Annotated in this window: 69 protein-coding genes and 1 tRNA gene (2 of these 70 cut by a window edge); 23 read left to right on the top strand and 47 right to left on the bottom strand. The window is 64.0% G+C overall.

The window, feature by feature from the left end; genetic code table 11:
* Both RCF13_RS17240 and RCF13_RS17235 read right to left on the bottom strand, forming a co-directional pair.
* Positions 1 to 314: the 5' portion of a hypothetical protein gene (locus RCF13_RS17240; protein ID WP_134968112.1), read on the bottom strand. The gene continues 94 nt to the left of window position 1, outside the view; only the first 314 of its 408 coding nucleotides appear in the window; its start codon is at positions 312 to 314; its stop codon lies beyond the left edge, outside the window.
* 49 nt (positions 315 to 363) lie between these two features.
* Positions 364 to 783 (bottom strand): H-NS histone family protein, encoded by a 420-nt coding sequence (locus RCF13_RS17235; RefSeq protein ID WP_005419573.1) that lies wholly within the window; start codon positions 781 to 783, stop codon positions 364 to 366.
* A gap of 118 nt (positions 784 to 901) precedes the next feature.
* Between RCF13_RS17235 and RCF13_RS17230 the strand changes: the two genes are divergently transcribed.
* The 3 genes from RCF13_RS17230 (at position 902) to RCF13_RS17220 (ending at position 4,985) form a co-directional block, all read left to right on the top strand.
* Positions 902 to 1,300, top strand: coding sequence for a DoxX family protein (locus RCF13_RS17230; RefSeq protein ID WP_061478119.1), 399 nt, complete (start codon positions 902 to 904; stop codon positions 1,298 to 1,300).
* A 34-nt stretch (positions 1,301 to 1,334) separates the two neighbouring features.
* Positions 1,335 to 2,792 (top strand): chromate efflux transporter, encoded by a 1,458-nt coding sequence (chrA, locus tag RCF13_RS17225; RefSeq protein ID WP_134968111.1) that lies wholly within the window; start codon positions 1,335 to 1,337, stop codon positions 2,790 to 2,792.
* A gap of 843 nt (positions 2,793 to 3,635) precedes the next feature.
* Positions 3,636 to 4,985: a hypothetical protein gene (locus RCF13_RS17220; RefSeq protein WP_308141399.1), complete on the top strand. Its 1,350-nt coding sequence runs from the start codon at positions 3,636 to 3,638 to the stop codon at positions 4,983 to 4,985.
* Here the strand turns inward: RCF13_RS17220 and RCF13_RS17215 are convergent.
* From RCF13_RS17215 to RCF13_RS17205, 3 genes are all read right to left on the bottom strand, one after another.
* Positions 4,982 to 5,197, bottom strand: a complete 216-nt coding sequence (locus RCF13_RS17215) for a hypothetical protein (RefSeq protein WP_139319659.1) — start codon at positions 5,195 to 5,197, stop codon at positions 4,982 to 4,984. The two genes, RCF13_RS17220 and RCF13_RS17215, sit on opposite strands and share 4 nt — an antisense overlap.
* 114 nt (positions 5,198 to 5,311) lie before the next feature.
* Positions 5,312 to 5,977: a type II TA system antitoxin MqsA family protein gene (locus RCF13_RS17210; RefSeq protein ID WP_075676142.1), complete on the bottom strand. Its 666-nt coding sequence runs from the start codon at positions 5,975 to 5,977 to the stop codon at positions 5,312 to 5,314.
* Positions 5,978 to 6,002: 25 nt separating this feature from the next.
* The gene (locus tag RCF13_RS17205) at positions 6,003 to 6,389 is read right to left on the bottom strand and encodes a type II toxin-antitoxin system MqsR family toxin (RefSeq protein WP_308141398.1); all 387 of its coding nucleotides are present in this window, start codon (positions 6,387 to 6,389) and stop codon (positions 6,003 to 6,005) included.
* A gap of 193 nt (positions 6,390 to 6,582) precedes the next feature.
* Here RCF13_RS17205 and umuD point away from each other — a divergent pair, with 193 nt between their 5' ends.
* The 3 genes from umuD (at position 6,583) to RCF13_RS17190 (ending at position 9,911) form a co-directional block, all read left to right on the top strand.
* Positions 6,583 to 7,065: a translesion error-prone DNA polymerase V autoproteolytic subunit gene (umuD, locus tag RCF13_RS17200; protein WP_308141397.1), complete on the top strand. Its 483-nt coding sequence runs from the start codon at positions 6,583 to 6,585 to the stop codon at positions 7,063 to 7,065.
* Positions 7,049 to 8,299, top strand: coding sequence for a Y-family DNA polymerase (locus tag RCF13_RS17195; protein WP_308141396.1), 1,251 nt, complete (start codon positions 7,049 to 7,051; stop codon positions 8,297 to 8,299). Before umuD ends, RCF13_RS17195 begins: the two co-directional genes overlap by 17 nt.
* 94 nt (positions 8,300 to 8,393) lie before the next feature.
* A complete protein-coding gene (locus RCF13_RS17190; RefSeq protein WP_308141395.1) occupies positions 8,394 to 9,911 on the top strand; it encodes a P-loop NTPase fold protein in 1,518 nt (505 codons plus the stop codon).
* 50 nt (positions 9,912 to 9,961) lie between these two features.
* Here RCF13_RS17190 and RCF13_RS17185 read toward each other — a convergent pair whose 3' ends face one another.
* The 24 genes from RCF13_RS17185 to RCF13_RS17070 form a co-directional block, all read right to left on the bottom strand.
* On the bottom strand, positions 9,962 to 10,894 hold the full coding sequence (locus RCF13_RS17185; protein WP_308141394.1) for an SOS response-associated peptidase family protein: 933 nt from the start codon (positions 10,892 to 10,894) through the stop codon (positions 9,962 to 9,964).
* 42 nt (positions 10,895 to 10,936) lie between these two features.
* The gene (locus tag RCF13_RS17180; protein WP_308141393.1) at positions 10,937 to 11,407 is read right to left on the bottom strand and encodes a hypothetical protein; all 471 of its coding nucleotides are present in this window, start codon (positions 11,405 to 11,407) and stop codon (positions 10,937 to 10,939) included.
* 2 nt (positions 11,408 to 11,409) lie between these two features.
* On the bottom strand, positions 11,410 to 12,666 hold the full coding sequence (locus RCF13_RS17175) for a hypothetical protein (protein WP_308141392.1): 1,257 nt from the start codon (positions 12,664 to 12,666) through the stop codon (positions 11,410 to 11,412).
* A gap of 69 nt (positions 12,667 to 12,735) precedes the next feature.
* The gene (locus RCF13_RS17170; protein ID WP_308141391.1) at positions 12,736 to 17,454 is read right to left on the bottom strand and encodes a host specificity factor TipJ family phage tail protein; all 4,719 of its coding nucleotides are present in this window, start codon (positions 17,452 to 17,454) and stop codon (positions 12,736 to 12,738) included.
* Positions 17,445 to 17,837, bottom strand: coding sequence for a peptidoglycan endopeptidase (locus RCF13_RS17165; protein WP_308141390.1), 393 nt, complete (start codon positions 17,835 to 17,837; stop codon positions 17,445 to 17,447). Before RCF13_RS17165 ends, RCF13_RS17170 begins: the two co-directional genes overlap by 10 nt.
* The gene (locus tag RCF13_RS17160; RefSeq protein ID WP_064239302.1) at positions 17,837 to 18,298 is read right to left on the bottom strand and encodes a DUF1833 family protein; all 462 of its coding nucleotides are present in this window, start codon (positions 18,296 to 18,298) and stop codon (positions 17,837 to 17,839) included. Before RCF13_RS17160 ends, RCF13_RS17165 begins: the two co-directional genes overlap by 1 nt.
* Positions 18,295 to 18,621 (bottom strand): hypothetical protein, encoded by a 327-nt coding sequence (locus tag RCF13_RS17155; RefSeq protein WP_308141389.1) that lies wholly within the window; start codon positions 18,619 to 18,621, stop codon positions 18,295 to 18,297. The genes RCF13_RS17160 and RCF13_RS17155 overlap by 4 nt, the downstream gene beginning before the upstream one ends.
* A gap of 29 nt (positions 18,622 to 18,650) precedes the next feature.
* On the bottom strand, positions 18,651 to 21,422 hold the full coding sequence (locus RCF13_RS17150; protein ID WP_308141388.1) for a phage tail tape measure protein: 2,772 nt from the start codon (positions 21,420 to 21,422) through the stop codon (positions 18,651 to 18,653).
* Entirely contained in the window at positions 21,415 to 21,609 is a 195-nt protein-coding gene (locus tag RCF13_RS17145) for a hypothetical protein (RefSeq protein ID WP_064239305.1), read from the bottom strand. The genes RCF13_RS17150 and RCF13_RS17145 overlap by 8 nt, the downstream gene beginning before the upstream one ends.
* Before the next feature lie 41 nt (positions 21,610 to 21,650).
* Entirely contained in the window at positions 21,651 to 22,061 is a 411-nt protein-coding gene (locus RCF13_RS17140; RefSeq protein ID WP_308141387.1) for a hypothetical protein, read from the bottom strand.
* A 3-nt stretch (positions 22,062 to 22,064) separates the two neighbouring features.
* Entirely contained in the window at positions 22,065 to 22,820 is a 756-nt protein-coding gene (locus tag RCF13_RS17135) for a hypothetical protein (protein WP_308141386.1), read from the bottom strand.
* A gap of 36 nt (positions 22,821 to 22,856) precedes the next feature.
* Entirely contained in the window at positions 22,857 to 23,312 is a 456-nt protein-coding gene (locus tag RCF13_RS17130; protein ID WP_064239308.1) for a hypothetical protein, read from the bottom strand.
* Positions 23,305 to 23,637 (bottom strand): hypothetical protein, encoded by a 333-nt coding sequence (locus RCF13_RS17125; RefSeq protein WP_064239309.1) that lies wholly within the window; start codon positions 23,635 to 23,637, stop codon positions 23,305 to 23,307. Before RCF13_RS17125 ends, RCF13_RS17130 begins: the two co-directional genes overlap by 8 nt.
* Entirely contained in the window at positions 23,634 to 24,392 is a 759-nt protein-coding gene (locus RCF13_RS17120; protein ID WP_064239310.1) for a hypothetical protein, read from the bottom strand. Before RCF13_RS17120 ends, RCF13_RS17125 begins: the two co-directional genes overlap by 4 nt.
* 45 nt (positions 24,393 to 24,437) lie before the next feature.
* A complete protein-coding gene (locus RCF13_RS17115; protein ID WP_180890523.1) occupies positions 24,438 to 25,439 on the bottom strand; it encodes a major capsid protein in 1,002 nt (333 codons plus the stop codon).
* 86 nt (positions 25,440 to 25,525) lie between these two features.
* Positions 25,526 to 26,215, bottom strand: coding sequence for a head decoration protein (locus RCF13_RS17110; protein WP_308141385.1), 690 nt, complete (start codon positions 26,213 to 26,215; stop codon positions 25,526 to 25,528).
* Between the two features lie 2 nt (positions 26,216 to 26,217).
* Positions 26,218 to 27,579 (bottom strand): S49 family peptidase, encoded by a 1,362-nt coding sequence (locus RCF13_RS17105; protein WP_308141384.1) that lies wholly within the window; start codon positions 27,577 to 27,579, stop codon positions 26,218 to 26,220.
* Positions 27,569 to 29,050, bottom strand: a complete 1,482-nt coding sequence (locus RCF13_RS17100; RefSeq protein WP_308141383.1) for a phage portal protein — start codon at positions 29,048 to 29,050, stop codon at positions 27,569 to 27,571. Before RCF13_RS17100 ends, RCF13_RS17105 begins: the two co-directional genes overlap by 11 nt.
* Complete coding sequence (locus RCF13_RS17095) at positions 29,043 to 29,258, bottom strand: hypothetical protein (RefSeq protein WP_049461274.1); 216 nt, start codon at positions 29,256 to 29,258, stop codon at positions 29,043 to 29,045. Before RCF13_RS17095 ends, RCF13_RS17100 begins: the two co-directional genes overlap by 8 nt.
* 1 nt (position 29,259) lies before the next feature.
* A complete protein-coding gene (locus tag RCF13_RS17090) occupies positions 29,260 to 31,299 on the bottom strand; it encodes a terminase gpA endonuclease subunit (protein WP_234413089.1) in 2,040 nt (679 codons plus the stop codon).
* A 22-nt stretch (positions 31,300 to 31,321) separates the two neighbouring features.
* A complete protein-coding gene (locus RCF13_RS17085; protein WP_308141382.1) occupies positions 31,322 to 31,825 on the bottom strand; it encodes a DUF1441 family protein in 504 nt (167 codons plus the stop codon).
* A 257-nt stretch (positions 31,826 to 32,082) separates the two neighbouring features.
* Positions 32,083 to 32,448, bottom strand: coding sequence for a DUF6527 family protein (locus RCF13_RS17080; RefSeq protein WP_308141381.1), 366 nt, complete (start codon positions 32,446 to 32,448; stop codon positions 32,083 to 32,085).
* Complete coding sequence (locus RCF13_RS17075; RefSeq protein WP_308141380.1) at positions 32,445 to 32,741, bottom strand: hypothetical protein; 297 nt, start codon at positions 32,739 to 32,741, stop codon at positions 32,445 to 32,447. The genes RCF13_RS17080 and RCF13_RS17075 overlap by 4 nt, the downstream gene beginning before the upstream one ends.
* Entirely contained in the window at positions 32,717 to 33,094 is a 378-nt protein-coding gene (locus tag RCF13_RS17070; RefSeq protein WP_308141379.1) for a hypothetical protein, read from the bottom strand. The genes RCF13_RS17075 and RCF13_RS17070 overlap by 25 nt, the downstream gene beginning before the upstream one ends.
* Before the next feature lie 94 nt (positions 33,095 to 33,188).
* On the opposite strand from RCF13_RS17070, the gene RCF13_RS17065 reads away from it, so the two are divergent.
* Positions 33,189 to 33,539, top strand: a complete 351-nt coding sequence (locus RCF13_RS17065) for a hypothetical protein (protein ID WP_308141378.1) — start codon at positions 33,189 to 33,191, stop codon at positions 33,537 to 33,539.
* A 192-nt stretch (positions 33,540 to 33,731) separates the two neighbouring features.
* Here RCF13_RS17065 and RCF13_RS17060 read toward each other — a convergent pair whose 3' ends face one another.
* Both RCF13_RS17060 and RCF13_RS17055 read right to left on the bottom strand, forming a co-directional pair.
* Positions 33,732 to 34,046 carry a hypothetical protein gene (locus tag RCF13_RS17060; protein ID WP_032129818.1) on the bottom strand — a complete coding sequence of 105 codons (315 nt, stop codon included), beginning with the start codon at positions 34,044 to 34,046 and terminating at the stop codon, positions 33,732 to 33,734.
* Positions 34,043 to 34,531, bottom strand: a complete 489-nt coding sequence (locus tag RCF13_RS17055; protein ID WP_308141377.1) for a glycoside hydrolase family 104 protein — start codon at positions 34,529 to 34,531, stop codon at positions 34,043 to 34,045. Before RCF13_RS17055 ends, RCF13_RS17060 begins: the two co-directional genes overlap by 4 nt.
* Positions 34,532 to 35,554: 1,023 nt before the next feature.
* Between RCF13_RS17055 and RCF13_RS17050 the strand changes: the two genes are divergently transcribed.
* Positions 35,555 to 36,211, top strand: coding sequence for a hypothetical protein (locus tag RCF13_RS17050; protein WP_308141376.1), 657 nt, complete (start codon positions 35,555 to 35,557; stop codon positions 36,209 to 36,211).
* A 20-nt stretch (positions 36,212 to 36,231) separates the two neighbouring features.
* On the opposite strand, the gene RCF13_RS17045 is transcribed toward RCF13_RS17050, so the two are convergent.
* The 10 genes from RCF13_RS17045 to RCF13_RS17000 form a co-directional block, all read right to left on the bottom strand.
* Positions 36,232 to 36,765, bottom strand: coding sequence for a hypothetical protein (locus RCF13_RS17045; RefSeq protein ID WP_308141375.1), 534 nt, complete (start codon positions 36,763 to 36,765; stop codon positions 36,232 to 36,234).
* 251 nt (positions 36,766 to 37,016) lie between these two features.
* On the bottom strand, positions 37,017 to 37,808 hold the full coding sequence (locus tag RCF13_RS17040) for a phage antirepressor KilAC domain-containing protein (RefSeq protein ID WP_308141374.1): 792 nt from the start codon (positions 37,806 to 37,808) through the stop codon (positions 37,017 to 37,019).
* The gene (locus RCF13_RS17035) at positions 37,801 to 38,328 is read right to left on the bottom strand and encodes an HNH endonuclease signature motif containing protein (protein ID WP_308141373.1); all 528 of its coding nucleotides are present in this window, start codon (positions 38,326 to 38,328) and stop codon (positions 37,801 to 37,803) included. The genes RCF13_RS17040 and RCF13_RS17035 overlap by 8 nt, the downstream gene beginning before the upstream one ends.
* Complete coding sequence (locus RCF13_RS17030) at positions 38,318 to 38,878, bottom strand: hypothetical protein (RefSeq protein WP_308141372.1); 561 nt, start codon at positions 38,876 to 38,878, stop codon at positions 38,318 to 38,320. Before RCF13_RS17030 ends, RCF13_RS17035 begins: the two co-directional genes overlap by 11 nt.
* The gene (locus tag RCF13_RS17025; RefSeq protein WP_064239322.1) at positions 38,878 to 39,408 is read right to left on the bottom strand and encodes a hypothetical protein; all 531 of its coding nucleotides are present in this window, start codon (positions 39,406 to 39,408) and stop codon (positions 38,878 to 38,880) included. The genes RCF13_RS17030 and RCF13_RS17025 overlap by 1 nt, the downstream gene beginning before the upstream one ends.
* Positions 39,395 to 39,949, bottom strand: a complete 555-nt coding sequence (locus RCF13_RS17020) for a hypothetical protein (protein ID WP_246864199.1) — start codon at positions 39,947 to 39,949, stop codon at positions 39,395 to 39,397. The genes RCF13_RS17025 and RCF13_RS17020 overlap by 14 nt, the downstream gene beginning before the upstream one ends.
* 22 nt (positions 39,950 to 39,971) lie before the next feature.
* Positions 39,972 to 40,973, bottom strand: a complete 1,002-nt coding sequence (locus RCF13_RS17015) for a YdaU family protein (protein WP_308141371.1) — start codon at positions 40,971 to 40,973, stop codon at positions 39,972 to 39,974.
* On the bottom strand, positions 40,973 to 41,263 hold the full coding sequence (locus tag RCF13_RS17010) for a hypothetical protein (RefSeq protein WP_064239324.1): 291 nt from the start codon (positions 41,261 to 41,263) through the stop codon (positions 40,973 to 40,975). The genes RCF13_RS17015 and RCF13_RS17010 overlap by 1 nt, the downstream gene beginning before the upstream one ends.
* A gap of 92 nt (positions 41,264 to 41,355) precedes the next feature.
* Complete coding sequence (locus RCF13_RS17005; RefSeq protein ID WP_064239325.1) at positions 41,356 to 41,682, bottom strand: hypothetical protein; 327 nt, start codon at positions 41,680 to 41,682, stop codon at positions 41,356 to 41,358.
* Complete coding sequence (locus RCF13_RS17000) at positions 41,679 to 42,281, bottom strand: hypothetical protein (RefSeq protein ID WP_064239326.1); 603 nt, start codon at positions 42,279 to 42,281, stop codon at positions 41,679 to 41,681. The genes RCF13_RS17005 and RCF13_RS17000 overlap by 4 nt, the downstream gene beginning before the upstream one ends.
* 126 nt (positions 42,282 to 42,407) lie before the next feature.
* Between RCF13_RS17000 and RCF13_RS16995 the strand changes: the two genes are divergently transcribed.
* Positions 42,408 to 42,641, top strand: a complete 234-nt coding sequence (locus RCF13_RS16995; protein WP_308141370.1) for a hypothetical protein — start codon at positions 42,408 to 42,410, stop codon at positions 42,639 to 42,641.
* A gap of 98 nt (positions 42,642 to 42,739) precedes the next feature.
* Here the strand turns inward: RCF13_RS16995 and RCF13_RS16990 are convergent, their stop codons facing one another.
* Positions 42,740 to 42,976 carry a Cro/CI family transcriptional regulator gene (locus RCF13_RS16990; RefSeq protein WP_308141369.1) on the bottom strand — a complete coding sequence of 79 codons (237 nt, stop codon included), beginning with the start codon at positions 42,974 to 42,976 and terminating at the stop codon, positions 42,740 to 42,742.
* Between the two features lie 77 nt (positions 42,977 to 43,053).
* Here RCF13_RS16990 and RCF13_RS16985 point away from each other — a divergent pair, with 77 nt between their 5' ends.
* On the top strand, positions 43,054 to 43,761 hold the full coding sequence (locus RCF13_RS16985; RefSeq protein ID WP_308141368.1) for a helix-turn-helix transcriptional regulator: 708 nt from the start codon (positions 43,054 to 43,056) through the stop codon (positions 43,759 to 43,761).
* A 2-nt stretch (positions 43,762 to 43,763) separates the two neighbouring features.
* Here the strand turns inward: RCF13_RS16985 and RCF13_RS16980 are convergent, their stop codons facing one another.
* Both RCF13_RS16980 and RCF13_RS16975 read right to left on the bottom strand, forming a co-directional pair.
* Positions 43,764 to 44,438, bottom strand: a complete 675-nt coding sequence (locus RCF13_RS16980) for a hypothetical protein (protein ID WP_308141367.1) — start codon at positions 44,436 to 44,438, stop codon at positions 43,764 to 43,766.
* Positions 44,439 to 44,648: 210 nt separating this feature from the next.
* Positions 44,649 to 45,098: a hypothetical protein gene (locus tag RCF13_RS16975; protein WP_180885110.1), complete on the bottom strand. Its 450-nt coding sequence runs from the start codon at positions 45,096 to 45,098 to the stop codon at positions 44,649 to 44,651.
* 97 nt (positions 45,099 to 45,195) lie between these two features.
* On the opposite strand from RCF13_RS16975, the gene RCF13_RS16970 reads away from it, so the two are divergent.
* The 7 genes from RCF13_RS16970 (at position 45,196) to RCF13_RS16940 (ending at position 48,305) form a co-directional block, all read left to right on the top strand.
* Complete coding sequence (locus RCF13_RS16970; protein WP_308141366.1) at positions 45,196 to 45,711, top strand: hypothetical protein; 516 nt, start codon at positions 45,196 to 45,198, stop codon at positions 45,709 to 45,711.
* Positions 45,708 to 45,992, top strand: coding sequence for a winged helix-turn-helix domain-containing protein (locus RCF13_RS16965; protein ID WP_180890545.1), 285 nt, complete (start codon positions 45,708 to 45,710; stop codon positions 45,990 to 45,992). The genes RCF13_RS16970 and RCF13_RS16965 overlap by 4 nt, the downstream gene beginning before the upstream one ends.
* The gene (locus RCF13_RS16960; protein ID WP_308141365.1) at positions 45,989 to 46,213 is read left to right on the top strand and encodes a hypothetical protein; all 225 of its coding nucleotides are present in this window, start codon (positions 45,989 to 45,991) and stop codon (positions 46,211 to 46,213) included. Before RCF13_RS16965 ends, RCF13_RS16960 begins: the two co-directional genes overlap by 4 nt.
* A gap of 190 nt (positions 46,214 to 46,403) precedes the next feature.
* Positions 46,404 to 46,649, top strand: a complete 246-nt coding sequence (locus RCF13_RS16955) for a hypothetical protein (RefSeq protein WP_308141364.1) — start codon at positions 46,404 to 46,406, stop codon at positions 46,647 to 46,649.
* A 19-nt stretch (positions 46,650 to 46,668) separates the two neighbouring features.
* Positions 46,669 to 46,875 carry a hypothetical protein gene (locus RCF13_RS16950; RefSeq protein ID WP_064239336.1) on the top strand — a complete coding sequence of 69 codons (207 nt, stop codon included), beginning with the start codon at positions 46,669 to 46,671 and terminating at the stop codon, positions 46,873 to 46,875.
* Between the two features lie 10 nt (positions 46,876 to 46,885).
* Entirely contained in the window at positions 46,886 to 47,338 is a 453-nt protein-coding gene (locus tag RCF13_RS16945) for a hypothetical protein (protein WP_308141363.1), read from the top strand.
* Positions 47,339 to 47,447: 109 nt separating this feature from the next.
* The gene (locus RCF13_RS16940; protein WP_308141362.1) at positions 47,448 to 48,305 is read left to right on the top strand and encodes a hypothetical protein; all 858 of its coding nucleotides are present in this window, start codon (positions 47,448 to 47,450) and stop codon (positions 48,303 to 48,305) included.
* A 16-nt stretch (positions 48,306 to 48,321) separates the two neighbouring features.
* Here RCF13_RS16940 and RCF13_RS16935 read toward each other — a convergent pair whose 3' ends face one another.
* Positions 48,322 to 49,101 carry a hypothetical protein gene (locus RCF13_RS16935; protein ID WP_308141361.1) on the bottom strand — a complete coding sequence of 260 codons (780 nt, stop codon included), beginning with the start codon at positions 49,099 to 49,101 and terminating at the stop codon, positions 48,322 to 48,324.
* A 34-nt stretch (positions 49,102 to 49,135) separates the two neighbouring features.
* On the opposite strand from RCF13_RS16935, the gene RCF13_RS16930 reads away from it, so the two are divergent.
* From RCF13_RS16930 to RCF13_RS16905, 6 genes are read left to right on the top strand one after another with little or no spacing between them, the layout of a single operon-like run.
* The gene (locus RCF13_RS16930) at positions 49,136 to 49,285 is read left to right on the top strand and encodes a hypothetical protein (protein ID WP_308141360.1); all 150 of its coding nucleotides are present in this window, start codon (positions 49,136 to 49,138) and stop codon (positions 49,283 to 49,285) included.
* Positions 49,282 to 50,253, top strand: a complete 972-nt coding sequence (locus RCF13_RS16925) for a site-specific DNA-methyltransferase (RefSeq protein WP_308141359.1) — start codon at positions 49,282 to 49,284, stop codon at positions 50,251 to 50,253. The genes RCF13_RS16930 and RCF13_RS16925 overlap by 4 nt, the downstream gene beginning before the upstream one ends.
* Positions 50,250 to 50,576, top strand: coding sequence for a hypothetical protein (locus tag RCF13_RS16920; RefSeq protein ID WP_308141358.1), 327 nt, complete (start codon positions 50,250 to 50,252; stop codon positions 50,574 to 50,576). Before RCF13_RS16925 ends, RCF13_RS16920 begins: the two co-directional genes overlap by 4 nt.
* Positions 50,573 to 51,145: a hypothetical protein gene (locus RCF13_RS16915; RefSeq protein ID WP_308141357.1), complete on the top strand. Its 573-nt coding sequence runs from the start codon at positions 50,573 to 50,575 to the stop codon at positions 51,143 to 51,145. The genes RCF13_RS16920 and RCF13_RS16915 overlap by 4 nt, the downstream gene beginning before the upstream one ends.
* A complete protein-coding gene (locus tag RCF13_RS16910) occupies positions 51,142 to 51,552 on the top strand; it encodes a hypothetical protein (RefSeq protein WP_308141356.1) in 411 nt (136 codons plus the stop codon). Before RCF13_RS16915 ends, RCF13_RS16910 begins: the two co-directional genes overlap by 4 nt.
* On the top strand, positions 51,539 to 51,793 hold the full coding sequence (locus RCF13_RS16905) for an AlpA family phage regulatory protein (RefSeq protein WP_308141355.1): 255 nt from the start codon (positions 51,539 to 51,541) through the stop codon (positions 51,791 to 51,793). Before RCF13_RS16910 ends, RCF13_RS16905 begins: the two co-directional genes overlap by 14 nt.
* Positions 51,794 to 51,870: 77 nt before the next feature.
* On the opposite strand, the gene RCF13_RS16900 is transcribed toward RCF13_RS16905, so the two are convergent.
* A tRNA-Ile gene (locus RCF13_RS16900) sits at positions 51,871 to 51,946 on the bottom strand.
* A 40-nt stretch (positions 51,947 to 51,986) separates the two neighbouring features.
* Positions 51,987 to 52,006, bottom strand: partial view of a hypothetical protein gene (locus tag RCF13_RS16895; RefSeq protein WP_134968291.1) — the 3' portion only. It continues 292 nt past the right edge of the window; only the last 20 of its 312 coding nucleotides appear in the window; its start codon lies off the right edge, out of view; the stop codon is at positions 51,987 to 51,989.

Below are 52,006 nucleotides of genomic sequence, written 5' to 3'. Positions count from 1 at the left end.
TACCACTGCTCATTGAAACTGAAGTCGCCTGCGGAAATGCGTTTCCAACCGTTGAAGTGCTGCATCGCTGCGACCACGAAGGCGAAGCCACCCGCTGTGTACGACAACCAGGGCACGATGAGGCTCCCCGGGCGCGCGAACAGCGTCAGCAGGCCGAGCACGCCGATGACCGTGCGCTGCACGCGGCAGTACGGGCAGACATAGGCCATCCCGCTCCATTCCACCGCCCAGGCCAACAGGCTGACCAGCACGGCCGCGCCTGCGGCTGTGTGCAGGACTTTCGGCGTGATCGTCATGCCACTCGCGTGTGCCATCCCGTGTTCCTTGGTTGAAAGACCCGGGCAGGGTAGCAGTGCTGCAGCGTCATCCCTTCTTGATGACGGTCCGCTTGCCGATGGTGCTGGTCTTGCCAGCGGTCGGCCTGGCCAAGCCAGGAATCAGGAAATCGGTGACCTTGTGGCCCATCGACACCTTGGACGCCAACCAGCGCGGCATGCGCCCGCGACCGGTCCAGGTCAGGCGCTTGTATTCCGGGTCGCGATACTTGGGCGCGACTTTGCCGGATTTACGGCGGGCGGGTTTGCGGGCGGGCGCAGGTGTTTCCGAGGCTTGGCCGCCGAAGAGTTCTTCGAGGGTGTAGCCGGCTTCGGCGGCGGCGGCCTTCAGCATCCGCCGCACCGCACTGGCCGGACGGCGGCTGGAAATGAGCTGTTTCCGCTGTTCAGCGGCAACCACCAGGGCACCCAGCTCGCGAAGGCTGAGCGATTCAATATCGATCGTCATGCGGGAAAGGTCTACTGCAGCGCGGCAGCTGTCAAGGCGCCTGGCCCGGCGCGTAGACACGGGCTTCACCGCCGGTGGGCTCCGATCGCCTGCGTCGGCCATATCCGAGGACATCGACGTGAGCACTTCATCGCATTCGCTCGCCTACCTGCTTGCACGCATCCTGCTGATGGCCCTGTTCCTGGTCTCCGGGCTGGGCAAGCTCGGCGATCTCAGCGGTACCCAGGGCTACATGGAGGCGATGGGAGTACCCGGCATCCTGCTCTGGCCGACCATCGCGTTCGAAATCGGCAGCGGCCTGTGCATCCTGCTCGGCTTCCAGACCCGGCTGGTGGCGGTCGTGCTCGCAGGCTTCAGCCTGGTCACCGCTTTCATCTTCCACCACAACTTCGCCGATCAGACCCAGCAGATCATGTTCCTGAAGAACCTGGGCCTCGCCGGCGGCTTCCTGCTGCTGGCCTGCACCGGGGCGGGACGCTACAGCATCGATGGGCGCGGGCGGCGCACGCAGCTGTAACGCCAGACCAGGGCAGCGAGAGTACCCTCGCCGGATGCGGGAGGCACTGGACCAGGACGATCAACGGCTGACCGCGACTTCTGTCATTGCTGACGGCTGGCCAACCTCGTCAGGGAATCGTCTCAACGTGAAGCACACAGTGCAGGACACGCAGGATCCGCTGCAGCCACCGCGATCGGTCAGCTTCCGGGAGGCCGTTGCCTTCTGGCTGAAGCTCGGCTTCATCAGTTTTGGCGGTCCCGCCGGTCAGATTTCGATCATGCACCAGGAGCTGGTCGAGCGTCGGCGCTGGATTTCCGAACGGCGCTTCCTGCATGCACTGAACTACTGCATGTTGTTGCCCGGGCCGGAAGCCCAGCAACTCGCCACTTACATTGGCTGGCTGATGCACCGTACCTGGGGCGGGGTGGTTGCCGGGATGCTGTTCGTGCTGCCCTCGCTGCTCATCCTGATCGGGCTGTCATGGCTCTATGTGACGTTCGGTGAAATGCCCGTGGTGGCCGGGTTGTTCTACGGGATCAAGCCGGCCGTCACGGCCATCGTGGTGCATGCCGCCTATCGCATCGGCACGCGCGTGCTGAAGAATGCTTGGTTGCAGGTGATCGCCGCTGCCTCGTTTCTGGCCATTTTCGCCTTCGGTCTGCCCTTCCCGCTGATCGTACTGGGTGCTGCGCTGATCGGTTATTGCGGCGGACGATTCGCCCCACGGATGTTCGGCGCCGATGGTGACCAACGTGCCCCGCGGCAGACGTTCGGACCTGCGCTGATCGACGACGATACCCCTGCGCCGGCGCATGCGCGCTTTCGCTGGCGGCGCCTGATCGTGCTGGCGGCCACAGGCGCGGCGCTATGGGCGTTGCCCATGGGCGTGTTGACCGCGCTGTTTGGTTGGGAAGGCACGTTGACCCAGATGGGCTGGTTCTTCACCAAGGCCGCAGTGCTGACCTTTGGCGGCGCCTATGCGGTGCTGCCCTATGTCTACCAGGGCGCGGTGGTCCACTACGGCTGGGTGACACCCACGCAGATGATTGACGGCCTGGCCTTGGGCGAGACCACGCCGGGGCCGCTGATCATGGTGGTGGCCTTTGTCGGCTTCGTCGGTGGGCATGCCGCTGATGCAGTGGGTACTGGTCAGGCATTCCTGGCTGGCGCGGTGGCTGCCAGCGTGGTCACCTGGTTCACCTTCCTGCCCTCTTTCCTGCTCATTCTCGCGGGTGGCCCGCTGGTGGAATCGACGCACAACGAACTGAAGTTCACCGCGCCGTTGACGGCCATCACCGCCGCCGTGGTCGGCGTGATCCTCAACCTGGCCCTGTTTTTTGGCTACCACGTGTTCTGGCCGCAGGGGTTTGTCGGCCCGTTCGATTGGCCATCGGCGCTGCTCACGCTGTTCGCCGTCGTGGCCCTGTTCCGTTTCAAACGGGGTGTCATCCAGGTATTGGCCTGCTGCGCGCTGCTGGGTTTGGCTGTGTACCTGATGCGGAACTGGTGAGTGAGCGTGCGCGTGGAGCACCATGGGCCGCACAGGGGCGTAGGCCACTGGCGCACAGCCCGGCGAACGTCCGGTGGAGGCGACGTGACTGTCCCTGAAATCCCGTTCGCCGATCTCCTGGGTTCCGGCACAGCCCGTACTGCGGCGGGGTGGTCGGGACACGCTGGCGAAGATCTAAATGGATACCTCTGAACCCGACATTTCCCTGCAGGACGAGATCAAAGCTCTCCGCCAGCGGTTGGCGGTCCTTCGTTTCATATTTCAGGCAAGGAGTGGCTCACTGTTGACGAGGCCGCGCACTATTGCGGCTGTCGTCCGGCCAGTTCCGGAAGAACGCTCCTGATCTCGGCCTTGTCCCTAGGAACTTCATGGGCAAGCAGCTCTGTGAGAAGAGTGAACTGTATAGGGCTATTCACAATGCCAGCCACTGGGCCATGCGTGGGCGTGTTGGCTCCAACACTCCATCTGTTGCACCGAGGTCTGCGCGGGTGGAAGAGGCTCTTGCCCGCTTGAGCCGCTGTGACCAACGAAGGGGAAGCGCTGATGGATCAGGCTGACAAGCTGATGACGCTCGCTCAGGCGGCGGAGCTTTGTGCATGCCACCGGGTTGCGCTGGCTCGACGAAAAGACACTGCAGATAATTCCAAGTGCCTGATTCGATGGTGGGCCCACCAGGATTCGAACCTGGAACCAAGGGATTATGAGGCCTCTATAGGGCTTCCACAACCTTCCACAGGCGTCCCGGCTTTAAGCTAAGTCGTTGATTTTCTCAGGTTGTGCGACCACCTGCGCCCATCATCGTCCACCTCTTTCCATGGACAAACGGTCACCGAGCGGTCACCAATGGGCGCATCAAAGGGAATGCTTACAGCGAAGGGACTGGCCGCACTGCCGGCCGGCGAATGGGCCTCAGATCCGGCGCCGCGCGGCGCGGGCTGCCTGGACGTGCGCAAGCTGGCCGGCGGGCAGCTGCGGTTCTACTACAGGCACACGAAGTCCAACGGGCAGCGCGACCGTCTGCTGATCGGCACCGGCCTGGCGCTGACCGCGGCACGCGAAGCGGCGGCGGCATTGTCACGGCGGTATCAGGCCGGCGAACGGGATCTGCGCGACGCGATCGCGGCCGAGGCAGCGGCAGCGGACCGCGCGAAGGCTGAGGCCCTGGCCGAATCGACGCGCCGATCTGGTGCAACGCTTGGCGCTCTGATGACAGCCTACGTCCAGAGCTTGGAGGACGCTGGCAAGGTCTCTGCCGCCGCGACGCGCGCTTCCATCAAGCGCCACATCGAGGATCCGTGGCCAGGCCTCTGGGCGCGCCCGGCGTCCGAGCTTGAGCTGGATGACCTGCTTCCGATCCTGTCGCGACTGGTGCGCGCCAAGAAGCTGCGCGAGGGCGGCAAGATCCGGTCGTATCTGCGGGCGGCGTACGCAGCAGCGATCGCAGCGAAGCAGGATGCGGCAGCTCCCGACGCTCTGCGCGTGCTCAACGTATCCAGAAACCCGGCGCGCGACCTGGCCACGCTCGACAGCGGTCAGCCGCGCGACCGGGTTCTGTCGGTGGCCGAGCTTCGTGCTTACTGGCGCCGAATTGAGGCGATGCCCGGGAGGGAGGGTGCCCTGGTGCGCTTCCACCTGCTGACCGGCGGGCAGCGCATTGCACAGCTGATGCGGCTGAAGTGGTCAGATCACGATCACGACACGGACACTGGCACCGGATCCGTCCGCTTGCTCGACATCAAGGGGCGTCGCCGGGTGCCCCGCGTCCACCTGGTGCCACTGCTCCCGCTGATGGCCGCGGATCTCGCCGTCTTGCGCGGCGATGATGACAGTGACGGCGACGGCGCCAGGCCGCACCTGTTCTCGCTTACCGGCGGAAGGGCGCCGGCCACCTATGACGAGTTCCGAGGAATCATGGATCCGGTGGTGGCCAGCATGGTGGCCGCAGGCGAGCTGACATCGCCGTTCACGCCGGGCGACCTACGACGCACGGTGGAGACTCGGCTCGCTGCGCTGGGCCTGTCGGAAGAAGTCCGTGGCCACCTGCAGTCCCACGGCCTGAGTGGCGTCCAGAAGCGGCATTACAACTTCTTCGAGTACGACGCGGAGAAGCGCGCTGCGGTGGAGGCCCTGTACGAATTGCTTACCGGCGCCGGTGCGACGGTGGTGCCAATGCGCAAAGGCCTGAGCCGCTAGAACGGCAGGTCCTCGGGTAGATCCAGGCCTGCCAGGCGGCCTGCGGCGCGTTGATGACTGCTGGCCGTAGCGCGCAGCCGTTGCGCGCTCTGCCGGCGGCGCGCGCGGCAACGCCAATTTCCAGAGGTATCTCGTTCGAGGTCCGACGCCTGCCGCAGCTTGGCCGCAGCCTTGGCCTCCAGCGAGGCCGGATACTTCTGCGAGTCCGCCATCGGTGCAGTATGCTCGCACGGGGTCGCAGAAGCAGCGACTATTCCAAAAAAGCGCGCCATCGTTTGATTGCGATGAACTAGAGCGCCACTTCGCGATCTATCCACCAAAGTGCATCAGCGGCTTCTCTTTCCAAGACCTCTTGGTGGACGCCTCACTGAATCCTTCTTGCCGGACTGTTGTGCCGCAACCAAATGATCGATGCCAACTGCAGCCAAGGCCGCATCCTCAGGCGATTCTTGTTTAGGCTCCGCAACCATCAACCTATACCGCCCACGGCCCGGACGCATCTTCGACGTCTCTACCTCTACCACTTCGACCCCTGGAATTTCATTACCAAGCTCAGGATGCTTAGCAAGCAGTCCCATGAGGTGACCTACGGCAGGAACGGGCACAGCTTGTCCTGTTTCATAGCGACTGAAGGCGTTATGTCCGCCCCCCGTCAATAGACCCGCAGCTTCCTGTGTAAGCCAGAGACTTCTACGGGCGGCTTTGAGCTTCTTCGCCTCTTCATGTCTAGCATGCAGCACCAAGGCATCGCCAGCATTTGCGAAGCGCTCTCCACTTTCAGGGTCCATGATCACTTCGCCGCAGGCAGCGCAAACCGTGCCACTTAGCCCTGCAACCTCGACGCGGTAACCACCAGGGGCCTCAAGGGGAAGGGTAATTTGCTCGAAACGCACCCATTCATTTTTCGCCCCACACATCGAGCACTGATCGGCCTCAACTTGAGGTACGTTGAACGCCTTGAACAGTTCGGCAATGTGAGCTTCGTTGGTCATGGTATTCACCTGTTGTTGCCGTGGATCAAAGAAGAGGTTTGAAGCTGATCACCACACACTTCTGCGGGTGCATTGGGCTTAGCTTGACGTAGGCCTTCACACCGCTGGGTACCGGTACGCGATACACGTCCTGCCACACGCCCGGGCGCTTCAACGCTTCCATAGACTTGTAGAACATCCCCCCGTCCATAGAGGCAATCACTGCGAGCGCGTCTTTACGGGTGAGCCCCAAGGCCACAAGCCCTGAGGTGGTAGCGGGGTTTAGGGCGTCTGTGCCAATGGCCTCACAGACTGCTTGGAATAGAGCCAAGGCATAGTGGGGAACGTTCTTTTCTTGCACCCCTTGGTGCGTCGTCCACGAGTACGAACCGTCGGCGTTCAGCACAGCATGTGCTGGTGGGGAGATCGGCATGGTGGACTCTCCTAGTACGGTCCGTTCCTTGGCTACGACCGCCAAAATACCCCCATAAGGGTAAAAAATCAATGAGCCGGGTGTAGACCATTCATCAGCGGGAGAACGGTCAGAGTCACCAGATGGGCGTGAAATTTAGTAATCTTACTAATATGTCTCGACCCGTGAGACGTGCCGCTCCCAAAGTACGCCCATGCAGTCCCTCTCCTACCCCCACACGCTGGCCCGCCCCATCGGCCCGGCCATGATCGATGGCCCGGCGCAGTTCGTGCCCCTTGCCGCAGCGCGCGCGCGGCTTGGCTTCCCTTCGCCGGCCGACGACTTCATGGACGATGCAATCGACCTGCATCGCCTGCTGGTGCGCAACCCCGCCGCCACATTCCTGTACCGCGCCGATGGCTGGTCCATGAGCGGCGCCGGCGTCAGCGACGGGGACATCCTGGTGGTCGACCGGTCGGTAACCCCCCAGGCGGGGGACCTGGTCATCGCCATCTGGGACGGGAACCAGCCCACCTGCAAGGTGCTGCAGCTCTTCGAAAGCCACATGGAGCTGCACTCGGCCAATCCGGACTTCCCCCCCATCGTGCTGGAACAATCCACCGAGGTGGAAGTGTTCTCTGTCGTTGGAGTCGTCCGCCAGATCAAACGCCGGAGCGGCCGTGTTCGGGCTCGTTGACGGCAACAACTTCTACGCCAGCTGCGAGCGCGTGTTCCAGCCGGGCCTACGCGGCGTTCCGCTGGTGGTGCTGAGCAACAACGACGGCTGCGCGATCGCGCGCTCGGCCGAGGCCAAGGCGCTCGGCATCAAGATGGGCCAGCCCGCTCACGAACTGAAGCACCTGGTGCGCCGGCATGGCCTGCAGATGCGCTCGGCCAACTTCGGGCTCTATGGAGACATGAGCGCCCGGGTCGTGAGCGTTCTGCGGGAGGCCGCGCCGCGGGTGGAGGTCTACAGCATCGATGAGAGCTTCATCGACCTGGACGGAATCCGGGATCGCGAGCGGTTCGCCCAGGATCTGCGCCAACGTGTGCACCGGTGGACCGGCATACCGAATTGCATCGGCATTGGCCCCACGAAGACCCTGGCCAAGTTGGCCAACAAGGTGGCGAAGAGTGCTGACGGTGTGATCGACCTCGGCAATGCGGCCTACAGGGACACGGTGCTGCAGACATTCCCCGTAGGTGATCTATGGGGCGTCGGCCGCCGGCTGGCGCCGCGGTTGGAATCCATGGGCATCAGCACCGCCGCAGCACTACGCGACGCGCCGGCGGACGACATCCTGGCCACCTTCGGTGTCACGTTGGCACGCACTCAACGTGAGCTGCAGGGACGTCCGTGCATGGAACTGGAGGAAGTTGAGCCGGATCGGCAGCAGATCATGGTGAGCCGGTCCTTTGCGGATCGCGTGGAAGACCATGATGCGGTAGCTCAGGCGCTGGCTACCTTCGCCATCAGGGCCTGCGAGAAGCTCCGCGCGCGCGGTCTTGTCACCGCCGGGGTATGGGTGTTCGCGCATTCCGACACGTTCCGTCCGGAGCTGCGGCAGCACAACGCCACCCGGTCTGTCAGCCTACCGGCCTCGACCGCGGACACGATGGTGGTACTGGGTGTGGTGCGCCGGCTGCTACGCGGGCTGCTACGCGAAGGCATCGGGTACAAGAAGGCAGGCGTGGCGCTCTTGGACCTGGCCCGTCCTGAAGAACTACAGGCCGACCTATTCGGACCCACGGTGGTAGGCAACGAACGGTTGATGGCCACCATGGACCGAATCAACCAGAAGTTCGGGCGGGGCACGGCTGGTCTAGGTGCATCAGGTCGGGAGGCTCGGCCAGCGTGGGGCATGCGCCAGCACATGCTCTCACCAAGCTATACCACATCGTTTCAGGAGCTACCGCGCGCGATTTGCTGACCCCTGAAGGAACTGGCGGAAAGACCAGGGGTTGTGCAATATCTGAAGTGTCGCGCGTCCCCGCAGCTCCAACACCTACCTCAAAGGAATGAAAATGTATCCGTTACTCAAGAAGCCAGACCAGCCCAAGATTTCAGATAAGGATGCTTGGAAGGATGATCCATTTGACAGAAAAAAGGATGCGGAGATGCTGTCGCGCTTGATCGCGTCAAGCGTCACGGACCCGTTGGTCTTGTCACTCCAAGCCCCTTGGGGATCCGGAAAAACGACTTTTCTAAAGCGGCTTCAGGTCCACATAAACAACGAATTCGCAATACCATCCATCTCTATCGACGCATGGAAGAATGACGAATCGCAAGATCCCTTGGTAACGATCATTTCAGAGATAAAGCTATCTCTAGAAAAAAAGGCGCATCACGAGACCGGCGCCAAAGCAAAGAGCGCAATCGGAAAAGCCATCACGGCAATGGCTGAGAATGGCTCTAAGCTGCTTATGCCTGCTGTTGCGGTGGCAGCTGAGATCATGTTTCCCGGGAGCGGCGCCGGAACGGCCGCGGCGGGCGCAGGAGAATTGGGTGAACGACTCCTTGATGCGCAAGACGAAAAGCGTAAAGCAGAGCCAAGTTTCCGAGATGCGCTGATAGAAGCTCGAGACCTACTAGCACGCCGAAAGAATAATGGCCCCGTGCGACCGATATTACTCATTATCGATGAGCTGGATCGATGCCGCCCCGACTATGCCATTAGGATGCTGGAAAGAATCAAACATTACTTTGATATCCCTGGCGTAACGTTCCTCATTGCAACGGATCGCGGCAACCTCCCATCAGCTGTCCGAACCGTTTACGGCGCTCACGTCGAGGGAGAACTCTATCTTAGAAAGTTCTTCGACTATGAGTTTCATCTATCTGCGCCGTGTAGCATCACCTATGCGAAACACGTTGTCGAGAAGCACGTTATGCCCAGTGTTGAACCACTGGAACGAAAGAAGATTCGGCCATTCCCCTGCTACATCTCCAATATAGTCGACCTCATGGATGTAGCACCAGCCGCCGAGCTCAATAAATGCGAGTATTTAGAGCACTTCCCGGCAATGGCCTCAGCAATGAACTTGAGCCTGCGAGACACAGGCCAAGCACTGACAATGCTTGCTGCATTCGTTCATTCCAGAGGCAAGGACGCTGCAATCATTCCTATTGTAGATTGCTTTGTTTCATGCTTCCGATTTGCATATCCAAAAGGCTTCAGAATTCTGATTGAAGAATCGGAACTGTATTCCCCTGCACAGTCGGACCCTCAGTGGCTGCAGGATCTGTTCAGCCGTCTCGAAAAAACCGAACAGTGGCAGGCGCTGATTGCATTCTTCGAAAAGGACAACTTTGGGATGCGAGCATTCATGACGCAGAGCAGCAGATACGACGAGGACGAACCAGAGCGATGGCATAGGATGCTTGGCGGCATTGATCGAACCCAGCTTACTGGTCCAGAGCAATGTTACCGAGCAATAATGGCTATCAGAGTGCGTGCCGCCAATAACGTCAGCCCTTGGAATTACGCGCGAGAGTTCGTGCGATTGACTCCGCCAATTACCGCTACATCAACGCCGGGTTGAAACCGGTGCCTACAGCTTTGTTCAGTCCGGTCGACGATAGATCGAAGGGATCATGCAGCTAAGCGGTGCTCGTAGAACGGGTGCCTCTTGTCGTCAAAAATCCGGTAGAGCCCTGCCAAATCGGCCGGGTCCGCATTGAGCCAGGCATCCACGTGCTCGGGCTTGATGTTGATGATGGTCCGGTCGTGGCCGGCCGCGGCCACCTCGGGCTCCGGCTCGTCGGTGATGGCAGCGAACGACAGCAGATCCGGCTCTTTGCCGGCCGGATCCTTCCAGTGCGACCACAGGCAAGCGACCAGCATCGGCTCGCCCGTGCGCGGGGTGAACTGCACCACCTGGTTCTTCCCGTCCGGCCCCTCGACGTTCTCGTAGAACGTGTCGACCACCATCAGGCCGTGGGTGTGCCCGAACGCCGGCGCCCAGAACTTCTCCAGGCTGTCGCGACGGGCGTTGTAGGTGCCGGGGAAGCGCTGGTCGTAGTTGGCCGGCTTCCCGGCCAGGCGGCACTGGTAGCGCATCGGCTTGATGACCAGCTTTCCGCCCTCGGAGACGATCACCGGGGCGTAGACGCCGGGGAAGATACGGCTGTCGCGATCCTTCGGCTCGACGCGCTGCAGGTCCGCCAGCCGCGCCTTGGCCCGCTCGATCTTGTTGCCGGCAATCCGAACGTCCTCCCGGGCCTTCTTCGTCTCCTTCACCTGGAGCGCCCGCTCGGCGTCGGCCAGCCGCTTGCGGTTGGCGAACAGCTCCTGCTCCAGGATGGTGGCCTCGGCCCTGTTCCAATGTTCGACCTCGGCCCACACCGCCAGCTCTGCCGGACTCGCGCCGGCCCGGAAGGCGTCATCCATGGCCTTCGGCGTCTTGGGCCGCTTCTTGCCCGGATCGTGTGCGTAGAGCGCGGCGAACTCCTGCAGCGACAGGGTGGCGCCGGTCATGCGGACCAACTTCTGATAGGCGGCGGTGATCTGGGCGGAATAGCACATGGGCGCAATCTGGCAGCAGGCGCCGTTGAGCCCGCGTGAGGATCAGGCCAAGGGCACCGGGGCCAGTCCATCCAGCGGCAGCTCCGCCTTCTCCGGCCAGGCGAACGTCTCCGGCTGAGGCAACAGCGCGCGCACCTGCTCCCAGGTCTCGATGCCTTCCGGCGGCGCCAGCACCATCTGCTCCAGCGCCTGGTTCACAGCATCGCGCCAGGCCACCATCGCCCGCGCCTCCGCGCGGTATCGAGCCACGCCGCTGTTGTAGTAGCTGGCGCACGACTCGATGCTGTCGTACCCACGCTCTAACGCCTCCGCGCGCATCCACGCGAACGCCTGGTCGCGGATGTAGCGGTAGTGCGCGGGCGTGTGCAGCTCGAAGCCCAAGCCAGGGGATGGCGCCGGCAGCGGCGTGTTCTGTTCCAGCCATTCGGTGGGCCACAGGTAATGACCGCGAGGAATGAAGGCGCCGGTCTCGACGCAGCGAATTACATCAGGATCGTTTGTGAGTTGATACACAGTTAAATCTCCGCGTCCGCAGTCCATTGGAACCACCCGCCCCATTGCCCATTGGTGTTGTTCCAGCCGACATTGAAAGACGCATCACCGATAGCTTCAACGACAGCTGTGATGTTGGAGCCGTCGGCCTGCGATACGACACCCGGAGTGCCTGACGGTGCGCCGTATATGACAAGCGAAGGCGGAGCGCGCATCGGCTCACCAAGCTGCACGCAGAAGCGATTGATCTGATTGGTGTTAGTGCCGTTTCCCGCCGTGAACCGTCCAGCGTTCGTGTTGGTGCCCGGCGCATCGCTTTGCATATAGCTTTTCCTGTAGAAGCGGCGGCACAGGGCCAATTCCACCCCATCAGGTCGGTAGTCAAACGCGCTTGCCGAAGAGCCTTCCTCAAGCTGCACCTGCGTGAAATGCAGATCGCCAGATTGCGTACCGAGCGAAGCGTTACGCGCATTGAAGTTGATACCGCCTGTTGCCCATAGAGTCAGAATCAATGAATTATTGGCACCGACAGTCTTACCGCTGATAGAAGGAATTTGCACGGTATGAGTGACGGTATTGATTCCAGCCGCAAGGCTGTACTTAGCTGCGCCGATACCTGAGACCTGCGCGCTTCCTCCAGCGCCGAAACTCTGACCAAATTCAATGGCAATCTGTCTGCCTGCCGCCCCACTGTTGAACACCTTGAAACTCACCGTTACCGTGCGCCCGGCAAGCGTGGTCACGTTCTCCATTCGTTGCTCAAGTACCACGTAGTGGTTCGCGGCATCCGTTACAGCGCCGTATGCAATCTTTGCGAAGTAGATACACTCGGTATCGAAGCTGCCCGATGTAATAGCGTTACGTGACAGGCTGGGAGAGCTTACGCCCCCGGCGTTGAAGTACCAACGATCAACGGAGTAACCAGGCGCAGTGAAGTTGGTCCCGCGCTGCCACCAGCGCATCGAGCCATTGATCAGACGATTCTTTCCGATGAATCGTGAACCGAGCGCGGCATCAGCGCTTTGACGCGCGGCATTTTCTGCTGCGATTGCCTGTGACAGCGCGCTATCAGCGTCCATGCGCAGCTGCGTCTCCTGCTGCAGGCCCCTTTTCAGGTCGGCCACGTCCTGGCCGATGTTCGACGACCCACCTTCCAGTGCCGAAAGGCGCCCTTCAGCATCTTGGAAGTTGTCGTTGCAGGTCGCAAACGCGGTGAAGGCGTCGTCGCCTGGCTTGCCGTCCGGCTGGATGGTGGTTTGATCGATGAGTTTCTGCGGCATGTGTGTTCTCTGCTGTTGATCGCCCACGGCAAAGCGGGCCGGACATGCCGGCCCGCGCCTTGTGCGGTTTCAGTTCTCGACCGAGATGATCGACAGGCTCTGCGTGATGGACTGCTGCTGGAAGGAACCGGAGGTGTGCGTCACGGTCTGCTCGGTGAAGCTGGTGATCACTGCGCGGTAGGTCATCGTCTGCGCACTGGTGCTGGTGTCGTTCACGGTGAATGACCCGCCCCAGGTAGACGTGGCGTTGTCAGGGCCGTCCTGCTCGTTGAGGATCATCACCGAACCGCTGACGTTCAGTACCTGCCACAGCGACTCAGCCCCCTCCCCCACCCGCCGATAGATCTCCACGCGTGCCGTGTTCTGGCCCGCGCCGGCAACGAAGCCGTCGCTGCCATAGGTGGTCTTCGTCCGCACATGTCGACGGGAAAAACTGACCGTGACGCTCCGCACGCGGCCGTTGGTGGCGAATGGGCCATTGACCAGTTCCACGCCGACCGTCTGCGTGGTCGTCGTCTGCACCGCGTTGCGCAGGATGCCCGCCGACAGCTGACCTCCGAAGTAGGCACTGCCGTTGGCATCCATCCACATGACCGCGTTGGACTTTGCCGCGGCCCCGGCGCCGACGTTCGGCCCGAAGTAGTCAACCAGGTTGTCGCCGGCAGCGCCGAAGTTGGTACCGATGATGCGTTGGGCGGCGCCCTTCCAGACGCGCAGGAAGCCGTCGCGCCACTCCATGCCTTCGCTGGCCCCGGGCGAGATAACCTCGAACGTGTTGCTGGCGAAACGGGTGTTGATGACCTGCCCGTTGTTGTCGATGACCATGCCGCCGATCAGCGGTCCGCCGCCGCTGTTGGCGATGACGTTCAGGAACGCCCGGGCCAACACCTGGGTCAGCCCGTTCTCGTTCTGCACGACGCGGGCCTCCATGCCCTGGACCACTTCGGCGCTGGCCTTGCCGGACACCTCCGCCTTCACCGACGCAAGCTGGCCGGTGACGGCCTCTATGCCGTCCTCGGTGACGGCCACGCGGGCATCAATGCGCTCAACGTAGTCAGATGATGCCTTGCCCTCCAGCTCTGCGCCCACGTGCTCGATCTGTTCGGCTTGGCTGGCCTGCTCGGTTGCGATCAGCTCGATGGACTTCGTTGCACTGGCCTTGAAGTCGCCCAGCTCGACGTTGAGCGAATCGACGGTCTTGGCCACCGCCCGATCACCCTGGACCATGACGGACTGCCAGGTGCGCACGCCTGCGTAGACGTTCCGGTCGCCGGCGTTCCAGTCGCGGTCGCCAGCGTGCTTGTACGTCATCTGCGCTTCCAGCGACGATGTGCGGTCTCCGACCGCGCGCAGGCCCTCTTCGGTTTCCTCCACCCGGCCGCTGACCGCGTCTACCGCCTCGACCGACGCCACCTTGCCGTCACCGGCCGGCATACGCGCCACGATGGCGTTGATGCGACCGGCCTCGGCCGCCAGGTCTGAAGCGTTCTGGTAGGCCATGTCGATCGACGCGGCCAACGCCTCGCCCACGCCAGAGAAGTTGCCCACCAGCTGCCAGTCGTCCGGGGCGGTGCCCGGCTCGGCGTCGGTGTTCTCTCGCAACGCCCGGTACAGCTTTCCGTCGTGCCGGGTGAAGTCGCCCACCGGGTAGGTCTTCCCGGCCTCCCATTCGTCGGCCTCGGTCAGATCCGCGACGATTGCCCCGATGGCATCGGCATGCGCGATCGCTGCTGCCATCGCGTCATTGGCCTTCTTCGTGGCATCGGCCGCGGCCTCGCTCGCGACACGAGCGTCCTCGTTGAATCGCTCGATCTTCTCCCGGTCAATGCGCTGCTGCGCGTCGATCAGTTCCTGAATGGTCTTGTCGATCACCTGCCCGAGGTTGGCGCCAAGCTTCTTGGTGATGACACGAGCCTCGGTGGACAACTCCCCCGACGTGTTCACACTCCGGCAGGCGAAAGTCCAGTCGCCCGACTCCGGGACAACGGCTTCGAAGGGTACTGCGTGGTAGCCGCTGCCCCCGATGGGGATCATCTGCTCCCATTCCGGTCGCAGCACCGCGCCCTGCATGTAGCGGATCTCGACGCCGGCAAAGTCCGGCGACTGGATGCTGTTGGCCAGGAATCCCCAGGTGTACATGCGCACGCCGCCGGACAGCTCGTCCACGTCGAAGAAGTCCACCAGGCGCGGCGGGACATCCGCACCGGCCGTGATGTAGGTCACCGACGCTGCGACGCCGGCCCGGCCGTCGGGGCTGAACGGTCGGACCACCACGGTGTACTGGTCCGCATGGCTGATGCGCCAGGTGGCCGTACGGGTGGTGGTCTGGGCCACCTCGGAGAGCACACCGTCGCTGCCGGCGGCCAGCACCACGATGTTGCCGACCGGGCCGCTGATCTCGAAGGTGACGGTCAGCTCGGTGAACACCGTATCGCCCTGCACCACCTGCTGCTCAGTGATGGCCAGGCCGCTGGCAATCGGACGGCTGGTGATCGGGTTGGTATTGACCGGCGGAACGTATTCGCCGGTGAGCACGTAGTTCCAGAACTCGGGCGGTTCGGGCACCACGGACACCTTGGCGCCTTTCAGGTCGCTCTCGGGCTCGATGCCAACTACACGGACCCGGTACCCCGGCGTCTGCTTGAAGTCGTAGATCCAGATGGTGTCGTGAGCCGGGTTGTCCGGTGTGTCGCCGGGCAGCGGCGCATCGCCTGGCCAGGAACCGGTCAGGCGGATGGTGTCGCTGGTGCCGGTGAACGGCTGCACGCCGAACACGCGGTACACCCGCTCGCCGGGAATGCGCAGGCCGATCCAGGCGTTGCCGTTGGTCGGTGCCTGAACCGGTTCGTCCAGCCGCAGCGTGACAACGCCGTTGGTCGCGGTGGCCGAAACGATCCGGCCGCCGGCGCCCCACTGCGTCAGGTCGTGCTGCAGGGCCAGCAGGGACAGGCGACGATAGCTCAGGTGCTCGATGTCCGTGCTGTAGGTGATGTCCTTGTACTGGTAGAGGGACTGCGCCAGGTGGTAGCGCGCCATCCGCGCGGCGTGCGCCTCGTTGGTGATGCCCTCGCCCTCCACAGTGGCCGGGTTGAGCATGGTGGTTACGCCAGGCGCGGCAACGCGCAGGGTCTTGGTCGTCCAGTCGGTGGCGTCGTAGTAGCTGTACTCGATGCCGTCGGCGGCGTTGGCCAGGGTGTAGTCAACCTGGAATTGCCCCTTCTTGATGGTCGCCATGTTGACCACGCCGGACAGCGGCTGCTCCGACCCGGCCCACACCACCGACAAGCGGCCGCCGGCCCACGTGATCTGGCCGAACCCGGCCAGCGCGACGGCGTTGAGCACGTCGTCGTGGTTGCGGACGTCCTTGATGTAGTTCGAGTAGCCGTAGCCGTTGGCCTGGCAGAACAGCATGAAGGCCTTCAGCGCCTCGATATCGATCTGGACGTCGTCCAGGCCGATGCCGGCGATCAGCTTGCCGTGCTCGTCCCTGAAGCCGCGGGCATAGGCCAGGATCAGTGCGCCCGGGTTGTTGGTCTCCTTCTTCGCCCACCCCGCCTCCGTCCAGACCGGTGCCGGCTCGGCGTAGGCAACGCAGCGGATCTCGTCCGGCTGGCCGTTGAGCTGCCCGGTTGCCTTGATCCGGATGCCGATTCGGGCCAGACCGGCGTAGTCGGCGGTGTCCTTCTGGATGCTGGTCAGGGTGGACCAGGTGAAGTCGCTGGTGGCGCCGCTGCCGTCGGTGTTGTGGCCGGCAATGCGGACCCGCACTTCGTACTGCCCCTCCGGTACGTCTCGGGAGTAGCTGCGGCGCTGCTGCTTCTGCGACCGGCTGACGATCGAATAGGACCCGAAGAAGCTCCAGTTGGCGATGCCGACGGCGCGGTACTGGATCTCAATCGTCTCGCGGTTGTCCTTCGGCTTGCCCTTGCTGGTCGTGTCGAACAGCATGAAGTCCACGTCCACCTTCAGGCGGATCGTGTTCGGGCTGCTGGTGCGCTGCACCCACGGGCTGGCCTGGCCCTTCTCCGCCTCCAGCGCGCCGCCGTTGATCGTGTCGGCATTGCTGTACAGCGGGATTGCCTCGCTGGGCATCTCGGAAAAGCCGTTGTGCCACACCGTGACGCCCTCGAAGGACGACAACAGCGCATCGCCGTTGTACAGGGCCTCCACGCGCCCCACGTTGATGCCCGCCGTCAGGGTCATGGCGAGGTACTGGTCGTCGGCCTCGTACCAGGTATAGGGGTTGCTGGCCACGTCCGGCGCGATGCGCAATGGCCCGCCCAGCAGCAGCGGCAGGGGCTGGTACGGGCGCGGCTGATTCCGGGCCGCGCCGATGGTGTACACCGGGCTGGCATCGCTGGCGCTGGGCTTGGGCCGCTTGGGCCCCAGCACTTTCTGGATCAGCAGCGCCCCTGCGGCGTAGATCGCGCCCTGCGCCAGGCCGGCGACGGCTGCGCTGTAGCCGGCGGCCACGATGGCCGTACCGACACCCATGGTGAAGACGGTCAGGGCGATCAGCGCAACGATCATTAGCGCGGTCTTCTTGACCACGCCTCGAACCTCGATCACCGTTCCGTCCTTCGGGCGCACGCGGTCCATGACCTCATGCGGCACGACCACCCCATTGATGCGCACCTCCCACAGGTCGCTGGAGTAGTCAGGCACCACGCGTGCCAGGAAGCCGCCCAGCCGCTCCCCCTCCTGCAACTGCGCCGCCAGGGTACGCTGGCCCTCCAGCGTCACCGGATGCGGTGTGATGATCAGCGGCGCATCCTTGATCAGGCCCATCTGTAGTAACCCTCAATCCTCAAGCCGAACTCCGGCAGGTCACGAACTCGGTGCAGCACGCTGCAGCCGTTCTTTTCGTTGGAATGCAGCACCCACCCCTCATGGGCCAGGTGGACGTAGACGCCGGCGTGGCCGGCGCGCTTCTGCCCGTGCTCCACCATCAGCACCAGGTCACCGTCCGTTGGCACGGCCACCGGGGTGCCATACGGCCTCGACAGCTCGCCGATGGCGGCCTGGCCCACCACGCCTCTCGGGCGGCCGTTGGGGAGCTGAACGGCGCGCCCGAACAGCTGCCGTTGGACCAGCACCACGAAATCGGCGCAATCGCACGTGTGCTCGCAGTACGGCACGCCCACCAAGGCTTCTACTTCTGCCAGCCGCATCAGAAGATCCCCGGTAGCGTGAACGGGTTGGCGCGCAGGCGCACGGCCTGCTGCCGCATCAGGTAGTCGACACCGCATTGAGCGGTGGCCGTGGCACCGGCCACCGATACGCTGGTGATCGGCAGGTAGTAATCCCGCTCGTACAAGTTGGGGTCTGCGCGATCCGACACCATCAGCCGCGCCATCATCAGCTCGTTCGGCCCCAGCGCCTCCAGGTCCTCGGAGATGCCGCGCCCAACGTTATCCAGCACCAGCTGGGCACGCGGGGACTGACCGCGGGTGTCATCGGGCAGTTTGAAGCCGAAGGGCACGCCCATGTAGGGAATGCCCTGGCTCACCCAGTCCTGGGTGTCGTTGACGATGCGCAGCGGACCCGGAAGCGATGGCGAGGTGATGGACAGGAACAGCAGCGTTCCACTGGTGTCGGTCATGCGCTGCTTGCGTTCGGTGAAACTGCTCATCGCATGTACTCCACGACCACATCCATCCGGTAGTCCTCGGGCAGCTTCTCTTCGGGCACCAGGTCGCCGAGGGCGCCATTCTCGAAGCGCGCGGTGATCATCTCCCCCGTGTAAGGGTGCACAAGGGTGAACCACCCAATGCGCTTGATCTCGCCGAAGTACCAGGCATCGAAGCTGTTCACGTCCGCGATGCTGGCGAAGTAGAGCGTCATGGCCTGCTTGATCAGCACCTGGCTGTTCTCCAAGCGCTGCTTGGGCGCACCGCGCTCCATTTCGGTCCTCAGAACTGAGGGGTCGAAGGTTCGCTTTTGCCCTTCGAACATGACACGTGCCACTGAAGGTAGTGCTGTCATCACACCGAGTCCTTTAAGCCGAATCGGCTCCCCATTGCTGCATACGTTGATCCCTGACCACTTGCGACCTGGCCACCGATGTAGCTGTCGACCTGGCCCAGCAGAACCTCGATGTCGAAGCCGCCCTGACTGTTGCGAGACGCGCTGGCGGTGGTGCCCGCTGGCGCGTTCATCACGCGAACATTGATCGCGCCGGCGGCCATTCCGGAACCGACCGGAGTAGCCACAGCTCCGCCCGAGTCATAGCCCTTCAGCCCTTTGCGCATCGCCTCAACCACCTCGACGCCACCCGCGCGCGCCACATCCCGCTGCGACCAGACCACCTCGCCCTTATGGACCACCCCGGCCGGCTGATGAACACCACCGTCACCCGTGTACCCGCCGGTGGAGTAGCCGCCCCTCATGTTCTGGAACAGCTGGTTATTGATGCTGCTGGTGCCGGCGGTGACCGCCTGGTTACCCGCAGCGGTGACACCGCCACCCCAGGCACTGGCGAACATGTTCACTATTCCCATTGCCGCCTGCCGCGCGGCGATGCGCGCCAGATCGGCCAGGACCGACTTGGTGAGGTCGGAGAAGCTCAGCTTCCCGGTCGTGGTGAACTTGACCCACGCGTCTTCGAAGCCACCGATGGCGCTTCCGACCACGTCGCCCATCTGCCGAGCGGCATTGCCGGCCTCCTGCTGGTAGTTCGCCCAGGCAGCGGTGGCGCCTGCCAGCCAGCTTCCCTCGGCCTGCTGGAGCTCGTCGTACCCGTCTCGAATCATCTGCAGGCGATCGAGCGTCTTCGACAGCAGCTGCGCTCTCTCAGACTCGAATGTTTCCTGATCAATTTGCCCCGCGTTCAACTGCAACTGCAGTTCTCGAAGCTTGTCCGCTTGGTCGGCGTAGGCGTCATTGATGCGCTGCTGAATCTCGTACTCACGATCACCCATCCCAACGCGCTGGGCCTGCGTTGAGAGCTGTCGCTGTAGTGCTTGATTGCTCGCGTCCAAGGCGTTTCCATACGCCGCGATAGCATTCAGGCGCGTTTTAACTGCGGCCGCTTCCTCAGTCGCCAGAACCTGCAGAGCGCCGGCCCCCTCGGTGCGGACCTTAGCGAGCCGTGCTTCCAGATCCCCGACCTGTCGGTTCACGCCGATGGCTTCTTTTCCCGACACCGCCTGTCGCTGGAGGAAGGCAATCTGCCGCTCCAACGATTTCGCCTGCGCGTCAGTCCCCTTCTGAACGAGCTCCCGCATTCGACCGTAATACTCGCCCGCCGTGATTTCTCGCGCCGAGTACTGAGCACGCAGCATCTGGGTAGCGGCATTGATCTGCGCCTGCTCTGCCAGCAGATCGTCTTTGTAGCCCTGCAGTCCTGCCGCCCTCGAAGCCGATCCGCCGGATGCCTTCGGCTTCTCTGCATACTTCTTCTCGATAGCGGCGACGGCTGCGGCGCGGCGTTCCTCGATGGCACGAACCTCGTCCACGAGCCCGGCCGCTTCAGCTTTACGCCGGACGACCTCGGCCTGACCGTTGATCTGGGCAATTTCCCTCTTCTTCTTCTGCTCCTTCGTGGCCTGGGCCTCGATGATCGCGTCCTGCTGCTGCACGTAGTCCGCGCTGGCGTCCTGCGCAGCCTTTAGTTCTGCATCCTTTCGCTCTTTGATCAGGTCGACGGCCAACGCCTTGATCTTCTCCGACCGGTCCTTGATCGACTTCTCCATCGCAGCCAGGGCAATGGGATTCCGGGCCAACGGCAGGCCCCGCTGGGTACCGTTGGCCAGATTATTCAGCTTCGCCAGTTCCCGCTGGTTCTCAGCCAAAAGTTGCTGCATTTGCGCTGCCGCCGGCCCGAGGCCCACGCTCGCCTGCATCGCCGACCACGCCTTCGTGGCCTCGACCCACAGGTCCTTGAATCCCCGGATCACCGGGTTCTGGCTGGCGCGGACGCGAGCGAGCGCCATGACGGTTTCATCCGCTGCTGCACGGGTGATCACAGTCACGGCGTCCTGATTCCGGCCCTGCTCCTGCAACGCCTTCACCTGCTCGTAGAGCGCCAGGGTCATGAAGTTGACCTGCTCGTTGAGCTTCTGCATTCCTTTGACCGGGTCTTCCGCCAGCTTCGCGTACATGGCGATGGTTTCATCGAGCGCCTGCCCGCTGATTTCCTTCATCGCCACGGCCGCATTGGCTACGTCCTGAAGGTTCTGCGCGGCAATCTTCCCGTTCGAGCCGACGGCCTGAGCCGCCTCGGCACCAACGCCGGCGGCAACCTGCAGCGCGTCGCTGGTCTTCTGAGCCATGGTGACGAGCGTCAGGGTCGTCGCGGCCGCCTCATTGCGCGACAGGACCAGTGCCTTCGTGTAGGCCTGGGCCTGCTGCTCGGCGTCATACCAGGCGTAGACCACCAATCCGACAGCCGCAGCGGCCACGGTATACGGATTCACCATTCCCAGCAGCGCCGACGAGACCCCCTTCAATGCCGGCTCCACACCCCCGAAGCTGTCCTTGATCTGGCCACCCTGCTGCACCAGCACTGTGAAGAAGGGCATGCCGCCCTGCAGGCTGGTGAAGATGTCGGTGAACTGCGCCGGCAGCTGGCGCATCGCCTGCGCCGTCTGCCCTGCAGAGACCCCCAGCTCCGTGATGTTGTTCTTCGTCGGCAGCGGCCTGGCCGCTTCCGTGCGTACCTCGCGCAGCTGGCGAGTGAGCACGCCCAAGCCCTGCCGAATGTCGGCCAGGTCCGCGCTGATGCGGACGCGCAGATTTGCTGAAGGATCAGCCATCGTTCGATATTCCTTGTCGCTGCTGTGCCGGGGCCTGGCCGCGCAGAGCAGCCAGATACATCTGCCAGTCGGCAGCCGGGGCGGCCATAGCCATGCGCGTGGCCACGGCGAATTCCGCGATGCGATCGCGCTCAACCTGCGCAGCTGCGGCGGTGAAGGCTCGCAGCTGTGCCAGGGTGTATGTCATCACCTCCGCGCGGGAGTGTCCGTGGGCGATGAGGTACTGGATCAGGTCAGCGAGGCCGTACTCTCTTCCGCCGGAAGCTTCGCCTGCAGCAGAAGCCGCCGCAGGCGGAGGGCGAAAAAATCCCTGTTGAGCCCGACAACCGCCTCCAGCAAGTCAGCGATCTCGTCCAGCGTTGCCCCCGCAACCCATTCCGCCTTGCGTCCGATTGCCACCCCCAGAGCCGCGGCGATCTCGTTGCTGTCCTGCTCGAGCAGGTCGAGCAGGATGGCACCGACGGCAGCACGATCGGCGCCCTCGACCACGCCGGCCATCATCGCCACTCGGGCGATGATGGTGCGGCTGGCCGTGATGAACGGACCGATCTGTTCCAGGCGCAGGGGACCCACAACCACCTTCTCGCCACGTACAAGAACCGTGCGCGTCGGCGGGGCGATCACGTCATCATCGGCCACGGCTTACTTCTCCTGCTGCCAGTAGAAGTAGGCCGACTTGTCGTTGCCCGTGGCCTTCGACGAGTCCTTGAGCAGCGCGCCGGGCACGCTTCCCGCGCCGAACTCATTGCCGATCAGGCCCATGCTCTCGATGACGCCGCCGGCCACCTTGTGCGCCACCAGGCGGACCATCTTGCCGCCGCGTGCCTCGTTGGCACCGTAGAACTGCATCTCGTAGAACTTCTGCGAGGTGACCGCAGCTTCAACGTGGCCCAGGTCCGCGTTCTTGTAGGTGACCTTGATGTTCGGGGTGCCGACCGCGGACGGTGCTGCAATCGCAGATCCTACCGGGATGAACAGCATGCCGCGCTCGAAACGATAGTCCTTCCCGGCCTCGTAGGCGGTGGTTCCGGTTGCTGGCTTCACGGCGGTCACCTCCGTGGCCAGGCGCGACAGTGGCGCGAAGCTGCCCGGCACGGCCAGCACCGGCTCATCGGTGACGGTACCCGCGGCGATGCTGCTGGCCTTGCCGCGAGTTGCCCGGGCGAAGTTCTCCGGGTTGAAGTCGTGGAACGTGTAATTGAGGTTATAGCCGGTCACGCGATCGACACGGTTGGCCGTGCCGCCGCCGGGGTTCTGGTAGTCGGCCAGCTCGATGGTATTGGTCTGCGGCGCCACGGTATAGGCTGAGATATTGCCGATCTCCAAGAACGGATCAGCGGTGTTCCACTCACGGATCAGGACGATTCCTGCGCCCAGGTAGCTGTAGTCTTCGGCCATGATGGCTCTCCAGTTGGGATGCCGCTGTGCGGCGGGTTATTTCTTGGGGATGTGGGTCTGGTAGGTGATCAGCACGCCGACCCAGCCGGCGCTGGCCTTCTCCGGCATCAGCGGTTCCATCCCGACGTACACCGGCACCTGGATGCCGTCGGGGAAGTTGCGGGCTACGCACCGGCTATCCATGGCCGCCTCGATATCGGTCACCAGGTCGTCCAGCGCCTGCTGGTATCCCTCGGTGTCGGTGGGAACCTTGGCGATGACGCTGACGGTGGTAAGCCGGTGCGTGTTGACTTTCGAGGGGCTCTCCGCCCGCTGCTGCTTCTCGATCACGGCCGTCAGCACAGTCTGCGTGTCCTGATCACCGGGCTTCGGCTCCAGTGTCCAACCGGCACCGGCATCGGTCAGGTAGCCGTTGTCGGTGCTGATCAGCTGCAGCGTCTTGCCCATCGCCTGCAGCAGCTGCTTCCGCGGGCTGGGGGTGCGATCAGACATTGGCCACCTCCCACACCGCCGTCGATTCGTCGGCGTGGATCTTCTGGACCAGTTTGAGCCGGCGGCCGGTGCCCTCAATCCGCACCACACCGCCCGCGCGAGGGTTGATTTCGGCCAACTGGAGCGTCACCCGATCAACGGTGGTCGCGATGGGCGCCACATCGTCGGGCGTGAACTGCTCCACGGCTTCGTCCAGCAGCACTGTGCACGGCACCTCAACCGTGCCGCCCGGTTCTTTGTACTGGGCAGCATCGGCGACGCCGGCTGCGCGGAAGGCATCGAACGCGACTGCGTCGAAGGCCTGCATGAAGGCTTTCTGGTTCAAGGCAGGGGCCTCGCGGTTTCCATGGCCTTTTCCAGCTCGCGCTTCAGGAAGAACGGCATCAGCCGCTTCCAGGTGTCCTCGGCCATGCCGAAGATGTCGTAGCGCGGCGTGTAGGCGGCGGTGTTGGTGAAGATGAAGATGGATCGGACACCCGATCCGCGTCCGATTCGCTCATAGATGCCCGGGCGCAGCACGCCACGGCGCTTGGTGATCACGAAGTACTCGCCATCACGGTTGTTGCCTTTGCCCCGTCGCCGCTTCCGGCTGACACTGGTCTCGTTCTGGTACCGGTCCCGCTGGGCGCCCAGCTGCGACAGGATTTTGGTCACCTGGCCGGCCGGAACGTTGCCGTACTGGTTCGCCTGAGCGCCCCGACCCATCACCGCAAACTGCGTCGGCGACAACAGGCCTCGGCTCTGCAGCAGCCGCTCGAAGCCCTTCCGGCGGCGCTGACCACCATCCACCTCGGCAAGCAGGTACTTCGCCGGCGGCGTGCCTTTGAAGGCCTCGTCTCGGAGGTAGATTTCGGCGTACGGCTGGGCCTTGGTGGCCTTGCGGTACATCGCCGCGTTGACGGTCAGCGGCGTGGGCCGGTCGAACACCCGCGGCGCCTGGCGCTTCCAGCGCTCGCGGATCTCGTAGGCCACCTTGTTGGCGGCCTGCGATGCAGCGTAGGGCAGCTGGGACTGCTCCAGCTCGGTCAGTTGTCGCCCGAAGACGTTGTCGGGGTCGACCCCGATCCTGATCTGGGCCATACACCCTCCTGCCTGGCCCGCCGGAGCGGGCCAGGCACTGTTGGCTTACTTCGCGCCGGCCTTCAGGCGGATCACCGCGTCCGGTCGAGTGTTGATGTTGAGCGGGTTGGACTGGCTTTCCAGCTGGATGCCCTTGTTCATGCGCATCGGGGCGGTCTTGGTGTAGTACGGCAGGCCGATGCCGCGCACCGTTTCCAGGTAGTCCGCCGGCGCGAAGCGGGTCAGGAACATGTCCGGCACACCCAACGGGAACGCGATGGCCTCTCCGTCGGCAAGGGCCAGCTTCCCGCCGGTATTGCCCGGCAGCTCTTCGAAGGTGATATCGCCGAACACGAAGCCCTTGCGGACGTCATCGCGCAGCGCGGCACCGTCCTGCCAGCGCTCGTAGGCCTTCTGGACGTCCGGGTGGTCGGTCAGGGCATCGAAGAAGCCGGCGCTGCAGAACACATGGATGCCGGTGTACGGAATGCCACCCAGCTTTTCCTCGATTGCGCGCTTGATGGCCATGCACTTGGCGCGGACCTTGGTGGCGTCCTTGTTCAGCTCCATGCCGATGACGATCTGGCTGACACCGAATTCCTCGTAGAAGTCGATGATCACCGATCCGTCGGCATCGAGCAGCTTGCCCTGCAGCGCGCCCATACGGTGGTATTCGATGGTGAAGTCCAGGTCGCGCTTGTGCACCGCCTGCAGCGCGTTGACCACGGCGGCAACGTTGGCGCCTTCCGGGTCGGCCGGGTCATAAACGCCCAGCAGCTGGTCAGCCATGACCGTCGAGTTCTGCGGCAGGTGGGTGGTTTCCAGCAGCTTCACCTTGCCACGCTCCAGCCCCTTGGGCTGGCCGGGCGCACCGCGCGGAACGTTCGGGACCAGCACCAGCTTGGTGCCCTTGATACCCACCTTGACGATGGTGGTGCCGACCAGGCCATCTTCCTGGAACAGGCGCATGTCGGCCAGCCGCGTGGAGATGCGCGGCAGGTTGTTGATGTAGGCGTTCAGGGCGTCGAAGCTCAGCACGCCCAGAGCCAGAAGGGTCTGCAGATCCATGGTGATTTCTCTCTTGGAATGGGATACGAAAAGGCCCCGCGAAAGCGGGGCCAGGGGTCAGGGGTGAAGAAGGAGCTGCTCGGCGGTCAGCCGCCGGCAGCGGCTGCGATGGTGATGGTGTCGCTGATGGCTTCGCCCAGGTCGGCGGCCGTCACCTTGAGGGTGTAGTCGCCCGCTGCGCTCAGCGTCGCGGCATCCCAGGTGATGACGCCGCCCACGGCTGCTTTTGCACCGCCGCCGGCCAGGTTTCCGGTGCCGCTGGCCTTGGCCAGAGTGGCGCTGACGGTGCTGCCGGAGACCAGGGCACCAAAGACGTCCTTGACGTGTACCACGATCGGGCCCAGCGCAACCCCGGCGGTGCCGGTCAGCGGTTCGGTCACGAACACCAGGTGATCGGCTGCGTTCGACGCGATCGGCTGCTGGGTCCAGCGGGTGATGATTCCCGACTCGGCCAGGCTCAGCGCGGCCAGCAACTTCTGATCGTCGGTAACGCCGTCAGCCCAGACCAGCTTTTCGCCAAAGACCTCTGCATCGCGTGCGATCGCTGCGCCCTTCACCGGCAGCTCGCCAGCGTTCGCACCGGTATCCACCGGGCCGTAGAGCACCTTCACTGCATCGGCGCCGTTGGCGGCCACGGTATTGTCGGCCTTGAGCAGGGTGCCGGCGGACAGCATGCCCTGCCCGGCCGGCAGACGGATCATTTCGCGGCTGCGCTCGCCGCCTGCTTCGGACAGCAGGAATTCGCCGGTGCGGGTGCCGGCCAGAGAGATTTCCATCGTCAGTTACCTCGGTTCTTGTAGATGTTGTTGGGGTTCAGCTGCGCCTTCATTTCGGCGGCTCGTTGATCGGCCATGGAGGCCGGGTGTGCGGTGACGACCTGAGTACTCCGGCCCTCTTCCGCCTTCATCGACAACAGCTGTGCACGCACCGTGTCGAGGTCGGTGTTCTTCTCGATGAAGCTGGCCGCGATCGTGTCATCGCCACGCAGTGCAGCCGCGCATGCATCCTGGACTGCGGTCGCGTACTCGATCGCGCTTGCCGCCTGCTCACCCTGCTGCATCGGGCGACGCAGCAATGCCACAGCGAGCGCCGGCGGTAGATCGCTGGAAGCGACCGCGGCAGCCAGCGCGGCTGCCGGGTTCTCCAAGACGGCTGCCGGCGGCGCGAGTGCGGCCTCGGGCACCAACGGCGTTGCCGCTGCCTCCGGCTCGTCGTCCGGATCCGGGCCGCCCGGCGCGGGCGGCGGTGCCGCTTCGGCCGCGCCGAGGTGCGCGATCAGGTCGTGCCAAGTGCCGAGCCGGGTAGCAAAACCCACCGCCACAGCGGCCTGGCCGCGGTAGCAGGCCGCCTCTGTGGCGCGCACCGCTTCGGCTTGCATGTCGAGGTTGCGCGCCACGGTATCGACGAACAGCGTGTACATGTCCTCCAGATCCTCCATTGCCTCTGCGTGCGCTTCCTCGCTGAGGGGGAAGTTGGGGTTGAAGTCGACCTTGCGGGCACCTGCGAAAAGCGGGGTGACCTTCAGGCCGATCTGTGCGTTGTTGCCACTCCAGTCATGGTGGAAGCGGACCACGCCCACCGACCCGACGCCGCCGGTGCGGCTGATCCAGATCTCGTCGCAGGCAGAAGCGAGGGCGAAACCAGCGGAGTACGCATGGTCATCGACGAGCGCATACACCGGCTTCCGGCCACGCGCCTCGAAGATGTGGTCGACCAGGTCGAAGCAGCCAGACGCCATGCCGCCCGGGGTGTCCAGCCGCAGGATGATGGACGTCACCGCATCGTCGTTGAGCAGTTCATCGAAGGTGTCACGCACCGCGGCATAGCTCACCGGACCTGGGCCGCTGGCGCCGGGCATCGGCCGGTTGACCATTGCACCGGACAGGTTGATCACACCGATCAGTTTCTGGGCGACACCCACCGGCTGCCCGTCGGCGCCGGACACTTCGAAGCGGTCGGCCTTCAGCACGCTGTCGTCGCTGGTGACCTTCCCCTCCAGATAGCCGCCCACCAGTGCCTCGCCGATGGTCGGCTGCACCAGCAACGGCTGATTGAGGACCGCGGCAGCGAGCGAGGCCACCACAGGCGCACGGCTGCCGCGACCCAGCATTCGGGCCAAGAGGCCAGGCTTACTCGTCATCGTCATTCCCTTCATCGTTGTTGGCGCCAGGGGCGCCGGGTTTGTCGTCCTGCCGGGCACCGGAGGCGTTCGTACGCCTCGGGTCGCTGTCGTAGCGAAGCCCGGCCGCGTCTGCGCGCTCGTTGTCCAGCGCCTGCTCAGCGTCGACCTGTTCGGGATCCTCGCCAGCTCCCAGCACCACCTTGCTGCGCGATTTGAAGCCCGCCCGCACGGCCTTGAGTTCGGACGTCACGTCCTGCACCGGGTGGCTCCACGGCCAGCCCTCGGGCACCCACAGGGTTTCGGTCACATCGTCGCGAAGGGCCGCATACCGTGGCACCTTCAGTAGGCCGGCCAGCACTGCCTGATCAATGAAGGCGTCGCGCACCTTCTGGCAGAACATGGGAATCATGTAGAGCCACTGGTCCTGCTCGATGACACGGCGGAACTCGTTGAGGATCAGGCGCAGCGCGCGGTCGGAGACGTTGCGTAAGTCGCCGGTGAGCACCTCGTAGGGCACGTCCTGGCTGGCGCAGATCGCCAGCAGGTGACCACGCAGGAACTCCGCATAGTCAGAGCCGGCACTGGGCGGATTGGCGAAGTCGATTTTCCGACCCGGCGGCAGCTCCTGCAGCGTGCCGGGTTCCAGGCCACCGATGGCCATTCCATCGACGTCCTCACCGGTGATCAGATCTCCGACGGCATCGCCCTCGTCGCCATCAGCGCTGGCATCTGATGTGATGAAGCCTGCGAACAGGTTGGCCAGCGCCTGCCGTTCCAGCACCGCGTCATCGAGGCGGTCCAGGTTGAACATGCGCAGCAGAGCCGGAGCGGAGCGTGGTACGCCCCGCATCGCACCGGCGCGGCTCGGCCGGAAGAGATGCAGCACCTGCTCCGCAGGCACACGCACCAACTCGTTGCCGTTGACGGTCTGCTGCAGATCCCCGGGATGTTCCCGGTACATCCAGTAGGCCACGCGGCGCCCGATGCGATCGACCTCAATGCCTTGTCGAATCGCGTTTCCGTTGCTGGCCACGCCGTTGTAGTGCTGCGGGCACTGCTCCGATTCGATCAGCTGCACCTGCAGCGGCACCGGCAAGCCGTCCTCGGGCCGCCGGTAGCGGAGCCGGGCGAACACCTCGCCGGCTTCGTTCCACTCGCGCCAGGACAGCGCCTGCAGGCCCTCCCAGCCCAGCACGCCGTCGGCATCAGCGTACTTGCCCCAGCGGGTCCACAGCTTGGTGAGCTTCTTCTTGTGCTCCTTCGACCCCCAAACTGGCTTTGCCTGGATGCCCGTGGCGATGCCGTTGGATACGCTCTTGTTGAGCGCGCTGACCATCCACGGGTCATTACGTGCCAGATGCCGTGCCCGGGCCAGCAATGTGGACAGGCCCGTCAATGCGGCATTGGGCCCGAGCGAGGTCGGCCGGAAAGTGCGCAGGCGTCGGCCATTGCCGGCGCCGCGGTAAGGGCCTTCGGCGATATCAGACATTTCCGGTCCCCGACTGGTAGAGGCGCACGATGCGGCGACGCCGTGGCGCGCCTGAAGCTTGGCCAATCTCGTCCCGCATCTGCTTCAGCAGCCGCCGCATCGAGTCCAGGCTCTGGTAAGTCACAGTTCGGTCGGCGTAGCGGACGCTCAGGACGCCCGCCGAGATAGCTGCCTCCAGCTTCGCGACCTGTTCTTTGGTAAATGCCATATCAGCGTCCCAGGTACTTGCTTCGGATGACGCGGCGGGTTCGCGTGCGCGGCGTTGGCGCCGGCGCGACGTCGTCTGCCCTCACGTCTGGGTTGTCGTCCCACGGCGCGGCCCATGCCGGCGGCGCGGTCCAGTTGATGGCCGGAACCTTCAGCCACAGCGCCATGCCTTCGGCATAGCCGCACAGGTCGAAGGCTTCGTTGCGGCGCTTGGCCAAGTTTTCCCAGCCTCGGGCCGTCCTCGATTCGGCCGTCAGCTCCGCGTAGAACGCCTCGGGCAGCCAGTCGGGAAAGTGGTAGTAGCCCGGCCCGGGCTCGGCCCGCTTGATGTTGGCGTCCACCGTGTCCTTCAGTCGGTCCACGTTGAGCAGCAGCTGCGGCACATCGCCCTTCGACCCTGATTTGCGGTCCCGGCGCTTGCTGCTGTCCGGGAAGGTCTCCCGGAACAGCCCACCCTCGCGGCGCGCGTCGCCCTTGATCAGCCTGACCCTGGCGTGCAGCTTCCTGGCCTTGAGCGAACGCCAGAACTCCAGCGCGCGCACCGAGGTGCCCGACTTGCCGCCCCAGTCGATACCCACCGCATGCACCGGCATGCTGCGGCCGGTGGCATCGTCCAGCGGGTAGCGCCGGCTGATGACCTTTTCGACCAGGCGTTCCCAGTCTTCCAGGTACTTCGGCGGGTCCAGTGGCAGGAAGCCGCCCGAACCATCCTCCCGCTTGGAGGTGCGCAGGGTGAAGGAATCGACCACCCAGCGCTCCAACTGCCCGGATTCTCCGATGCCGAAGCCCAGCACCAGCACGACGAACCGGTTGGCCTGGACGTCGACCTCACCGAGCAGGAAACGCACGCCCGCCGGCACAGCGCCCGCAGGCCAGACCTCGGCCCGCTCCTGCATCTCGTTCGGATCACTGGCAGAGCGCGCTGCCATCGGCACGTAGTTGATCGCGCCGTCGACGTTATGCGTCGTCTTCAGCGGCCGCTCTTCACCGGTGGTAGCGAACGTCCGCAGCGCCTGGAAGTAGCGCTCGATCAGCGATTCCCAGGACTGGTAGGCGGCTGCAACACCACCCAGCCAGTAGCTGGCGATGCGCGCTTCCGGCCTTTCACCGGTGACCGTTCCGTCGGCGTGCACGACCTGGCCCTCCGCAGCCCACACGCCGCTGCGGTTCATCCCGTCCTTCCACCGGTGCTGCAGGCCCACACCGCAGTGCGGACAGTGCAGCAGCGAGTAGTGCCGCGCCATCTTCTGCACGTCGTCCAGCACGACCCGTTCGAGCAGTTCCTCCATCGGCGGTAACGCGAAGCCGTCATAGCCTGGCGCTGCCTGAAACCGCTCGCCGCACTCCGGGCATGGCCAGTACCAGCGTCGGCGGTCGCCGCGCGCGTACAGCGCCGCGATGCCGGCCGCCGGCGGACCTTGGTGTGGGTGCAGAGGCTTCCACGCACCGTCGGCGTAGTCGGTTGCCGGGCTCGATTCGGCCACCACCATGCCGGCGGACATGTAGGTCTGCGTGCGCTTCAGGCCAAGGCCGAAGCACTCGTCGATAGTCAGGTCGCCGGTGTAGTTGTCCACGTCCGTCATCAGGACGTCGTGGATGTCCTTGCCCGACAGCACCGACACCGACGGCCAGCCCATGCGCAACGACATTCCCGACCGGAAGAACTTCAGCAGGATGTTGTCGTCGTGAGCACGCGGGCTCAGCCTGGAGCGCAGCTCCGGGCTGGCGGCGATGCTGCGGGCGATACGGGTCTTGCTGTAGTCCTCGGCCGCATCCTTGGACATCTGCACAACCATGGCGTCGGCCGGGTTGCAGGTGATCAGGTAGGCCAAGCGCGCATCGATCAGCGAGATGGTCTTGCCAGACCGCGCCGGCCCTACGAACACCACCGCCTCGTAGTGACGGCTACCGGTCGTGTCCAGCGGCTCGACCATGTAGGGCGTCGTGTCCGGATCCCAAGATCCGGCGGCGCCGGCGGCATTGGCCACCTGCAGCACGCGCGCTCCCTCGCTCACCCTGATGCGGCGCGGCGGCCGGATCATCTCGGCAACGCCTTGGCGCACGCTACGCGCTGTCGCGTACGTCGTCATCGGTGATGCCCTCGTACATGGATTGCCGGACGCGATCGCACTCGTCCTGGACCTTGACCACCTGCTCCGGCGTGAGCCCGGCCTTGCGCTCGAGCACGTCGGGCAGCGTGTCGAAGAACTGCACGACCTTCTTCACCAGCTCGGCGTAGTCGGCCTCGACCTCTGCGGCCGGCACCAGCTGCCCGATGGTCGACTCGACCTTCAGGCGCTCGTTCTCCGACTGGTAGTAGGCGCGGCGCTCCATCGGCGGCAGATCGCGCGGATCGACCACGCCCTCCGCGCCGAACGCCGCGGCACCCGGGTTCACCAGCGCCGGTGCTACATCGGCCAGACGATAGACGTCGTGCCCAGCGCGCTTGGTCAGCGGCGGGACGCCGGCCTCCTTCAGCCGCTTGCTGGCCGTTCGGCGGTCCATTCCGAACTCATCCGCCAGCCTGGCCACGGACCAGCCCTTGGTGAATTCGTGGATGTCGGCCATGTGCTACCCGATGCGCAACCTATTCAGCTATGAAAATGCGGTTTCTCCCGGGAAAATCCGCCAAAACCGTGCCCTGTGGTGGAGCACCATAGAGGCCGAGAAACTGTCTTTGACCGGGGTCCGAATTCCCCCCGGTTGCTGTGGATAAGCTCAGGGGCCCCGCCCCATTCAGCCTTCTGTGGATATCCTGTTGACATCCGCCCATCCCGTTCAGTTTCGCGTTCACGCGAACCAATGTGAAACATTGTTGTGGAACATCAGGGCGCGACTGCAGGCAGCGGCACCGTCTTCCCTGCCATGGCGTGGGTGCAGTCGCTCAGGAACTCGATCTGTCCGCCGCGAACGAACGAATGACAGGTGTGGCACATGCTGATCCCGTCCTCGTCAGGGCAGCCCTTGTCACAAGGCTCAGCGATACCCCTTCGGCGCTCCTGATCGTGCCAGTCAGGCTCATAGCAGCAGCCGCCACGCGCCAAGATCGACGGCTCCAGCGTCGGCCGGTCGGTGCTGCCGTTGAAGCGCCATGCACTCGGCCTGCCATCGACGGGGAGTGTGTGGTGTAGGTTGCAGCCAGGGCATTTGAAGGTCAGCAGTCCGTCCCTGATCTTCACTACGTCGGTCACGGCCCAGCCTCGGACGCGGAGTTGGCCAGCTGTCGGATCTCGCCCATGCGGCTGTCGCAGTCCTCCAGGGTCAGGAGGTTGGCGTTGTAGGCATCGACGACAGCCTCCACGGTGCGTGAGCTGGCGCGCTTGGCGGGGCAGCGAGCCGTCAGTGCCGCAGGTACAGCCACGGTGCGCTCGACCGGCACATAGACGACCTTCGGCAGGTCGGGCTTCTCGGCCTTGCTGCAGCTGCCGAACCCGCACAGCGGCAAGGCCGCAGCCAGGATCACAGCAACGGAATGGCGTCGCATAGGTTCTGCTCCAACTGCTGCCGGCATCCCGGCTGGGTCTTGGCCACCTGCAGGGCCTCCTCTACCTGGATCGCGCGGCGTTTGCTCTGCTCCGCTGCCGCTTCAGCCCGGCGCGCAGCCTCATCCGCAGCGGACTTCTGGCGGACCGACTCATCGATGGCCGCCTGGGTCTGGCGGTTTACGTCCTCCAGCAGCAGCCCGCAGGCGTTGGCCGCGCGCAGGTTCTCGGCCGCGTCAGCTTCCGCTGCAGCGCGCGCCTGATCGGCCTTGGCTATGGTGGCCTGGTCCTTGGCGGCTCGACGATCGCTACCGTGCTGGCAGCCCGTGACGAACAGGCCACCAGCCAGCGCCAAGGCCGCCAGCGCCTTAAAAAGGTCAGCGTAAGGGCGTAGTGGGTCCAACATGGGGCACCTATATGTAATGGGGTCGCCCTCCCTGGAGTAGGCTGTGCCTGCCACCAACACAGCCCGCATGGAGGGCGACATGAATCAGGGGAGCTCACCGATTGACATGTTGGAACTGGCCAAACGCTTGGAAACGCTTGAGCGCAGCCACAGCAGGCTGAGCGCGCGAACGATGGCGCTGCAGCAGATAGTCGATGTGCTGGCATGGGGCTGCTGGCACGGGCCGAGCGAGGTATCCAAACGACTCCTGGAATCGGGACAAAAGTCGCTAGCAGCCATCAACACGTGGCCCGAAGAGCTACAACAGGAGGCGGTTAACGTCTGGAATCAGGCTTACAGACAACTGGCCGACCCGGATGCCGGCGCGTCGTTCATCGCGGTTCGCCCCGAGTAGCGCCAGCCGCGTCGATCCGAACTTCCCCATACGCCACCCTAAAGGGGCCGTCGAGAGGCTCGGATGAGCACGAATTTCCGTACCCCACCGCCCTGGGTTCGCCCTGGGCGGTTGCATTGATTCTCGCGCTCTCCGCATGGCTTGGCCTCAACAGCCAATGGCGCAGCCACAGCCGTGGATTCCACTTATCGTTCATTCCGAACCCCCTGCTCTGATCGTGTCGCTGTCCGGATCAAACGGCGGCGGCTCCAAGCCGGCCGCGCGCATCAGCCCCTCCAGCCTGTAGATGTGGCGGATTAAGCGAAGCTCCCTGGCTTCCATCCGCCCAACTCGCTCACCCAGCCGCGTCACTTCCTCGCGCATCAGTTGGATCACGTTGACCTCGGCCCCTTCCCTGGCTGTCTCTACAAACTGCTTGCGCCACCACAGCGCCACACCGCCAGCGCCTACCATCAGGCCGCCAACTGCTGTGCCAATGGCCTGCCAGTCCACGTCGACCCCGATCACGGCGCCACCGTCCCGCCGGCCTTGCGGTACACGGCTAACAGGTCGGCAATCTTGTGTTCGTGCTGGCCGTAACCAGCGCCCGGCAGGCTGGCCCAGATGTTGCTGACCGCCTTGATGGCTTCCCGGATCTTGCCCGCCTGGATCAGCGGCAGCGCGCGGCGCTCACGGATCTGCTGCAGCGCAATCAGATCCTGGCTCAAGGGCGAAAAGTCCTTGAGGCCGAGCGTCTTCTTGTACGCATCGTAGTAGCGGCGCAGCAGCTGGTACCGGCCGGCTGCGGTTGACTGGATCTTGAGCTTCGGCAGGTCCACCAGCACGCGAGGATGGTCAGCGTAGCCCCGAAACAAGCCACCACCGACCAGCACGTCGTAACCGCGGTCGTTCGTGGGCTGCCTGCCGTTGTCCGTCCCTTCGGACCAGGCGAGCATGTCGAGAAAGGCCACGACGTTCACGCCGCCAGCCTGTTGGGGAGTGATCTGCGTCATTTCGGTTCCTGCAGAGGTTCAGCCCCGCCGCGTAGGCGGAGCACGGTACACAGCCAGACCCGGTGCCTGGCTAGGTTGTATAGATGAGCTCGCTCCGCTGAGCGCCCACGCCGCCGCTAACGGTTCGAGCTGGGACACTGAGGCGAGTGAAGCGGTTGAACACTGCGCGCGCTCTCAGGGTAGCGGCAGGGGCTTAAGCCAATGGGACGGGCCGAAACGCGCGAACTGCGGCGGCGCTTGGGTGCTTGCATGCGCGCCCATCTGGCAACCCGCCCAGAAACGACGAACCGCAGGTGACTGGACCTCCCGAGTCCAGGCCTGCGGCCGTTGAGTGGAACGGATCGGAATCTCGCCCACGGTATCGATTGCACACCAATCCTGGTTCCCGCTGCAACTGCGGTAAGGTTCCTTACCGCATTCGATCGAGTGCGGTAAGTTTCGCGACGACTGCGGTAATGTTCCTGAACATCAGCCCAGTCCGCATGATGGTGCGCCCCCGCAGCCTATAACGAAATCTTAACAAAAACCTATCCGGATGGCTTAAAGTTCGCTCTCGCAGGGGGGCCATAACTTGAGCAAGAAGCACGGACCGTCTTCTCGGGAAGACTTGGTTAGGGAAAACGAACGCCTGAAGGAACGTCTGAAGCAGATGCAGACGTCCAGGCTTAGCAGCAACCTGGCTGCAATCGCAAAGCAGCTAATCAAGTACGGCACTCTGTGTACAGGCGGATGGCTGTCGATCCGAGAGATAGCCGGCAAGACGACCATCCTGAACGCAGCGGTAGACCTTTGCGGCAGCTTGGGGGACGTCATTAAGGAACTTGCACCTGCTTGGTGGGTCCAAATAGTGACTCTCGCCGCATGGCCCGTCTTCATTCGTTCTAACAAGCGTCTGCGTAGAGTTATTGCCGGACATGTTCAAAGAGCATCTAGAACCACGAAGGAACGTGAGACTGAATTGGATCCGGACAGATCGAGCAGCAACCTTGGGCACGACGGAGAGACCCACGAGAGGGACAGAATATGATCACGTTAATTAGTTCAGCGTTCGTAATCGCGCTCATTCTCGCGATCTGGCACGTGATTTTTAACGTTTACCCTCATTCCGCTATCGCGCTAGCGCGCTACAACTTGTTCGAACTTCGAGATGAGCTGTTCGATATGGCCGCCGAAGGAAAGCTGGACTTCAAGAGTCCTGGCTACAGGGCATGTAGGCAGATGATTAATGGCTTCATTCGCTATGCTCACGACATGAGCCTTATGCAGATGTTCACGACTCAACTTGTCGCAAAGATAAGAGGTCAGAAGATCAGCACAAAGGAATGGGACGCCGCTTTCGAACGTTTGGCGCCTGATGAACGCAAACTGGTTGATTCGGTTATGCGTAAGGCTATGGTGCACATGGTCAGGTTGCTGATCACGAAGTCTGTGATCCTGAGTGGAGTACTCACCCTGGTGCTGTCTATCGAGTACGTCTGCAAGAAGATTGCTCGACTATCCGCTGCTTTGAGCACCGCGTTTAAACGCAGCCCTGATCAGACGGTCAAGCTACCAGCGAGTGATGCAGTTATCCGTGAAGTGATGTCGAACTCCAGTGGGCGAAAGCTCAAGCTCGTGATGAAGAGAGAAGCCAAGCGTTACACCTCGCCAGGATTCGGCATGGAACTTTCTCCAGCCTAGTAGAGCAACAAAAAAGGCCCCTAAGTGGGGCCTTTTTTTGTAGGTGCTCCAAACAGTCGTCCCTTGAACTCTTGTCGGCCATCCTCCAGAGCCTGACGTAGTGCTGCGGTTGCCAATGCGTGCACCCGCAAGTACGCCCCCTTGCGCATCTTGGCTGCTTTCGCCGCATCCTGCGCAGCGACCCTTCGTTCAGGCCATACCAAGTCGTTGACAGCATCCTGCAGTACCAAGCGCATCCGCCAACGATCTGCCGGCTCGTCCATTCGAAGCGCGAGCTCGGCTCCATTTTGACGCTCCCACTGGATCTGTCGCATCACACGCCTAGCCAGCGCCCTCCCGAGCGAGGCTAAGGACACGCCCTGCCCCCGCAGCGCAACCGCTACAGCAGCCTGCTTGGCAACTGGATCTCGCATCAACCCGACGGCACCTGCGATGTCGGCGGACGACAATGGCTGTATGGACGACCGGCCGTTCGATGGCTCACGGTAGCTTCCGCCAACCAGCATGCGGGCGATCAGTTCGAGCGGGTCACGCTGCAGGGTCGGTTCTGCCACCGGCACTCGGTCGCGCACCACCCTCGCTGCTGGCGGCAGCGGAGGCGCGTGCTGTTTGTGTCCCCACGCCTTGGCCGCCTGAGCTTCCGCATCTGCGCCGACGCACAGCTCACTTTGGGCGCTGCAGCGCGCGCACACGACCTGCGCGGTGCGCCGGCTGCTGGCCCTGCCCCGCGCGCGCATGCGCACTTCGTCGCTGCCGCAGTTCCCGCACGGCGTCAGGGCCGCCACGGGCGCGGCTACTGCCGACATCAGGCCACCTCCGCAGCCGACTGCAAACCGGTGGCCGCGTCGGCCTGCGCCCAGGTCATCTGGTCACGGTCGATGCTCTCGGCCAGTCGTGACAGGCCCTTCGCGGTCACCAGCACCTGCTCGTACACGCGGTCCGGCTCGCCCTCCAGCCGCTGCACGCTGGCCTTGTGGGTCAGCACGCCCTGCTGCAGGCGTGTTTGGTAGGCCAGCCAGTTCTTGCTGCCCGCGCGGCGGTAGATCCAGCCGTGCTCGGACAGCCAAGCGAACAGCTGGCGCGGCTGGACCTGGAGCATCTTGGCCGCGGTGCTGATGTTGAAGGCACCGTCAGCCTGGGTCAGCCGCAGCAGCGCACGGACCTGCGGCTCCTGATACTGCACGCGCGCCTCAAGGATCTCGGCCTTCTCGCTGTAGGACAGCAGCAGCGCGCGTAGCGTCGCCGGATCGGTCAGCGCCTGCATCGGGTCAGGCGCCGCCGCCCCGGCCGCGAGCGCGTCATAGGCGCGGATCACCTGCAGGCTGAAGCTGGGACTGATCCACATGGCGTAGGCATAGACCAGCTCGCGCACCACGTAGCTGCCGCCGTAGCGGCCGGCCACCGAGTGCACCGGGTAAATCCGGGAATCACCGGAGTTGACCAGCTCGGCCACCAGTTCCTCGGTCTGCTTCAGGCGCTGCCAGTCGCTGGGCTGGTGGCGCTTCGCACCGCCGGATGCCTGGTGCAGATCGTTCAGGCAGAACCTGCCCACGTCGTCGCGGCGCACGGAGAACCCGCCGATCATCAGTTCATTCATCGCTGCTGCACTCCCGTTGTTCGGAACCGGCCCAACGGCGCCCGGTCACCACCATTGAAATTGCCGCCTCCGAGACACCGAACTGCTCAGCCATTCGCCGCTGAATGCCACGTCCACCACCCTGCACCAGGCGCCTGATGGTCCGCACTGATGATTCGTCAAGGACAGCAGCGCCGTTCCTCGACCCGTTTGGCGCCGTACCGTGCAGCTGCTTCATCGCCTCGTTCGCAGCATGCGAGACGTACATCAGATTGGCTGATCGGTTGTCATGGCCGTCGCCGTTGATGTGGGCGACCTCTTGACCGGGCATCGCCGCGCCGTGGAACGCCCGTGCCACGAGACGGTGCACGAGGTGCTTCTTGCCATCGATCGCGACCTGGAGGTATCGGCCACCGCTGCAGAGGAGACCTTTAACCACACGCCACTGGGCGCGCTTCGACCCTTTGCCGTTGATCGGCCTGCAGCAGTACACCACGCCAGCTGCGTCCACTCCGTACCCGGGTTCAACTTCAATGATCATGGCTCGGCTCCTTCCACCCGATGTGTTCTTCATCCCAGCCACCGTCTGCGCTTGGCCAGACGATCTTGATTCGAAGCATGGGAAATGCCGCTGCGGCGACTTTGACCTTCACCTTTGCGTCGTCTTCGGCAAAGTACTTGCCCCCCTTCGAGCGCCCCTTGACCTCGACCAGCAAGAGCTCGCCATTGGCCAGCTGAACCACGAAGTCCGGCGTGTACCTGGTGTCCTTGGCCAGCTTGAATGTCCAGCACTCGAAGCCAAACCACAGGATCTCCCCTCGCTGTCTCATTGCGTGCAACCAGTCGGCGTAGGACTGCTCGGTCTTGTTCATTTCCCCGATCTGATGACGCACGCGACCGCGAGCCGCCTTGCCGCTAGGGGTAGCGTTTTCGGCGAGCTGATCGACGGCTTTTGGCCGGTAGGCGCGCGGCGCGGCCGGTGCTGGCCCCGCTGCCGGCGCACTGGCCTGCAAGAGGCGGCGCATGCCTTCCGGCATGTCCTGCACGGTTGCGTAGCGCAGGGAACGGCTGGATGTCTTCTTCGGCGGCATCAGGCAGATGCCTCCATAGCGCTCCACACGCGCATTGCTCGCTGCCGGAATGCGTCGAACTCCTGCCGGGCGCGTTGCTGCGCGGCCTGGTGCTCGCGGTCCATCTGCTCGAGCATGCAGTCGAATTCGACGTTAAGCAGTGCCATCAGCTGTTCCATGGACAACCCGCCGCGCGTGCGCTGCCCCGATGGTGGCGCGAGCATTGGCATGGCCAACTGCTGCTGACCCGAGGGCGGCGCCGGCGCACGCTCTACGCGGCCGGCCTCAGTCGCCGCCCACGTCGCCACCGGCCGCCCATCGCGGCCGCTGTCGCGGTTCTCGCACCTGCGCACCAGGCCATCACCGTCCAGCTCTCGCAAAAGGCCAGCCACGGCGGCCGTGCTCAGCAGCATCACCTCGCGCGGCGCGCCTGACTCGAGCGCGGCGTTGCCCATCAGCTCCAGGGCCTCCGCTGCAGTGCTCTCGCCGTGGATGCCCAAGCAGAACAGCAGCAGCTGCCGCTGGTAGGCGCGGATTTCAGCCGGCTCCATGCGTGCCTCCGAAACCCAGATCCGCCGCGGCCTGCGCCATGGCGCTGCGCGCGGCGTCGCGGTTGCGCACCACGTGCAGTTCTGGCTTGGGTGCAGGCAATGCAGCCATCGCCTCGGGCACGGCGCCGCCGTCCATGACGTGCTTCACCGCCCTCTCGTAGGCGTTGGCCAACATGCGCTGCTGCTGCGCGCCGCTCTCGGCCGTGGCGTAGGCGTGCAGGTCCAGATTCGACCGCACCAGCACGGTGAACCCGCTATGTGCCTGGCCGGGTCGCATCTGGCCATCGACCTCGGCCAACGACGGCACGCCCAGACACATGGCTCGGAACTGCCCGGGGTTCGGCGGCCACTGCAGCGCACTGCGCAGGCAGTTGCCCATACCGTCGGCGACCTGTCGTGGGGTGATGCCAACCAGCACCTGGAACCACAGTTCACCAGCGGTGGTCAGGCTCCCCGCGTTGTTCACCGGGGCCGAGCCGTTCTCACGCACCCACTTCCCGGGAAACATGCCGGCCATCCGTTCCCACACCGTCCACAGCATGCTCACCGCGCGCTGGTCCGGCTCAGTGGTGGACGGGCTCGAACTCGACGTCGATGACGTCGCCGCCCGTTCCGCCAAAGCCGCCAATTCCCGCGCGCTGCTCGAATTGTCGCCGTTGCTCTGTGACCTGATCGGCAGAACCTGGCTGATGGCTTGCATTGGTGCCTCCGGTGGTATTGGGGTTTGCGGGCATTGCGCCTGCCGCATGGCGGTTGCGGGCGGTCTTGATTGCCCAAGGGAACGGGTTCGTGACCGGTGGCGATCGCGCCAGCCCTTCAGCGACCGTGTGCCCCAGCGTCTCCGGCGTCACACCCTCCTTCAGGGCGGCCAGCAGGTCGGGGTGGCTCGGGTTGGTGGAATGGCAACCGGCCTTGCGCATCAGCAAGCACGCACGCCCCGCGTCGGTCACGCCTCCCAGAGATCCTTGAGTGAGATGTGATGTATCTGGAGTAGTAATGGGGTCTGGGGTCTGGGTACCCGTGTTCACACCTGTGTTCACACCACCTGTCACGCGTGACTCTGCGTGACATGTCACGCGTGACAACTGGTCGAGCGTCACGCGTTCGTCGCCCGTGACATGCGTGACATGGAGCGCCTTCAGCTGTGCCATCGTGACCATCCCGTCCGGCACGACGCCGACCGCGCGCAGGTCTTCGAACAGCATGGTTCTGCGTGCTCGGGTCCGCGCCTGGCGCTCAGTTTCATTGCTCTTTCGGGCATCGCGGCGGCCTTGGCCCTCGGCAATACGGCCTTGCGCCTTGGCAATTTGCTCATCGCAGCGCTTGCTGTGCCGCAAACCGTCTTCTGCCAAGGGGAAGTAGCGCTCGGCGACCTTCTTGACCGCAGCCTTGTCCGCCGCAGTGATTGCGCCGGCGATGATGTACAGCTCGGCCAGGCTCTCTGGCAGCGCCTGCTCTTCCGAGTAGTACGCCAGCATCAGCTTGAAGTAGACGCCGTGGTCGGTCACGGACAGTCGGGTCGTGTCCTTGAGGTAGTCGCCCGGATACATCTCGAAGTAGATCATCAGGGTTCCCCGGCACCGTGCTTGCCGCGTGCCGCAGCACCGGAGCTGCCAATCCTGGTCAGCTCATGCTCGTTGGGCGGCAGCGTCTCCAGCCGGTATGTCTCACCCAGGCTGTTGCGCCAGCGGTACGCTGTGGCGCGGCTCACGCCGAAGTGCCGAACAATGGCCTCGACGGTTGGGAAATCGCTGAGCTCGACTGCCCAGCGCATGAATTCCATGACGATCCTGGTGGTGTTGTAGCCGGCAAGGGCGTGCTGGGGCGCGCTGCGCCGCTGCTTCTTTTCAGACATCGCGGCGGCTACCGGAGCTACGGTCGGCTCTCGCTCAACCGGAGCGGTGCGGAGCGCAGGGCCACAGCGCAGACCGAGGGTCGGACTGATGTTCATCCTGTCGCCCCCGCATGACCCGATACGGGAACCTCACGCCCCATCGCGGTGCTCAGCTGCCGCAGGCCGGGAAGCCGCCGCCTGGCGGCCGCCGGATCGTTGAGGTCCTGCAGCGCGAGCTGCCAGCGATATGCCGTCGCGCGCGAAAGGCCGAATCGCTTCTGAAGTGCATCAACACGCACCGGCTGCGGCTGCTCTTTTGCCCAGAGGACTACATCCACCATGGGCAGAAGCGGCACCACACTCTCGGGGATTCGACGGCCGGCACTGTCGAATTCGCTGACCACGGCGATTGCCCAGCTGACCATTGCACCGCCGCTCATCGCTGCGCACCCTGCACCGCTCGCGGCGCCAGATCCTGCAGGTGACCCGACACGTAGCGCTTGGCCGTCACCAGTTCCGCCTCGAGCTGACCGATCTCGTCCAGCGCGCGGCGCAGCTCAGGTATGTCCTTCGGGCAGATGCGGCCGTCGGCCAGGACGTTGGTGATCGCTTCGAGCGTGTGACCGAACTCCACCGACAGGCGGGCCACAGCCAGCACGCCGGCATGCGGCTCCATCATCGGAATACGGGCACCGAGAAAGCCATAGCGCTGGGCCAGTTCGCGCGAGCAGGCGTCGCGCCAGTGCGGCGGCAGCGCACGAACCCACGACTCTTCCAGGTCAACAGGCATCTTGACCGTGCCATTGCGGATGCGGGCAATGAGCTGGCCGTTGGACTTCAGCGCTTTTTCGGTGCTGTCGGCGTCTACACCGACATGGAAGTGCAGAATGCGCTCGGCTGGCGCTACGTCCGCCATGTACTGCTCGGCGATCGCCTGGGCAAGGCTGCTGTCGGTGTGGCCGCTGTTGCGGATGGCGTCGGTCGTGTGCCGGAACACCACCGCAGAGCGCGGCTCGTGGTACTGAGGATCAGGCTTCATTTACGCACCTCGGGAGGCGATGCAAAGTGGTCGCCATGGACAGGACGACCAATGTTTCGATTTGGGGTGCCGCACTCCCGGCGTTAAGCTTGATGTGCCAACAACAGAGCACGCAGGGAGTGCGACATGGAAAACGATCAGGTTTTGAGGACTTCACTGGAGCCCAAGCCCGGCAAACAGAACACGGTCAACAATCCCAACGGCCGGGACGTGGACGTCACGATCCGCTTCAACTCAGGTTCGTCGGTGACCTTCCTTTTGCCAGCCAACGTTTCGTTCTCGTTCGTGAGCGAGGGCGACGTTGCGGACATCAACATGGTGGTTCGGCCCCCGCTGACCGGGCCCACGGCCATCGACTGACCGAACGGCATAGCGGCCCTCGGCCAGCTTCTCGAGGCGCCACCCTGGTGGTAGCGACAGGGCAATTCGAATCGAATTCACATGCTCCGGAGGCATGGTCAAACCCCCTCCACTGGCACAATCCGGTCAGCGTCCGGGTCGTTTTCCGCAGGTCGCTCAAGCGCCTGGAAGTGGGCTGGCATCAGCACGAAGCGCAGCTTCAGCGCCCACAGATCGTCGATCTGCCCATCGGGCCACTGATAGACAGCCGACGGCGTGATTCCGAGAGCGCGTGCGAGCGCGGCGGCATTGCCGTCGTAAGCGGCAATGGCTTCTTCCTTGGTGATCCGGGGCATGTTCATGCCATCTATATAAGCACGCTTTCATTACGCGTGCAAGCACGCTTACTTAACGGACTAATAAGCTCGCTAACATGACTACAGCCCTCGCTATCCGCCTGAAGCGCGCACGAACTGAGTGCGGCATTACCGAACCCGCCGATGCCGCGCGTCGTGCCGGCATCACCGCATCAGCGCTCTACCAGCTGGAGGACGGCAAGACGAAGTCGCTCAGCGGCGAGACGGCGGTGAAACTGGCCCGTGTCTACAGGCCTTTCCGGGTCGAATGGCTGATCACTGGTGAGCTGCCCGAGCGCTCGGACGAGTCTCACGGGTCCTCGATATCAGACAGTGAGACACCCGCTGGCTATGTTCGCCTTCGAGTAATGGAAGGCGAGGCTTCAGGGGGCTTTGGCGCAATGAATCAGGATTACCCGGACGTGGTCCGGGAGCTCGACATCGCAGAGTGGCAGGTTCGCCAGCAGCTGGGGTTCGTGCCCGAGGGCGACCGTGTGCGCCTGGTGACCGTGCGCGGGGACTCGATGTATCCCGACATCAAGAATGGCGACGTGGTGTTCGTGGACGTCGCCAAGGATTACTTCGACGGCGATGGCCTGTACCTGATCAATCTGCATGGACTGACCTACGTCAAACGCCTGCAGCTGCTGCGGGATGGCCTGCATGTCATCAGCACCAACAGGAAGTACCTGAGCGAGGTTGTGCCGCCACAAGAAGCGGATCAGCTTCATGTGGGCGGAAAGATCCTGGGCCTGGCGCTGCTACGAAGTGCCCAAGAAGTCTGAAATCAGAAGGATTTAGCGCGCTGCTGCTGGCGCGCCGCTTCTCGAGCTTTGCCCTTCTCGGTATACACCAGGATGATCCCTGAGTTGACGGCTCCGACAATGCCGTTGAACTGGACATACGTGCCGGGCAGTTCCCAAACTGCTCTCGGACTAACGAAGTTGGCGCCAACACCGGAAACCAACTGCACTGTGTCGTGCTTTGTCGGCGCGCCCAGCTTCATTTTCAGCTGCTCGAACAGTTCTTGAGCATGCACGAAACCATCGGTCGAGATTGTCAGGCCTTCGACCACCCCGTTGACGACGACCGCCGTGACCGATCCTGTTCCAGTGGGCCTCTTGTTGCTGAGCGGCACCACCGTCAACAGGTCATTGTTGGTCGTGTTGGTCCGGGCCCCTGGCTGCATGCCGGTTGCCACCCAGCACGCTGACTTCGCAGCACCCAGATTGTAGACCGCCCCAGCATGCGGGATCTGCTCGCGCGGGCACTCGGGACCCAATGGCGCTCCAAGCGTGATGCCCATGAATTCAAACGGAGCCCCCGCAGTTGCAGCAAGGGAGCGCTCGACTGGGTTCGTCTCTTCCGTTCCCTCTTTGACGACAACCAACGGCTGCGCCGCTGCATTGGCCGCTCCTATGACTCCGCCGGCCAAAAAAACAAAGGCTTTCCGCCAGTCCATCTCTACATCCCCTGCTCCAATCAGCGATTAGCGTAGAAGTACGCTGAATAAGCGTGCTTGCATTCTCCGTATTAGCATGCTTTTATAGAGCCACAGCCGGCTTCTGCCGCCTACGGAGACCTAGCAATGCCCCTGACCCTCAGCACCAAGCGCACCGCCCGCGTCGGCCTGATAGCCATGAGGCCTTGGTGGTTGATCCTCCCCCCGCCACTACGCCGCTGGCTCGGTCTTTGCAGCCTCGAGCTGCATGTAGAGCTCACGCAGGCCGGTGCAGCGAGCCTTGATGCAGCGGCCATCCTCGGTCTCGGCCACGATCGTGATCGGCTTGAGCACAACTACTTCATTGAGTGTGGCACCGTGCACCGGGCCGATTGTCCGCTTCTTGCCAGGATTGAGCAGGAGCGGAAAACCTGGGTGTCCGTACTTGTCCGTGAGCCCTTCCGACCGCGTCTGAAGTTTCACACCCCCGGCCAAGCTCACCTTTTCGATCGACACGGGTATGCGCCCGGTGTTTACGAGATCGACAAAGAGCTCGAGCGATCCGTTCTTACCCATCTGCAAGCGCGGAATGACCTTCCAACGGACGGCTCCACGGCGGTAGGCGATCACGGTGTTGATCACACCAAGGACCGCGCCGAGCAGCGCGATGGCGAACGTCACGTAGCCCATCCAACCAACAGATCCCATCCCTCTGCCCCCTAAAAGTCCTTGGCGCAGAGCATAGCGCCCTGTGCCTTTCCCGAACCGGAGAGAGTTCATGCCCCTGACCCTCAGCACCAAGCGCACCGCCCGCGTCGGCATGGCCGCCTTGGCGTGCTTCATCGCCCTGGGCGTGGTTGCCTGGGCCACCCCCTCCGATGCACCCGCCGCGGCTACAGACGACGCGCCGAACGGGCTGGTGATCACCAGCCCCCGCATCTGCGCCGCTCTGGCTGTGTATGAGCTGGCCGCCGGGGACGATTGGGCACTGCGTGCCACCGTCGCCAACACGACCCTCAACGCCTTCCGCGATGCAGACCGGGTGCCCGACTGTGCGGCAGGCGTCACTGCGGCGCTGACGCAAAACTTCGAGCCGGCGCGCTGGCAGCTTGCCCTCGACGCGGCAGATGCCGTCCTGAGTGGCTCCTATGAGATTTCCCCGGCGGCATGCGTCCGGGCCAATGCGGTTGTCCCCCTGTCGACCGCAGACGGCAAAGAGCCGAGCACCTCCCCGGTGCTGGCCCGGGCGCAGTGCGTCATGCACGAACTGGCCTTCGTGGAGGTGGCGCCGTGATCACCGGCCTCCTTACCGAACCGCGCGCCGCGATGATCGGTACACAGCGCCTGCCCCTGAGCCCCACTGAATCTAGGGTGCTGCAGCTGATCATCAACGCAGGTGACACCCCGATCAGCCGCTTCCAGATCGAGCGGGAGATCTACGGCGCCTCCGGCCGCAAGTCGAACACCGTCGAGGTGACCATCTGCCGCCTGCGCCAGAAGCTGGCCCAGCACGGCTACCGCATCAATGCCACCCGCAGCCGTGGCTACACGATCAGCCAGGCCGGTGCAGCATGATCGCCGCCATCACCTACCCCCTCGCACAGCGCGCGGCCGTCGCCGCCAAGGCAGCCGCTACGGCCGCCACTGGTATGGGCTTTGACCCGAACCTGGTCGCCGCCGCCGCCGACGTTGCCGCGCGCGCAGTGCTGGAGCGCCGCGCCAGCGCCGGCCGAGCCATTGCCGACGTGCGCAAGAACCTTCGCCGCATGATGCGGGCACAAGGCGGTGCCGCATGAGGGCGCCTGCGATCAAGCTCCCAGCACCCGATCTGACGCCCGACCAGCGCGCGGCCTTGGAGCGCGCGAAGCGCCCCCGCCGCCATCCCTACCGTGTGAATTGCACGCACCAAGCGAGCGCGCAGCGTCAGCGCGAGGCGGAAGAGCAACGCCAGCGCGTCGCGCCGAACCTGCACAGGTTGGTGCGCTGATGGACGGCCTGCATCCGATCGGCGGCGGCCTGGACGCGGTGATCGTCAGCACGGCGGCACCTACGCCCGAAGAGAGGCTGCAGCGGTACGCGGCGGCAGTTGCTGCCCACCCGTGCCGCTGGTTCTCGCTGCGCGTGCAGTTCGGCCAGATCCTGCAGCGCTCGCTCAAGAACGGCACCCAGGTGGGCTACGCAGCGTGGCAACGGCAGATGCCGGCCCTCTGGCCACGCACACAACTCCGCTGACGCTTCGCCGGCAGCATCCATGGACCTCCGCAACCAACTCGACATCTTCGACCACGACCCAGCCCGCCTGGCCAAGGCCAACCGCGCCGCCGCCGAGCACGCACTGACCGATCCGTTCTTCTCCGCGAAGGTCCGTCAGGACCGCCACGACTACTACATCGCCGAAGCCAAACGCCTTGAGCGCTTGGCAGCCATGGCCGAGAAGCCGGCCACCACCGCAGCCTGAGATCTCCCGAATGAAACAGCCTCAGCCCAGCGACGCCAAATCTTCAACACCGATCCCCGACAGCGCGATTGAAGCGTTCCGCGCTGCCTACGCCATTCACGGTACCCAGAAGGGCTACGCCGAGGCCATCCGCGCCGGGCTCGCCGCCGCAGCGCCACTGATCAGCCATGACGCCATGCTCTCGCTCGAGGAGGATGCGCAGGCCTACTTGGTGCGCCAGCTGGACATTGCACTGAATGGTGAAGCAGCCGCAGCGCGCGAGCCAGTGCTGGCTGATCTTCTAAGCCAGTGCCAGGAAGAGGCTTCCCGCCGGCATGGCCCCGTGCTGAGGACGATGCCCGTCAGCACCGAAAACCACCTGAAGTCGGTGCTGAAAGACATGGCCCGTAGCGCGCACCACGCCAGTGACTTCGCGACGACGTTGCTCAATCTGATCAACACCAGGGAGGTGCACTGTGGCTGATCGCCAAATGGCTACCACCCCGGCCGCCCAGCCCTCTCCGCGTGGTCAGGGGGATGCGCTGATTGAAGCAGCGAGGATCGTAGCGAATGCCGCACACAACCGCGCCTTGATGAACGACATCCTTAGCGGCATGAGCACGCATGAAGCTCAATCTCTGAAATCCGCAATCCTCGCACTCGACGCCGCCATCGTCGCTCGCCAGCAGGTGGGGCGCAGCTTTCAGGCCGGCGTGGCCGAGTGGATGGGCCAGTGCTTCCTACCGTCGCTCTACAGCAACATGACCGAGCGCGGCGACCGCCTGCTGGAAGAGGTGCTGGAGCTGCTGCAGGCCCACGGCTACGACAACGCGCGCGTGGCCACCCTAGTCGACTATGTGTTCGGTCGCCCGGTCGGCGAGCCTGCGCAGGAAGTCGGCGGCGTCATGGTCACCCTTGCCGGCTACTGCTGGGTGGCGGGCATCGACATGCACGCTTCTGGCGACGCCGAGCTGGCCCGCATCAGCCAGCCCGAGGTAATGGCAAAGATCCGGGCGAAGCAGGAGGCAAATAACGCGCTGCGCTTCGACACACCGCTGCCGGGCAACGCCGCCCGCCAGCCGGTGGGGGTGGATGAAGCGACTGACCGAGCCTTGGACGAAATCATCGACCAGCGCGACCGCTGCGAAGAAGTAGCCGACGAGCTGGCCGATCAAATAGCTCGGATCACTGGCGTGGATATCGGCGAACACAGCAACGCCAACTGCCCGTGGCAGAACGCCATCGAGGCGGCCGAGGAGTACAAGCCGGCGCAGGCCGTGGACCTGGACGCGGTGCGCGAGGCCCTGCAGGCCGCTGAGGGGCTGGCAACCATCTGCGCCTCAGTTGATGGCTATTCCCGAGAGGAAGTGGCCGCCAGTGGCCGCGCGATGAAGCAGCAGTTTTCCGACGCACTTGCCAAGATCGACAGCCAGGCGGTGGGCAATGGCTGAGCGTTCGGACGAACTACTAGTCAGCGGCCCGATTGTCTCCAGCCGAGTGACCTTCATCGTTCGATTCCGCACGCGCAATACGGCTCGCGTCCACCCCGGAGTCAATGATGGCTTTGGCGCAAGCCAGACGAACCGACTCGAGATCCTCAGACAATACTTGGGTGGCAATACAAAGCACCTGATAGTGCTCTCTAGTGTTGGTTCGATCACGCCCATCGCGTACCGCAGCGCCCTTTCGATTGAGCGACCTGAGCATCGCGACACACCGCACCAACGCGGGCCCAATGGGATCATCGAGGTAATGAAGGCGATCAACAAGCTGATTGGTTATTGGAAACTCCACCTTTGTAAGCCTGTCGAGCATCGCCTGACGGAAAATATCATCGGTCACGAAAAGCTCATCTGCGAGTGGCCCATCCAGACGCCTATGAATGTCGGCGAGCTCTTTCTGGTTGTCAGTCACTTCTCCGTTGATCTGAACAAGCACCAAGGTCTTTTCTCGTCCTTCGCGCGTTTTCTGTCGCTTCTCCTCGTCCGCAGCAAGCTTCAGCGCAGCGTCGCTGGCGTTGTTAGCTGCGACGCCCAAACGATAGGTGAATACGCCCAATACGACCGTGGCAATTACCGCACCGATCGCACCAACTGCCGCAAACGCATCCCACCAAACCACACAGTCGCCCAGACCCGGGGTCATACAGGGGCTCATTCCGCTCCAGATCTGTGCCAGCAGGCCCCAGTCCAGAAGGTAAAAAATAATCAAACACATATCGAACTGCCGCTGAGGATCGGCCGGCATTCTGCCACGCCATCGCTACGAACGGAGGCAGCCCATGAATGACCAGCTGCTCACCGCTGCAATGGTCCATGTGTTCGCCCTAGCCTGGTTTGCGGCCGGCATCGCCACCCTGTGGGCGATCAGCCGCGCATGCCGCGCCGCGCGCAATGGGCTGCGCTGGTGCTGGCGGAGGTGCGCCGCATGATCCACGTCGGAGACTGCCTGGAAGTGATGCGCGGCATGGCCGCTGGCTCGGTGCAGACCTGCGTGACCAGCCCGCCCTACTTCGGCCTGCGCGACTATGGCGTGGCCGGGCAGATCGGCCTGGAAGACACGCCAGCCGAGTATGTCGCGCGCCTGGTCGCTGTATTCCGCGAGGTCCGCCGCCTGCTGCGCGATGACGGCACGCTGTGGCTCAACCTGGGCGACAGCTATGCCACCGACAGCAAATGGGGCGGATCGACTGGCGGCAAGGCTGCGGCCGCCCTGCATGGGCTCGGCGGCGGCGGCCGCAACAAGACGGCTACAGGTCTGCCTGACAAGAACCTGATCGGCATCCCATGGCGCGTGGCATTTGCGCTGCAGGAAGACGGTTGGTTCCTGCGCCAAGACATTATCTGGGCCAAGCCGAATCCGATGCCGGAGAGCGTGACCGATCGCTGTACGAAGGCCCACGAATACCTGTTCCTGCTGTCCAAGTCGCCGCGGTACTTCTTCGACATGGAGGCCATCAAGGAACCGGCCGCGGGTATCAACAACTACCCGCCGCAGGGTGGCCCTGTGCCCGGCGCTCCTGCGCAGTCTCGGCTGCGCCCCGCGGTGCCGCGCGGCGGCTTCGATGGCAAAACCAATGCGCTGCCGGGGCGCGAGGCCTTCCGGGCGACGTCGGAAAAGCGCCACAAGCGCAGCGTCTGGAACGTGGCCACGACACCGTTCAAGGAGGCGCACTTCGCCACCTTCCCCGAGCAGCTGATCGAGCCGTGCATTCTGGCCGGCTCGCCCGCCGGCGGCCTGGTGTTGGACCCCTTCATGGGCGCTGGCACAACCGCGGTGGTCGCCGAACGCCTAGGCCGGCAGTGGCTGGGCTGCGAGTTGAACCCCGAATACGCCGCAATCGCCGAAGCACGACTCCGGGTCGCACAGCCTAGCCTTTCGTTTGGAGACGTCGCATGAGCCCCGGCCGCAATGCTGCATCTATCCGCGCTGCTCTGCGCGACGCTGTTCCCGCCCACATCACCGCGCGTGACATGATCCGCCGTCACTGCCGGGAGCACGGCAAGCAGCTGGCATGCCTTGCGCCCGCCTGGGGCTGCCAAGTATTCAGCGTTTGGCGCGCGTTTGGCCGAACGTCCCGCCCCCTGCAGCCGCATCAGGTTGAGGGCGCGATCACAACGCTGCAGCTGGACGAGTTCGACGCCAACGAGCTGCGCCTGCGTGCAGCTCGCGAGGCCGGGTGGAACATAGATCCCAAGATGCTGCTCGAGGGCGGAGCATGAGCGGCGATGCTTCGACCATCACCACAGCACCGCCGCCGACGGCGAGTGACGCTGTGCGCGAGATGCAAGCCGCAGGCCGAGCCGGTCACGCAGTGCCGGCCGATCAGGTGAATAGATGGGCCACCACGCTGATGTGTCTGTTTGGCCAGCAGCGGTCCGTCAGGCTCGAGCAATGGGGCGGATCGTTCTGGTATCAGATCGATGATAAACAGTGGTACCGGGCCCTTGCAGCTGGCGAACGAGTGCGGGCGCTTTATACCCAGCCTTTGCTCCACGAGCTCCGCAGGGCTGGGGAGGATCGTGATCACATCTGGTCGGCGGACCGAACGCACTGCACCGTTTGTAACGACCCTTTCGATTGGGCCGATCCGTACTGCAACCCGCCCAAGCCGCCGGCGCCTATCGCGCTGAAACCCCAGCCGTTCAATCCCTCTTGGGTTCTCCCGCTGCTCGACCGACTGGAGCGAGCGTTGAAGCGTGAAGGCAAGCGGGAAAGGGACGAGTGGGGTTTCCGAATTGCGCAGCTGCGTAAATCTATCGATGAGCATACGAAGGAGAAATCCCATTGACCGTTGAGCACATCAAGGCCGCCGCAGGCGAGCGGTCACCACTAATTCACCAGCAGCGCGCAGCCATAGCGGTTGCAGCAGCGCTCGAAACCGCCCTGACCAGCACGCGCCCCGCCAGCGGCGGCGGCCGCGCATTGACCTTCACGTTTGCCGGCGAGCCGCAGCTGCAGGCCGCGTGCGACGCCTGGCGTACATACGCCCTCGCCACCATCGACGCGCCGGCGCCACTGGCGGCGACGGCAACCCAGCGGCTGTCGGCCCAGATCGGCCTCGCCCTTTTCGATGACCCCACAATGGACCTGACACAGATCGCAAACCTTGTGACCACGGCACGGTCGGATTCGCACACTGCGCTGCTGTTGGCGCCCACCACTGAAGTAACGGAGGCCCGAGATGGGCGCAGCTGAGAACTTCCCCGAAGTCCTGCTGAAGCTCGAGCAGGTCGAAGCCCAGACCGGGATGAAGAAGAGCTACATCTACCGCGAGATGGAGAAGGGCACTTTCCCGCCCAGGCATAAGGTCGGCGGCGGAACTCGCTGGTACCAGAGCGACATACAGCGTTGGATCCGCGCACGCAGGAGCGCACCGCAGTGGACGCCCGAGGATGTGGGGCGGCCAGCGGCCAACTGCGACAGCAGCGGATCATAAACGGTCACCGAGCGGTCACCGCGCGGCACTGGCTTGACGAAGAAGGCACTGCGGATGATCCTAAGTGCCTGATTCGATGGTGGGCCCATCAGGATTCGAACCTGAAACCAAGGGATTATGAGTCCCCTGCTCTAACCGTTGAGCTATAGGCCCTGCGCAGCGCCACAGTGTAGTGGAGGCCACGCTCGATCGGCTACCCGGCAGCTGCAAGAG

It is taken from the genome of Stenotrophomonas maltophilia group sp. RNC7 (assembly GCF_030910085.1).
GTDB lineage: Bacteria > Pseudomonadota > Gammaproteobacteria > Xanthomonadales > Xanthomonadaceae > Stenotrophomonas > Stenotrophomonas sepilia.
The sequence above is the reverse complement of the archived record's forward strand: the minus strand, read 5'-3'. Positions and strand labels throughout refer to the sequence as shown.

What these genes read in the sequence shown, in the direction of transcription:
- RCF13_RS17235 (WP_005419573.1), bottom strand. Translation starts at nt 783, where the DNA reads ATGACGATCGATATTGAATCGCTCAGCCTTCGCGAGCTGGGTGCCCTG.
- chrA (WP_134968111.1), top strand. Translation starts at nt 1,335, where the DNA reads ATGCGGGAGGCACTGGACCAGGACGATCAACGGCTGACCGCGACTTCT.
- RCF13_RS17220 (WP_308141399.1), top strand. Translation starts at nt 3,636, where the DNA reads ATGGGCGCATCAAAGGGAATGCTTACAGCGAAGGGACTGGCCGCACTG.
- RCF13_RS17215 (WP_139319659.1), bottom strand. Translation starts at nt 5,197, where the DNA reads ATGGCGGACTCGCAGAAGTATCCGGCCTCGCTGGAGGCCAAGGCTGCG.
- RCF13_RS17210 (WP_075676142.1), bottom strand. Translation starts at nt 5,977, where the DNA reads ATGACCAACGAAGCTCACATTGCCGAACTGTTCAAGGCGTTCAACGTA.
- RCF13_RS17205 (WP_308141398.1), bottom strand. Translation starts at nt 6,389, where the DNA reads ATGCCGATCTCCCCACCAGCACATGCTGTGCTGAACGCCGACGGTTCG.
- umuD (WP_308141397.1), top strand. Translation starts at nt 6,583, where the DNA reads ATGCAGTCCCTCTCCTACCCCCACACGCTGGCCCGCCCCATCGGCCCG.
- RCF13_RS17190 (WP_308141395.1), top strand. Translation starts at nt 8,394, where the DNA reads ATGTATCCGTTACTCAAGAAGCCAGACCAGCCCAAGATTTCAGATAAG.
- RCF13_RS17185 (WP_308141394.1), bottom strand. Translation starts at nt 10,894, where the DNA reads ATGTGCTATTCCGCCCAGATCACCGCCGCCTATCAGAAGTTGGTCCGC.
- RCF13_RS17175 (WP_308141392.1), bottom strand. Translation starts at nt 12,666, where the DNA reads ATGCCGCAGAAACTCATCGATCAAACCACCATCCAGCCGGACGGCAAG.
- RCF13_RS17170 (WP_308141391.1), bottom strand. Translation starts at nt 17,454, where the DNA reads ATGGGCCTGATCAAGGATGCGCCGCTGATCATCACACCGCATCCGGTG.
- RCF13_RS17165 (WP_308141390.1), bottom strand. Translation starts at nt 17,837, where the DNA reads ATGCGGCTGGCAGAAGTAGAAGCCTTGGTGGGCGTGCCGTACTGCGAG.
- RCF13_RS17160 (WP_064239302.1), bottom strand. Translation starts at nt 18,298, where the DNA reads ATGAGCAGTTTCACCGAACGCAAGCAGCGCATGACCGACACCAGTGGA.
- RCF13_RS17155 (WP_308141389.1), bottom strand. Translation starts at nt 18,621, where the DNA reads ATGTTCGAAGGGCAAAAGCGAACCTTCGACCCCTCAGTTCTGAGGACC.
- RCF13_RS17150 (WP_308141388.1), bottom strand. Translation starts at nt 21,422, where the DNA reads ATGGCTGATCCTTCAGCAAATCTGCGCGTCCGCATCAGCGCGGACCTG.
- RCF13_RS17145 (WP_064239305.1), bottom strand. Translation starts at nt 21,609, where the DNA reads ATGACATACACCCTGGCACAGCTGCGAGCCTTCACCGCCGCAGCTGCG.
- RCF13_RS17135 (WP_308141386.1), bottom strand. Translation starts at nt 22,820, where the DNA reads ATGGCCGAAGACTACAGCTACCTGGGCGCAGGAATCGTCCTGATCCGT.
- RCF13_RS17130 (WP_064239308.1), bottom strand. Translation starts at nt 23,312, where the DNA reads ATGTCTGATCGCACCCCCAGCCCGCGGAAGCAGCTGCTGCAGGCGATG.
- RCF13_RS17120 (WP_064239310.1), bottom strand. Translation starts at nt 24,392, where the DNA reads ATGGCCCAGATCAGGATCGGGGTCGACCCCGACAACGTCTTCGGGCGA.
- RCF13_RS17115 (WP_180890523.1), bottom strand. Translation starts at nt 25,439, where the DNA reads ATGGATCTGCAGACCCTTCTGGCTCTGGGCGTGCTGAGCTTCGACGCC.
- RCF13_RS17110 (WP_308141385.1), bottom strand. Translation starts at nt 26,215, where the DNA reads ATGGAAATCTCTCTGGCCGGCACCCGCACCGGCGAATTCCTGCTGTCC.
- RCF13_RS17105 (WP_308141384.1), bottom strand. Translation starts at nt 27,579, where the DNA reads ATGACGAGTAAGCCTGGCCTCTTGGCCCGAATGCTGGGTCGCGGCAGC.
- RCF13_RS17100 (WP_308141383.1), bottom strand. Translation starts at nt 29,050, where the DNA reads ATGTCTGATATCGCCGAAGGCCCTTACCGCGGCGCCGGCAATGGCCGA.
- RCF13_RS17095 (WP_049461274.1), bottom strand. Translation starts at nt 29,258, where the DNA reads ATGGCATTTACCAAAGAACAGGTCGCGAAGCTGGAGGCAGCTATCTCG.
- RCF13_RS17090 (WP_234413089.1), bottom strand. Translation starts at nt 31,299, where the DNA reads ATGATCCGGCCGCCGCGCCGCATCAGGGTGAGCGAGGGAGCGCGCGTG.
- RCF13_RS17085 (WP_308141382.1), bottom strand. Translation starts at nt 31,825, where the DNA reads ATGGCCGACATCCACGAATTCACCAAGGGCTGGTCCGTGGCCAGGCTG.
- RCF13_RS17075 (WP_308141380.1), bottom strand. Translation starts at nt 32,741, where the DNA reads ATGCGACGCCATTCCGTTGCTGTGATCCTGGCTGCGGCCTTGCCGCTG.
- RCF13_RS17055 (WP_308141377.1), bottom strand. Translation starts at nt 34,531, where the DNA reads ATGACGCAGATCACTCCCCAACAGGCTGGCGGCGTGAACGTCGTGGCC.
- RCF13_RS17050 (WP_308141376.1), top strand. Translation starts at nt 35,555, where the DNA reads ATGATCACGTTAATTAGTTCAGCGTTCGTAATCGCGCTCATTCTCGCG.
- RCF13_RS17040 (WP_308141374.1), bottom strand. Translation starts at nt 37,808, where the DNA reads ATGAATGAACTGATGATCGGCGGGTTCTCCGTGCGCCGCGACGACGTG.
- RCF13_RS17035 (WP_308141373.1), bottom strand. Translation starts at nt 38,328, where the DNA reads ATGATCATTGAAGTTGAACCCGGGTACGGAGTGGACGCAGCTGGCGTG.
- RCF13_RS17030 (WP_308141372.1), bottom strand. Translation starts at nt 38,878, where the DNA reads ATGCCGCCGAAGAAGACATCCAGCCGTTCCCTGCGCTACGCAACCGTG.
- RCF13_RS17025 (WP_064239322.1), bottom strand. Translation starts at nt 39,408, where the DNA reads ATGGAGCCGGCTGAAATCCGCGCCTACCAGCGGCAGCTGCTGCTGTTC.
- RCF13_RS17020 (WP_246864199.1), bottom strand. Translation starts at nt 39,949, where the DNA reads ATGCTGTGGACGGTGTGGGAACGGATGGCCGGCATGTTTCCCGGGAAG.
- RCF13_RS17015 (WP_308141371.1), bottom strand. Translation starts at nt 40,973, where the DNA reads ATGATCTACTTCGAGATGTATCCGGGCGACTACCTCAAGGACACGACC.
- RCF13_RS17010 (WP_064239324.1), bottom strand. Translation starts at nt 41,263, where the DNA reads ATGTCTGAAAAGAAGCAGCGGCGCAGCGCGCCCCAGCACGCCCTTGCC.
- RCF13_RS17005 (WP_064239325.1), bottom strand. Translation starts at nt 41,682, where the DNA reads ATGAGCGGCGGTGCAATGGTCAGCTGGGCAATCGCCGTGGTCAGCGAA.
- RCF13_RS17000 (WP_064239326.1), bottom strand. Translation starts at nt 42,281, where the DNA reads ATGAAGCCTGATCCTCAGTACCACGAGCCGCGCTCTGCGGTGGTGTTC.
- RCF13_RS16995 (WP_308141370.1), top strand. Translation starts at nt 42,408, where the DNA reads ATGGAAAACGATCAGGTTTTGAGGACTTCACTGGAGCCCAAGCCCGGC.
- RCF13_RS16990 (WP_308141369.1), bottom strand. Translation starts at nt 42,976, where the DNA reads ATGCCCCGGATCACCAAGGAAGAAGCCATTGCCGCTTACGACGGCAAT.
- RCF13_RS16985 (WP_308141368.1), top strand. Translation starts at nt 43,054, where the DNA reads ATGACTACAGCCCTCGCTATCCGCCTGAAGCGCGCACGAACTGAGTGC.
- RCF13_RS16980 (WP_308141367.1), bottom strand. Translation starts at nt 44,438, where the DNA reads ATGGACTGGCGGAAAGCCTTTGTTTTTTTGGCCGGCGGAGTCATAGGA.
- RCF13_RS16970 (WP_308141366.1), top strand. Translation starts at nt 45,196, where the DNA reads ATGCCCCTGACCCTCAGCACCAAGCGCACCGCCCGCGTCGGCATGGCC.
- RCF13_RS16960 (WP_308141365.1), top strand. Translation starts at nt 45,989, where the DNA reads ATGATCGCCGCCATCACCTACCCCCTCGCACAGCGCGCGGCCGTCGCC.
- RCF13_RS16955 (WP_308141364.1), top strand. Translation starts at nt 46,404, where the DNA reads ATGGACGGCCTGCATCCGATCGGCGGCGGCCTGGACGCGGTGATCGTC.
- RCF13_RS16950 (WP_064239336.1), top strand. Translation starts at nt 46,669, where the DNA reads ATGGACCTCCGCAACCAACTCGACATCTTCGACCACGACCCAGCCCGC.
- RCF13_RS16945 (WP_308141363.1), top strand. Translation starts at nt 46,886, where the DNA reads ATGAAACAGCCTCAGCCCAGCGACGCCAAATCTTCAACACCGATCCCC.
- RCF13_RS16940 (WP_308141362.1), top strand. Translation starts at nt 47,448, where the DNA reads ATGAACGACATCCTTAGCGGCATGAGCACGCATGAAGCTCAATCTCTG.
- RCF13_RS16935 (WP_308141361.1), bottom strand. Translation starts at nt 49,101, where the DNA reads ATGCCGGCCGATCCTCAGCGGCAGTTCGATATGTGTTTGATTATTTTT.
- RCF13_RS16930 (WP_308141360.1), top strand. Translation starts at nt 49,136, where the DNA reads ATGAATGACCAGCTGCTCACCGCTGCAATGGTCCATGTGTTCGCCCTA.
- RCF13_RS16925 (WP_308141359.1), top strand. Translation starts at nt 49,282, where the DNA reads ATGATCCACGTCGGAGACTGCCTGGAAGTGATGCGCGGCATGGCCGCT.
- RCF13_RS16920 (WP_308141358.1), top strand. Translation starts at nt 50,250, where the DNA reads ATGAGCCCCGGCCGCAATGCTGCATCTATCCGCGCTGCTCTGCGCGAC.
- RCF13_RS16915 (WP_308141357.1), top strand. Translation starts at nt 50,573, where the DNA reads ATGAGCGGCGATGCTTCGACCATCACCACAGCACCGCCGCCGACGGCG.
- RCF13_RS16905 (WP_308141355.1), top strand. Translation starts at nt 51,539, where the DNA reads ATGGGCGCAGCTGAGAACTTCCCCGAAGTCCTGCTGAAGCTCGAGCAG.